The sequence below is a fragment of the Streptomyces blattellae genome, from assembly GCF_009709555.1.
Taxonomy (GTDB): Bacteria; Actinomycetota; Actinomycetes; order Streptomycetales; family Streptomycetaceae; genus Streptomyces; species Streptomyces blattellae.
Window position 1 is genome coordinate 1 of the sequence record NZ_WJBG01000119.1, and the last position, 56,143, is coordinate 56,143.

Sequence of the window (56,143 nt, forward strand, 5' to 3'; positions counted from 1 at the left end):
CACCGCCGAACAAAATTTAGGGAAACCCCCGTACCGGTTACCGGTACGGGGGTTTTCTGCGTTTGGGGTCGGTTTAGGCTCGTAGGTATGCGCTATGACCTCGTCATCTTCGACAATGACGGTGTGCTCGTTGACAGCGAGCCCATTTCCAACCGGCTGCTGGCTGCCTATCTCACCGAGCTGGGCCACCCGACCTCGTACGAGGACTCCCTTCGCGACTACATGGGCGCCGCCATGCACCGCGTACACGATCTGGTGGAGGAACGGACCGGGCGGCGGTTGCCCGAGGACTTTGATGATGTCCTTCATGGTCGGGTGTTCGCAGCGTTCGAGCGGGAGTTGAAGCCGGTGGACGGTGCCGTGGGGGTGCTCGAAGAGCTTGCGGGGGAGGGGGTTCCGTACTGCGTGGCGTCGTCGGGGAGTCATGAGCGGATTCGGGTGGGGCATCGGACGACCGGGCTGGACCGGTGGTTCGACGACGGGCGGATCTTCAGTTCGGAGGATGTGGGGCGGGGGAAGCCGGCGCCTGATCTGTTTCTGTACGCGGCCGAGCGGATGGGGGTCGCGCCGGAGCGGTGTGTGGTGGTGGAGGACAGCCCGTTGGGGGTGAAGGCGGCGGTTGCGGCTGGGATGGACGTGTACGGGTTCACGGCCATGACTCCTGTGGCGAGGCTGTCGGGGGCGACTCAGCTCTTCTCCGACATGGGGGAGTTGACCGGCCTGCTCGCTTCCGGGGCCGCTCCAGGCCAACTTGAGGGAAATTCATCTTTGGCTTGATATACCCAGCGGTACGCCGGGGCCCTACGCTCGCCGCCATGACTGATGTGCTGCGGCGCGGTAGGGCCTCGTTGGCGTTCGGCTTCTTCGCTCAAGGTGTTGCCTTTGCGCTGCTCGTGACGCGCATCCCTGCCATCCAGGACCGGTATGGCGTCTCCGATGCGCTGCTGCCTGCCTTTCTGGCGGCGGTGCCGGTGCTCGCCGGGGTGGGGAGTGTCACGACCGAGCGGTTGGTGAAGCGAATACCGCCCAGTGTGGTGCTGCGGTGGTCCCAGCCCGTCGTGCTCCTGGCGCTGCTCGGGGTCGGGGCCGGGGACCGGATGGTCGAACTGGGTATCGCGCTGGGCGCGTTCGGGCTCGCCGTGGGGGCGCTTGACGCGTCGATGAACATGCTCGGGGTGAGCCTGCAGCGGTCGTACGGGCGCAGCATCATGCTCAGCTTCCATGCCGCGTTCAGTCTGGGTGGGATTGTCGGGGCCTCGCTGGCGTGGGTGGGGGCACATTGGGATCTGGCGCTGTTCGTGTCGTATCTGCCGGCTGTGGTGGTGCTCCTGCCGGCTGCGTTGGTGGGGAGTCGGTGGTATGTCGACTGGGTGGCGCCGGGGAAGAGGGCGGGCGTCGAGGGGGTGGGTGGGGGTGGAGGCGTCGACTTCAAGGTGCTGCTGCCGCTGTGTCTGGTGATGACCTTCGCGTACATCGGGGACTCGACCGTCTCCAACTGGGGTGCGAAGTATCTGGAGGATGTGCTGGGGAGTTCGGAGCAGTTGGCCACCGTTCCGTACAACGTCTACATGGTGACGACGCTGGTGGGGCGGGCCATCGGGGACTTCGGGGTGCGGCGGTTCGGGGCCGTGGTGGTCGTGCGGGGTGGGGCGGTGGTGGCTGCTGCGGGGTTTGCCGTGGTGGCCGGTGCGCCGGGGGCCTGGGTGGGGATGCTGGGGTTCACCCTGCTGGGGCTGGGGTTGTGTGTGTTGGTGCCGCAGACCTTCGCGGCGGCCGGGCGGTTGTTTCCCGGGGCTTCGGATGCGGCCGTCGCTCGGCTGAATGTCTTCAACTATGTGGGGTTCTTGATCGGTTCGCCGTTGGTGGGGGCGCTGGGAGATGCCTGGAGCTATCGCGGGGCGATGCTTGTGCCGATGGTGTTGGTGCTGCTGACGTTGGTGTACGCCCGGTCGTTCGACGGTCAACCGGACCGATACGGTGGCGGGCATGAGCGGCCGCGCACAGCTGATGTGGGACGAGGCAGTAACGGGCTATGACTTCGGTCCGGAGCATCCGATGGATCCGGTTCGGCTTGCGCTGACCCGGGGGCTGGTGGGTGCGTTCGGGCTCGACCGGGATGTGGAGGTCGTGGCGGCGAAGCCTGCCGGGGAGTCGACGCTGCGGCTGGTCCATCGGGAGGACTACATCGCCGCGGTGAAGGCGGCGTCGGAGGATCCCCGGGCGGCGGACGGATCGTACGGGATCGGGACGGTCGATGATCCGGCGTTCGCCGGGATGCATGAGGTGTCCGCGTTGATCGCCGGGCAGTCGGTGGGGGCGGCGGAGGCCGTGTGGCACGGGGATGTGCTGCATGCGGTGAACTTCGCGGGTGGGTTGCATCATGCGATGCCGGGGCGTGCGTCGGGGTTTTGCATTTACAACGATGCGTCGCTGGCCATTGCACGGTTGCTGGAGTTGGGGGCCGGGCGGGTCGCGTATGTGGATGTCGACGTGCACCACGGGGATGGGGTGCAGGCCGCGTTCTGGGAGGATCCGCGGGTTCTGACGATTTCGCTGCACGAGCATCCTCGGACGTTGTTTCCGCAGACGGGGTGGGCTGAGGAGACGGGGGCGGAGGGGGCTGCTGAGGGGTCGGCGGTAAATGTGGCGTTGCCGGCGGGGACGGGGGACGCGGGGTGGCTGCGGGCGTTTCATGCGGTGGTGCCGGAGTTGGTTGCGGATTTTCGGCCGGATGTGCTGGTGACTCAGCATGGGGCCGATACGCATTTTGAGGATCCGCTGGCTCATCTTGCGGTTTCGCTGGATGCGCAGCGGGCGGTGCAGGTGGCGTGCCATGAGTTGGCGCATGAGTACGCCGGGGGGAAGTGGGTCGCGTTGGGTGGGGGCGGGTACGCGGTGGTGGACGTGGTGCCGCGGTCCTGGACGCATCTGGTGGGTGTGGCGGCGGGGCGGCCGGTGGCGCCTGAGGCGGTGATTCCTGAGGGGTGGCGGCAGGAGGTGTTTGCTCGGACGCGGCAGTCGGGGCCGGTGCGGATGACTGATGGGCGGTGGCCTGTGGGCTTTGCTGGGTGGGAGGCGGGGTACGACCCTGCGGATCGGTTGGATCAGGCGGTGTTGGCTACGCGGAGGGCTGTGTTTCCGTTGCGGGGGTTGCTGGCGTAGGGGTTCGCCCCCGCCGCCCTTACCCGTCCCATCCTCCAGGGGCGCTGCCCCTCCGACCCCGCCAGGGGCTTCGCCCCCTGGGCCCCCACCGGGGCTTCGCCCCCTGGGCCCCCACCAGGGCTTCGCCCCTGCACCCCATCGGCCTGCGGCCTCGTCCTCAAACGCCGGACGGGCTGGAAGTGGCTGAACGGCCTCGGCCTCAAGCGCTGGGCGGGCTGGAAGTGGCTGAACGGCCTCGGCCTCGGGTGGTGGATCGGTTGGAGGGGGCTGACCGTCTGGGCCTCAAGCGGTGGATCGGTTGGGTGTTCGCTACGCCAACTGTGGAGTCTTCCCCGGTTTGCCTGACGGGTACCGTCTTCGTCCGTCACCATCTCAGCCGTGTTGAGTGTTGGCGCGCTGCGTGCGCATCTGTTGGCTGGGCGGCTTGCCGGGGTTGTGGCTACGGCTCGGGAGGAGAGTCTGCGGAGTTATCGGATGTTCGCGGCTCGGGATCCTCGGGTGTTGATCGGGATTGATCCTGAAGGGGGGTGGGGTGAGCGGGATTTGCTGAGGCTGATGGCGGACAAGTGTGGGGTTTCGGCCGATCCGGCGTGTGTCTCCGGCCAAGATGTGATCGATCCGGAGCGGACTTTGGCCGCGCTTGACGCCTTCGCCGACCGGATCGGGGCGGTCGCGCAGCGTGGCGCGTCCGTGCTGTTCGGTACCGGGCATCCGCACCGTCTGCTCGGTTTCTACGCCGCCTTGGCGGACGTGATGTCGGCGGCGGGATGTACCGTACTCACACCAGTGCAGGGTCGCTGTGTCGACATAACGACCCGGTTTGGCCTACGCACGTACAACCTTGACTACGTACGGGGAGTCGCGCTGATGCGAGAACCGGATGCCTTCCGCTCCGGTTGTGAGACCGGCGTGCACACGCACTCGCCGCTCCCGGTTCGTACCGTGCTGGCGGCGGCGGCCGAGTCCGGCGGGCCATTGCCCGAGTTGGTGATCGGTGATCACGGGTGGGTCTGCGGGGCAGGTCAGCTGGGGTTTGAGGCCATTGGGCTGGCGGATACCGATGACCCTGCGCTCTTCGTGGGGGAGGCTGAGGGGTCCGTGTCCGTCGTCGTTCCACTTGATGACGCTGTGCGGTCCGATTACTACCTGCCGCTTACCCGCTACGTACTCAATCGGGCGTGTCTGTCACAGTAGGCCGCCGATGGGTGCACCTCTTCCCCATTCGCATCACCCGCCCCTACATTGGGGAGTGAGCACGCAGCGACGAAGAGTCACCGGAAGGGGAAGCCGGTGGCCGTCGAGTGCGGAAGGTTCAGGTGTGTCATGGCTGCAGCTGGCGAGAGGCCTCTGAACGAGGTTCAGTTCCTTACCGTGGCGGAAGTCGCCTCGGTGATGCGAGTGTCGAAGATGACCGTGTACCGGCTGGTGCACAGCGGTCATCTGCCCGCGATCCGGGTGGGGCGGTCCTTCCGCGTCCCCGAGCAAGCGGTTCACGAGTACCTTCGCGAGAGCTATGTGGGGGTGGAAACCGCCTGACGACCGTGGCCCGGGGAGGCCTTCAGGGCACTGTCGGATCCACCCCGGTCCCCTCGATTACGACCTCAGCGCTCGGGCGGGTAGGCTGGCCCCTCGTAGGTCGTATGGGCCCATGTCGCCCAGCACCGAGTGATGAGAAGTGAGCGAGGGTTGTCGTGGGCTCTGTTATCAAGAAGCGGCGCAAGCGGATGGCTAAGAAGAAGCACCGCAAGCTGCTCAAGCGCACGCGCGTCCAGCGCCGTAACAAGAAGTAGTCCGCCGTCCGCCAAGGACGAGGACTACTGACGGCGCAGAAGACGTCGTGAGAGCGTTTCAGTGGCCCCCCACCGCACTCGGTGGGGGGCCACACGCGTGTCTGCGGGGCCGGTGTTCCGGGCGTACGCCGGTGTTTCACATGGCTTGGTCCGTTCGGTACCTCGGTGGCAGTCGTCACTTCGTGCATTGGGCGGTCATCACAGCGCAACACCGAGCCGCTAAGTTGGCGGCACACGCGGAACACGGCAGGGTAACGAGCAGCGGTGTGTCGGGGCTGGACGATTTCTGGAAGGAAGGCGCTGATCTTGGGGAAGGTCGTGCTCGTGACCGGAGTGGCCCGTCAGCTGGGGGGCCGGTACGTACGACGGATCCAGCGTGACCCACAGGTGGACCGGGTGGTCGCCGTGGACGCGGTCCCGCCCGCGCATCATCTGGGCGGCGCCGACTTCATCCAGGCCGACATCCGGCAGCCGGCCATCGCGCGCGTGCTCGCCGAGACGGGCGCCGACACGGTCGTCCACATGGATGTGACGGCCACCGCGCTGGGCAGCGGCAGCCGGGCCACGGTCAAGGAGACCAACGTCATCGGGACGATGCAGCTGCTCGGTGCTTGTCAGAAGTCCCCCAGCGTCAAGCGGCTCGTCGTGAAGTCCAGTACGAATGTCTATGGGTCCGCGCCTCGCGATCCCGCCGTCTTCACCGAGACGACCCCGCCGAAGTCGCTGCCCAGCGGCGGCTTCGCGAAGGACACGGTCGAGGTCGAGGGGTATGTACGGGGCTTCGCGCGCCGTCGGCCGGATGTCGCCGTGTGTGTGCTGCGGTTCGCCAACATCCTCGGCCCCACCGCCGACACACCGCTCGCCTCGTACTTCTCGCTGCCGATCCTGCCGACCGTGTTCGGTTACGACCCGCGGCTGCAGTTCGTGCACGAGGACGACGTGATCGACGTACTGCGGATCGCCTCGCACGAACCGGAGCGCGGGACCCTCAACAGCGGGACCTTCAACATCGCCGGCGACGGCGTCCTGCTGCTCTCCCAGTGCTCCCGGCGGCTCGGCCGGCCCACGGTGCCGCTGCTTCTGCCTGCCGTCACCTGGGCGGGCTCGCTGGTGCGTACGCTGGGTATGACGGACTTTTCGCCCGAGCAGATCCGGCTGCTGACCCACGGCCGGGTGGTGGCGACGGACCAGATGCGTGAGACGCTCGGATTCAAGCCGAAGTACACGACCGCCGAGACCTTCGCGGAGTTCGCGCGCAGCCGCGGTCCCGGACTCCTGCCACCGGAGGTCCTCGCGGGGGCCGTCGACCGGATCGCCGCGCTGCCCTTCCCGGGCAGCGGCCACCCCCCGACGCAGAGCGCCAACTGAGGAGCGCATCAACGATGGCGGACGCCAAGGTCATTCCGTTCGACGACGACCGGTCCCGCGGGAGCGCCGTACAGCGGCCGCCGCGGCGCCGGACCAGTTCGGGGAGCCGGCGCAAGAGTGGTGAACCCGCGCTGGTCCGTGAGGTCCAGCCCCTGCCCGGGCGGGCGCTCACGCAGGATGATGTCCCTGTGACCCGTGAGGAACAGCCGCCGCAGCGGCCCAAGGACGACGGCGGCCTGGAGCGGCGCATCGCGGGCGGCCTCGCCTTCCTGCGCCGCCGGCTGACGGGGGACTACGAGGTCGACGACTTCGGCTACGACGAGGAACTCACCGACCATGTCCTGATGTCCCTGCTGCGTCCGGTGTACGAGAAATACTTCCGGGTCGAGGTGAAGGGCATCGAGAACATCCCCACGGACGGCGGTGCCCTGATCGTCGCCAACCACTCCGGCACGGTCCCGCTGGACGGCCTGATGATGCAGGTCGCCGTGCACGACCATCACCCGGTCGGCCGCCACCTCCGCCTCCTCGCGGCCGACCTGGTCTTCGTGCTGCCGGTGATCAACGAACTGGCCCGCAAGCTCGGTCACACCCTGGCCTGCGCCGAGGACGCCGAACGGCTGCTGGCCCAGGGCGAACTGGTCGGGGTGATGCCGGAGGGCTTCAAAGGCATCGGCAAGCCTTTCAGCGAGCGCTACAAGCTCCAGCGCTTCGGCCGTGGCGGCTTCGTCTCCACGGCACTGCGCCAGGGCACCCCGATCATCCCGTGCTCGATCGTCGGGGCCGAGGAGATCTACCCGATGATCGGCAACGCCAAGACCCTGGCCCGGGTCCTCGGTTTCCCGTACTTCCCGCTGACGCCGACCTTCCCGTGGCTCGGCCCGCTGGGCGCGGTCCCGCTGCCGACGAAGTGGACGATCCAGTTCGGCGAGCCGATCCCCACGGACGGCTATCCCCCGGAGGCGGCGGAGGACCCCATGCTGATGTTCAACCTGACGGACCAGGTCAGGGAACAGATCCAGCACACCCTCTACAAGCTGCTGGTGCAGCGCCGCTCGGTCTTCTTCTGAGACCTGACCTGAGACCTGACACCTGACTCGACATCGGCAGAAGAAACGCCTGTACGACGACGGGGGTGCCCTTCAGATGAAGGGCACCCCCGTCGTCGTACAGGCGCAACTGCTACTCCACGTCCTCGCCGTCGATGCCCAGACCGGGCAGCAGGCCCGGGAGCAGTGGCGGGAGCGTGACGTCCGGCTCGGTGCTCGGGGTGCTGCTGCCGGACGGGGTGGCGCTGCCCGAGTTCTTCGGCGGGTCGAGCAGACCGCCGGTGCTGCCGCCGAGCAGACCGTCGCTCTCGCCACCGGAGTCGGACGGCCTGCTGGGCTTCGTGTCGCTGGAGCCGCCACGGTCCGACGTGCCGCTCCCCGTGCTCGGTGGCGCGGACCGGTCGGCGCCGGAGGAACCGGTGGACGTCGATCCGGAGCCCTGCCGCTGACCGTCATCGCCGCCGCCGTGGGACGGCGGCTGCGGAAGCAGGGACTGCAGCGGGGCGACCTCTTCGTCTATGGCGTCGAAGACCGACGACACCTGCTCGCTCACGTCCCCCAGCTGCACGGGCAGCCGCTGGCGCAGGGCGCCCCAGGCATCGCGGTGCGAGCTTGAGAAGGCGGAGAGGGCCTGGATGGGGCCCAGGGACTCAGGGTCGCGTTCATAGGCCGCGCTCAGCAGCCGGTGGCCCTCGGAGGCGTCGTGCGTCATGCCGGACAGGGCACGGCGGATCGCGCCGACCGACTCGTGGTCGAGCTGTCCGCTGCGGTCGCGCTCCATGAGCCGCCGGGCCTCGCTGAGCCTGGTGGAGGCCTGGTCGAGGTAGGAACGGCCGCGCTCGTCGTCCCCGTCGGACAGGTAGTTGAGCTTGAAATCCTCTATGCCGCGCTTGAGCCCGTACAGCGAGTCGCCGGGCAGTGCGTCGGAACTCGCGGCGGCGACGCCACCGAAGGCCCCGGCGGCGACCCCGACGCTGAGCCCGCCGGCGGTGAGGCCCTTGGCCAGCCGAGTGCGTGGCCGCAACTTGCCCAGCGGGCTCGCACGATGGGTTCCGTGCCCCCGATGGGACCGCTGCTCCGGCATCGAGGGTGCGGTCGTCCCGCCACCCACGGCACCCTCTTGGAGCATGGCCTCCATGGCGGCCACCAGCTGTGCCCGCTGGACGACCTTGACCTCGGGGTCCATTTCCGGCTTGGGCAGCTCGCCGAGACCGGTCGCGAGGGCCACCATGCGCCCCTGCTCGGTCTGTTCCGCAGCAGCCGCTGCCGGTGGTGCCTCGGACTGCTCGGCCGCCGGGCCCCGGTCGGACTCCTCCAGGGCCTGGGCGAAGGCGTTCGCCCGCCGGTGCGCCGATACGTTCGCGATCACTGGCGGCACCTCCTCTCGTCATGACGGTCGACTCCCCAGGGGGTCCTGAGGGTTGCACTCCCTGACCGAATCCACACGATCGAGTGATCGAAGTCGGTCGGGGAGTGACCACAGGGAGCCTGCATCCCGCACAACGAGCGGCGCGGCACTTGGGTTACGGACGATGGATGATCCGACTGTGAAGTCAACGGAACGTCACTGTAGGTGAGTTGGGGATGGCTGAGCGTGTACGGGCGGTCAGCGGGCGTCGTCCGGGAGGAGCCGGGCGAGGGTGCGGACGGCACGGTACTGGAGGGTCTTGATGGCGCCCTCGTTCTTGCCCATCACGCGGGCGGTCTCGGCGACGGAGAGGCCCTGCAGGAAGCGGAGGGTGACGCACTCCTGCTGCTGGGGGTTGAGCCGGCGTACGGCGTCGAGGAGGGCGGCGTTGGAGAGGGACTCCAGGACGGAGTCCTCGGGGGAGCGCTCGACCTCGTTGGCGTCGAGCATCTCGCCGGTGGTCACCTCCAGCCGGAAGCGGCTGGACTTGAAGTGGTCGGCGACGAGGTTGCGGGCGATGGTGACCAGCCATGCCCCGAAGTCGCGCCCCTGCCAGGTGAAGGTGCCGATCCTTCTGAGCGCCCGCAGAAAGGTCTCGCTCGTAAGGTCCTCGGCGGTCGCCTTACCCCCCACCCGGTAGTAGATGTACCGATAGACGGTGTCGCTGTACTGGTCGTAGAGGCGCCCGAAGGCATCGGCCTCGCCGGCCTGTGCGCGCTCGACGAGGTCCATCATGCGCGCGCTGTCGCTGTCCGCGGCCGGACGGCGAGCGGTGGTGGTACCGGCCGAACGCCCTCGTCTGCTGACTTCCCGCCCGTCACCCGACCGCCGCCCCCCGACGAGGGCGCTGCGCGCCGACCCCTGTTCAAGGCCGTCGGCGAGCGCGTAGCACGGGCCGGCCTGCGCTGAGGCGGCGGCGAGGGTGGGGACGGCGTACGCGGTGGGGACGAAGCCGCGCAATAGGTCTAGGACCGTTGCGCGCAGCGTAGCCAGGCCCGAGGCGTCAACCCCGACGTGTGGGTACACGGGACTCCCAGAGGCAGAGCTTCCATCACGTGCAGTGCGGGACCGTTCACCCGTCGTAGCGACGGAAGGGGTACCGGTTTGCGTCTGAGGAGAATAACGCTTCGTGTAGGCATTGCTACGCCCAGTTGCTCAAATCATCGATTCCGTCGCTTCTGTAACCGATTGACGGTCGATCAAGTGCCGCACAGTGACCGGTTGTTGATCGTTAGTGGTCGGGTTCCGGTCAGGAGCGGCGCGTGTTGTGGCCGTGTGCAGCCAACGGGACTGGATGGGGCGGTGCGGGGGTACGACCACTGGATTGCCCGGGGTTTGCGGCGTGGCCCGGCGTGGCCCGGCGTGGTGGCCGGGCGGGGGCGCGGCTCGGCGGGGGCGATACGCAGCCCGGCGTTCGCGGGGCGCGGCTTGGGGGTCAGCGGCGGCGGCGGGTCAGGGCGATCGCCGCTGCTGTGCCTCCGGCTACCGCGCCGACGCCGGCGGCGGCGGGGATGCCCACCTTGGCGGCCTTGCGGCCGGTGCGGTAGTCGCGGAGGCGCCAGTCGAGGTCGCGGGCGTGCTTGCGGAGCTTGGTGTCGGGGTTGATGGCGTAGGGGTGGCCGACCAGGGAGAGCATCGGGATGTCGTTGTGGGAGTCGCTGTAGGCGGCGCAGCGGGTGAGGTCCAGGCTCTCTGCCGTGGCCAGCGCGCGTACTGCCTCCGCCTTCGCCGGGCCGTGCAGCGGTTCGCCCACCAGCTTGCCGGTGTACACGCCGTCCACCGACTCGGAGACCGTGCCCAGTGCGCCCGTGAAGCCCAGGCGCCGGGCGATCACCGTGGCGATCTCCACCGGCGCCGCGGTGACCAGCCACACCTTCTGGCCGGCGTCCAGGTGGGCCTGGGCCAGTGCGCGGGTGCCGGGCCAGATGCGGTCGGCCAGGTACTCGTCGTAGATCTCCTCGCCGATCGTCATCAGCTCGGCCACCCGGTGGCCCTTGACGATCGACAGGGCGGAGTCGCGCGCGTCCTGCATGTGCTCGGGGTCCTCGACCCCGGCCAGCCGGAACCACGCCTGCTGCCAGGCGAACTTCGCGAGATCGCGGGTCTCGAAGAACTTCCGCTTGTACAGTCCCCGCCCGAAGTGGAACAGCGCGGCGCCCTGCATCACGGTGTTGTCGAGGTCGAAGAACGCGGCGGCCTTGTCGTCGCCGAGTACGGGGAACTCCGGTTCCCCCTTGTCCTTCTCAGCGGACGGCGGCGGTTCCTGCTCCTGCGTGGATTTGCGCGCGGCCTCCGCCGACGCCTCGCCTGCCAACACGCTCCGGGCGGTGGCGGAGCGCCTACGGGGAGTGAGCCATCCAAGAGCGGCCATGGCGTGAGCATAGCCAGTTTGTTCGGTGGTTCCGGAGTCGGCGGGTTCGGTGGCTGTGAACTCTCTGCGACCGTGCGGTTAATCCGGGCCCGCCGCGGCGCGAGAATGGCCGTATGAGTCCTATCTTCCGGCGGCCCGCCGCCCGTGCCCGGCTCGTCACGCTCCTTCGCAAGCCCGGCTGCCATCTGTGTGACGACGCGCAGCTGGTGGTCGAGAAGGTCTGCGCGGACCTTGGTGTTCCATGGGAGGAGAAGGACATCACCCAGGACTCCCGACTCCATGACCAGTACTGGGAGCAGATCCCGGTCGTGCTGGTCGACGGGGAGCAGCACACGTTCTGGTTGGTGAACGAGGACCGTCTCCGCAAGGCTCTGGCCAAGCACTGACCGACCAGTCCAAGTTCGCGGGAAACTGGCTTAGGATCGACGGCGACCTGGTCTCGGGGGGTGGGGATTGTTGAGGAGAGTGTCCGGTTTTGAACCCCGTGTCGGCCCGGAGGGAACAGCGCGTGACCCCGGTCACGTTGCCCGGGCAAATCGGACACCATCTTTGTGCACGCGTTCACAAAGACATAGCCTGCATTCGACGGGGCGGTCCTGGGACGTGTGACCGCCGGCCCCGCTCTACCCGCAGGAGCACCGTGGCAACTGGCCGAACTCACCGACCGGCGACCCGTAGCCGAGGGATTCCCGAGGCCACCGTCGCCCGGCTTCCGCTGTACCTCCGCGCGCTGACCGGACTGTCGGAGCGCTCGGTACCCACGGTCTCCTCCGAGGAGCTGGCGGCCGCGGCGGGGGTCAACTCCGCCAAGCTGCGCAAGGACTTCTCGTATCTCGGCTCGTACGGCACCCGTGGTGTCGGCTACGACGTCGAGTATCTCGTCTACCAGATCTCCCGCGAACTCGGCCTGACCCAGGACTGGCCGGTCGTGATCGTCGGTATCGGTAACCTCGGCGCCGCCCTCGCGAACTACGGCGGGTTCGCCTCCCGTGGCTTCCGGGTCGCCGCGCTGATCGACGCCGATCCGGAGATGGCCGGAAAGCAGATCGCCGGGATCACCGTCCAGCACAGCGACGACATGGAGCGGATCATCTCCGACAACGGCGTCTCGATCGGGGTCATCACCACCCCGCCGGGCGTCGCCCAGCAGGTCTGCGACCGGCTCGTCGCCGCCGGCATCACCTCCATCCTGAACTTCGCGCCGACCGTGCTGACCGTCCCGGACGGCGTCGACGTGCGCAAGGTCGACCTCTCCATCGAGCTGCAGATCCTCGCCTTCCACGAGCAGCGCAAGGCAGGCGAGGAGGCCGCGGCGACCGACGGCGCCGGTCCGGTCGCCGCCGTGCGCGGCGAGTCCGCCGACAAGGGGCCCGACGGGGACGTACCCGCCGTGATGCCGGCATGAGTCTCCTCGTCGTCGGGCTGAGTCACCGCAGCGCTCCGGTCAGCGTCCTGGAGCGGGCCGCGCTGTCCGCGGACGCCCAGATCAAGCTGCTGCAGGACACGGTCGCCGCCGAGCCGGCCACCGAGGCCGCCGTCCTGGCCACCTGCAACCGCATCGAGCTGTACGCGGACGTGGACAAGTTCCACGCGGGTGTCGCCGAGCTGTCCACGCTGCTCGCCCAGCACAGTGGGGTCGGCCTGGAGGAACTCACTCCTTACCTGTACGTGCACTACGAGGACCGGGCCGTTCACCACTTCTTCTCGGTGGCCTGCGGGCTGGACTCGATGGTCGTGGGCGAGGGCCAGATCCTCGGCCAGATCAAGGACTCCCTCGCGACGGCCCAGGAGCTGCACACCGCGGGACGCCTGCTCAACGACCTGTTTCAGCAGGCGCTCAGAGTCGGCAAGCGCGCCCACTCCGAGACCGGGATCGACCGTGCGGGCCAGTCCCTGGTCAGCTTCGGCCTGGAGCAGCTGGCCGTCGGCAGGCCGGTCGACGGCTGGGCCCGCGGCAAGAAGGCCCTGGTGATCGGCGCGGGTTCGATGTCCTCGCTGGCCGCGGCGACGCTCGCGCGGGCCGGGGTCGCCGAGATCGTGATCGCCAACCGGACCTACGACCGCGCCGAGCGCCTCGCGCAGATCCTCACCGAGGGCGACGACACGGACGTGCTGGCCCGCGCGGTACCGATGGAATCGGTGCCGGCCGAGCTGACACGTGCCGACGTCGCGGTGTCGTGCACCGGGGCGACGGGGCTGGTGCTGGCGGCCGAGGAGGTGGCTGCGGCCGTTGACGGGCGGGTGCCGGACGTCGTGGCCGGGCGGGGGTGGGTCGGGCGGCCCGGCGCTGACGGGGTGCCGCCTCCCACCCGTACCGCCCCGGCGGCACGACCGCCCGCAGGCCATGTGGGTGACGAGAACTGCCCGCTCGATCTTGCCGCCGTTCAGCCCGGCTTCTCCGTCATGGGTGAAGCCGCCGTGGCCGGGATGGACGCCGCCACGCTGGAGCAGCACGCCACCTGGGTGGACAACGGCGCCGTCGACCACCGGGAAGCCGCCCGCCGGGCCGAGGCGGACGCCGAGCTGATCACCGCGCTCGCCGCGACCGCGGCCACCGCCGGGCGGATCCCCGAGCGGCGCAGGCCCGAGCCGGTGGCGGTCGTTCCGCGGCCGGAGCCGGTGCTGTTCCTGCTGGACCTGGCGATGCCGCGCGACATAGACGCGGCCGTGCACCGGCTCGCCGGCGTGCGGCTGGTGGACATCGAGTCGCTGGCGGAGGCGTCCGCGGACGCTCCGATGGCGGCCGACGTCGACCAGGTCCGCCGTATCGTCTCCGACGAGGTGGCGGCGTTCGGGGCGGCGCTGCGGGCCGCGCACATCACGCCGACCGTGGTCGCGCTGCGGACGATGGCCGCCGATGTCGTGGCCACCGAGATCGCCCGTCTGGAGGGCCGGCTGCCCGGTCTCGACGACAAGCACCGGGCGGAGATCACGCAGACCGTGCGGCGTGTCGTCGACAAGCTGCTGCACGCGCCGACCGTACGGGTCAAGCAGCTCGCGGCAGAACCCGGCGGCGCCGGGTACGCCGATGCACTGCGGACCCTGTTCGACCTCGACCAGGAGACGGTGGCCTCCATCTCCCGCGCCGAGGACAGCACCAGCAAGAAAGACCGAGGCTCGGCATGAGTGACGACAAGGCACTGAGGCTGGGGACCAGGCGGAGCAAGCTCGCCATGGCCCAGTCCGGGCAGGTGGCGGAGGCCGTGAGCCGGGTGACCGGACGGCCCGTCGAGCTCGTCGAGATCACCACGTACGGCGATGTCTCCCGGGAGCAGCTCGCGCAGATCGGCGGCACGGGTGTCTTCGTGACCGCGCTGCGGGAGGCGCTGCTCAAGGGGGAGGTCGACTTCGCGGTTCATTCGCTGAAGGACCTGCCGACCGGGCAGCCGGACGAACTGGCGCTGGCCGCGGTGCCCGAGCGTGAGGACCCGCGGGACGTGATCGTCGCCCGGGACGCGCTGAAGTTCACCGACCTGCCGCGCGGGGCGCGCATCGGTACGGGCTCGCCGCGGCGGATGGCCCAGCTGAACGCGTACGCGCGGAGCCATGGGCTGGATATCGAGACGGTTGCGATTCGCGGGAACGTGGATACGCGCGTCGGGTATGTGCGCGATGGTGAGCTGGATGCGGTGGTGCTGGCCGCGGCCGGGCTCCAGCGCATCGGCCGGATCGACGAAGTGACCGACTTCCTGTCGGTCGACACGGTTTTGCCCGCCCCCGGCCAGGGGGCACTCGCGATCGAGTGTGCCGCGGACAACGCGGACCTTGTCGCAGCGCTCTCGGAGCTCGACGACCCGTTCACGCGGGTCGCCGTGACCGCGGAGCGATCACTGCTCGCCGCCCTGGAGGCCGGTTGCAGTGCGCCTGTGGGCGCGCTGGCCGACCTTCCCCCACTCTCGGCTCCGCTTGAGCGGGGGGACCCCCAGGCCGACGGGCAGATTGTCAAGGAAATGCGCCTGCGCGGCGTCGTCGGCACGACCGACGGCACGCGGATGGTGCAGTTGTCCACCACCGGTCCCGTGCCCGAGACGTACGACCAGGCAATGGCGCTCGGCCGTGAACTCGCGGCCGAGATGCTTGCCCAGGGCGCGGCCGGTCTGATGGGGGAGCGAGCACATTGAGCCCCACCACCCTTCCCGCCGGTCCGGAACACGGGCACGTCACCTTCCTGGGTGCCGGACCCGGAGATCCGGGACTGCTGACTCTGCGCGCCGTCGAGGCGCTGGCGAACGCGGACGTTCTCGTCGCCGAGCACGAGGTGCTCGACGTCGTACGCGCTCACGCCAGATCGGGCGTCGCCGTCGTGAACACGGAACCGGGTCCTTCGTCGGACCCGCATCCGGGCACAGGCACGCCTCAACTAACGGTTGTTGACGGTCAGTCAACAACCGTGGGCGCCCCCGCCGTGCGGGATGCCGCACATCTTGTCATGGAGGCCGCGCGGGGCGGCAGGCGGGTGGTACGTGCGGTCTCGGGGGACCCGGGACTAGATACGTACGCCGCCGAGGAAATGCTCGCCTGCGCCGCCGCGGGTGTGCCGTTCGAGGTCGTGCCGGGTGTGGCGGCAGCCGTCGGGGTGCCCGCGTATGCCGGTGTTCCGCTGCGGGACGCGCAGGGCGCCGATGTGCGGTTCGTGGACGCGCAGACCGCGTCGGACCGGTGCTGGACCGAGGTCGGTGCGTCGGACGGCACGGTCGTCGTGTCGACGACCCTGGAGTCGGTGGCCGCGGCCGCGGGCGAGCTGGTGTCCGCCGGGCGCAAGCCCGATACGCCGATGACGGTCACCGTCGCCGGGACGACGACCCGGCAGCGGACGTGGACCGCCACGCTGGGGACGATCGCGCAGACGCTGAAGCAGGCGAAGGTACTGCCCTCGCCCGATGGCGGGCGGCCCGTGATAGCCGTGGTCGGGGAGCGTTCCGCCGCGGCTCAGCGTGAGCAGTTGTCGTGGTTCGAGTCCAAGCCGCTGTTCGGCTGGAAGGTGCTCGTTCCGCGTACGAAGGAGCAGGCGGCGTCGCTCTCCGACCAGTTGCGGTCGTACGGGGCCGTACCGCACGAGGTGCCGACGATCGCCGTCGAGCCGCCGCGGACGCCTCAGCAGATGGAGCGGGCGGTCAAGGGACTGGTGACCGGGCGGTACGAGTGGATCGCCTTCACCTCGGTGAATGCGGTCAAGGCCGTTCGGGAGAAGTTCGAGGAGTACGGGCTCGATGCGCGGGCCTTTGCCGGGATCAAGGTCGCCGCGGTGGGGGAGCAGACCGCCAAGGCGCTGGTCGCGTTTGGTGTGAAGCCGGATCTCGTGCCGAGTGGGGAGCAGTCGGCGGCGGGGCTGCTGGAGGACTGGCCGCCGTACGACCCCGTGTTCGATCCGATCGACCGGGTGTTCCTGCCGCGGGCCGACATCGCCACCGAGACGCTGGTGGCGGGTCTCATCGAGCTTGGGTGGGAGGTCGACGACGTCACGGCTTATCGGACCGTGCGGGCGTCGCCGCCGCCTGCGGAGACCCGGGAGGCGATCAAGGGGGGCGGGTTCGATGCGGTGCTGTTCACGTCGTCCTCTACGGTGCGGAATCTGGTGGGTATCGCCGGGAAGCCGCACAACGTGACCGTGATCGCCTGTATTGGGCCCGCTACGGCCAAGACCGCCGAGGAGCATGGGCTTCGGGTGGATGTCATGGCTCCGGAGCCGTCCGTGCACAAGTTGGCCGAGGCGTTGGCCGACTTCGGGATGCGGCGGCGGGCCGCGGCGGTGGAGGCCGGGGATCCGGTTACTCGGCCGAGTGAGCGGCGGCCGGGGGCGCGGAGGCGGCGTACGACGTAGCTGCGCTGGAAGTGCCGCGATATGTCGTCGGCTGTCATGTCGTCGGCCGTCTGCGGCGCCGTCGTGGCTGGTCGCGCCCGCGCGGCGGAGCCGCATATGTCACAGCCCCGCGCCCCTTCGGGGCGCTGCCGAACCGCAGTGGACTTTGCCCGGCCTGTCAGGCGCTCGCTGGTGTCACCGTGTGGCCGTAGCGCAGGAGGTTCTTCGGGTCGTACGTCGACTTGTCCTGGCGCAGGCGGGTGTAGACCTCCGGGGTCCACGCTCGGGCGCGGTCGGATTCGTTGCCGGGGCGGCCGTGGATGTTGACCATGGAGCGGCCGGTGCCGTAGGGGGCCATGGCGGTGTTGAGGGCTGCCGTCGCTGCTTCCACGGCCTCGGCCGCTTCCGGGGTGGGGACCACGGCGACTGTTTCCAGCAGGTGGCTTGCGTCGCGGGCGCAGATCGCGTCCTCCGTGGCGGCCGGGCGGGCCAACGCGCCGCCCATGTGGCGTAGTTCGACGATCAGGAGAGGGTAGTCGGGGGGCGCTGCCGGGCCGGACCGGGCCAGGAGGGTGTCTACCGCCTCGGGGGGCAGGTCTGCCAGCAGAGCGCACGACTCCCTTGCGGGCAAGGGGTCTTGGGGTTCCGCGTAGATCGAGTCCACGGCGGTGCAGTCGGTGTAGTCCATCTCGTCGACCGTGTCGAAAACGACGGGTGCGGCGGAGCGGACGGGGTCGAGGAGGCGTTGGCCGTCGGCTGGGGCGCCGGTCCAGGTGATGGCGACACGGGCCCAGAAGCGGCCGCGCAGGGGTTCGGGGATCGCCGGGAGCGGGGGGAGGCGGAGGAGGGTGAACGCCGAGCACATCTGGGTGGGGACGGTGGGGGTCCAGTCGGCCCAGGCGCGGAGGAGGGGCTCCGCGTGGTCGCCGGCGCAGTAGATGCCGCCGCCGAGGATGCGGGACAGGGGGATCAGCTCGGTCACGAGTGAGGTGACTACGCCTACGTTGCCCTTGCCGCCGCGCAGGGCCCAGAACAGCTCCGGTTCGTGGGTCGCGTCCGTTTCGCGGAGGGTGCCGTCGGGGGTGACGACCTGGAAGGAGCGGACCAGGTCGGAGGCGTATCCGTAGGTGCGGCCGAGGATCGGGAGGCCGCCGCCGAGGGTGTAGCCGATCACGCCCGCGTCTGTGGAGGAGCCGTTGAGGGCGGCGAGGCCGTAGGGGGCGGCGGCCTCCAGGACGTGGCGCCATTTCGCGCCTGCGGCGATCGTTGCGGTGCGGTCGGAGGCGTTGATGTGTACGTCCGTCATGCGGGACGTGTTGATCAGCAGGCCGTTGTCGATGGGGAAGTTGGCGCCGTGGCCGGTGCCCTGGACGGCTACGGGGGTGTTGGTGGTCGCTGCCCAGCGCATCGCGGCGACTATGTCGCCGGGGGTGGTGGCGCCTACGACCAGGTCCGGGATGTGGCGGGCGGCCAGGTTGAAGCCGGTTACTTCGTCGGCGTAGCCGTCGTCCGTGGGGCGCAGGACCGGGCCGAGGATGTCGGAGAGGGCGAACAGGTCGGGGGTGTCGTGGGGGTGGTGGGTGTGGCGGGCGGTCGTCATCGGGTCCTCCCCGTTGGGGTTCGGGGGGCTTGGTCTCGGGGCTTGCTCGTTCTTTCAGCTTGGACCCGTGGGTCGTGGGGCGCATGCGGGGTGCATTCGGGGTGCCTCCCGGCGGGGCCGCGGGGTCGTGGGGTCGTGGGGCCGCGGGGTCGTGGGGCCGCGGGGTCGTGGGGTCGTGGGGTCGTGGGGCCGTGGGGTCGTGGGGCCGCGGGTTCGTGGGGGCTTGCGTAGCGCTTGCGCAGCGCCTTCGGTTTCGTTGTGGGGCGGGGCCGCGGTGGGGGGCCCGTCTCGACGCCGCGTCGGCAAAGGGGGGTGTGCGTCGGGCGTAGCCTCGTTGCATGACGACGTACGGATCTTTTCCCGGTGCCCGGCCCCGTCGGCTGCGTACCAGCCCTGTCATGCGGCGGATGGTTGCCGAGACCCGGCTGCATCCGGCCGACTTCATCCTGCCCGCGTTCGTGCGGGAAGGCGTGAGTGAGCCGGTCCCGATCGCGGCCATGCCCGGGGTCGTGCAGCACAGCCGGGACAGCCTGAAGAAGGCGGCCGCCGATGCCGTGGCGGCCGGGGTGTCCGGGATCATGCTCTTCGGGGTGCCGGAGGAGTCGAAGAAGGACGCCTTGGGGACGCCGGGGACCGATCCGGACGGGATTCTGCAGGTCGCGATCCGGGATGTGCGGGCCGAGGTCGGCGATGAGTTGCTGGTGATGTCTGATCTGTGTCTGGATGAGACCACCGATCACGGGCACTGCGGGGTGCTTGATGATCAGGGGCGGGTGGACAACGACGCCACGCTTGAGCGGTACGCCGAGATGGCTCAGGTGCAGGCGGATGCCGGGGCGCACGTCCTGGGGGCCAGCGGGATGATGGACGGGCAGGTCGGCGTTGTCCGGGATGCTCTTGATCAGATCGGGCGGGAGGACGTGGCGGTGCTGGCGTACACCGCCAAGTACGCCTCCGCCTTCTACGGGCCCTTCCGGGAGGCGGTCGGCTCGTCATTGCGGGGGGACCGGAAGACGTATCAGCAGGATCCCGCCAATGCGCGGGAGTCGCTACGGGAGCTGGCCCTGGACCTGGAGGAAGGGGCCGACATGGTGATGGTCAAGCCTGCCGGGCCCTATCTCGACATCCTGGCGCGGGTTGCGGATGTGGCGGATGTGCCGGTGGCTGCGTATCAGATCTCCGGTGAGTACTCGATGATCGAGGCCGCCGCCGAGAAGGGGTGGATCGACCGGGACCGGGCGATCCTGGAGACGCTGACCGGGATCAAGCGGGCCGGTGCGCAGAACATCCTTACCTACTGGGCCACCGAAGTCGCCCAGAAGGTGCGGTAGTTGCCGGATTGCCGGATTGGGGGGCCTGGGTGCGGGGGCAGGTGGTTCCTTAGGGTGCGGGCAGGTGCCGTCATCGTTCCCGAGGAGCCGCTACGTGACCGTCGTCGAGCCCGCGCCGTCCACTCCCGCGCCTGTGCCGCCGCTTGCCGGGCGGGCCCGCTCGGTCGGCGGTTCGCCGGTACGGGACATCCTGGCCGTCACCGCGCGGCCCGAGGTGATCAACTTCGCGGGCGGGCTGCCGGCGCCGGAGCTGTTCGATGTGGAGGGGATTGCGGCGGCCTATCAGGCGGTACTGACGGAGGCGCCCGCGCAGGCGTTGCAGTACTCCACGACCGAGGGTGAGCCGGGTCTGCGGGATGCGCTCGCCGGGCGGATGACGGTGCGCGGGCTGGCCACCGACGCCGACGACGTGCTCGTCACGACCGGCTCGCAGCAGGCGGTGTCCCTGCTGGCGACGGCGCTGCTGGAACCCGGCGACACGGTCGTCGTCGAGAACCCCTGTTATCTGGCGGCGCTGCAGGCCTTCGGCTTCGCGGGCGCACGGGTGGTGGCCGTGCCCGGCGACGGGGACGGCGTGGATCCCGCGGCGCTGGAGGAAGCGGTGGTGCGGGAGCGGCCGAAGCTGCTCTACACCGTGCCCACGTTCCAGAACCCCACCGGCCGCACCATGCCCGCCGAACGCCGGGCCGCCGTCGCGTCCGTCGCCGCCCGGCACGGACTGTGGATCGTCGAGGACGACCCGTACGGCGAGCTGCGCTTCGAGGGTGAGCGGGTGCCGTGGATCGCCGCGTACCCGGGCGCCGAGGACCGTACCGTCCTGCTCGGATCCTTCTCCAAGGTCATGGCGCCCGGACTGCGGCTGGGCTGGCTGAGGGCACCGGCCGCGTTGCGTCGCGCCTGCGCCGTCGCCAAGCAGGCCGCCGACCTGCACACCCCGACCGTCAACCAGCTCGCCGCGGCACGGTACTTGGCCGACCGGGACCTGGACGCCCACGTGGCCCGCGTCGCCCGCGTCTACGGCGAACGGCGCGACGCCATGCTCGCGGGGCTGGCCGACGCCCTCCCGCCCGGCTCGACCTGGAACCGGCCCGAGGGCGGCATGTTCCTCTGGGCCCGGCTGCCCGAGTCGTACGACACGACGGCACTGCTGGGGAAGGTGGTGCAGCAGAACGTGGCCTACGTCCCGGGTGCGCCCTTCTACGCCGGTGAGCCGGAGCGGTCGACGCTGCGGCTGTGCTTTGTGACGCAGACGCCGGAGGAGATCCGGGAGGGGCTGAGGAGGATGGGGATGGGGGTGGGGGTGGGGGTGGGGGTGGGGGGCGCGGGCTGTGACGCTTCAGGGGCGGGGCTCTAGTCCCACCAGAAGTGCCAGGCCGGCTGGTTGAGGAGGCGGTGCTCGGCGTAGGCGCGCAGGGTGGTGTCGCTGCTCTGCCAGATGTTGTCCGGGCAGAACGCGAAGTGCTCGGCGGCGAGTGCCTCGGCGTCGGTCTGGGTCGAGGGCGGGGCCGCGACGGAGACGAGCAGGTGGTCGAAGCCGAGCGCCACGACCCGTATGCCGAAGCGGTCCTCCCAGGAGCGGAGTACGGCGCACAGACGGGCCACGTCGTTCTCATGGTTCGCCGGGCCCGACCAGCCGATCGCCGCCGGTATGTCCGCACTGCGGCGCGCGGGGACCAGGGCGAGGTGCGGGTCCTTGAACGGCCCGCCGCCCGCCAGGAGCAGCGAGTCCGCGATCTCGGCGGCGGTGGAGTCGGGGTCGGGGGTGGGAGCGGACGGGTCGGGGGAGTCGGCTGAGGGGTACGGGGCTTCGGCCAGGCCGGGCCATTCCTCGCCGTCCTCGCCCTCGCAGTCCTCCCAGAGTTCCTCCAGTACCTCGTCCGCGTCGTGGTCGCCCGGATACGACGCCTCTCCCGGCATCAGCTCCCAGTCCTCCGGGCCGCTTTGACTCCCGCCGGTCTCTATCAGCACCGGCAGCAGCCCGGTCCGCGCGGCCGGTGCGCCGAGTTTCGTCCAGACGCCCACCGACGCGGGCGTCTCGGCATGCCACAACAACGGTTCGTGCCAAGGGCCTTCGTCGGTCGCGTCGATCAGTCGCCCCGGCGGAAGCGTGAGCCCGAGCGCACGACCGCTCGGATCGGCCGTGAGCGTGGGCAGCGGGTTGGGAAGTGTCGCCATGCCACCGAACTGTAGGGCCGACCACTGACAATGCCGGTCAACCGGTGATCACGCTCAGCGGACAGCGAACGCCGTGAACGCGGCTTGGGCCTCGGGGGATGCGGTGAAGGTGGGGCCGCTTTCCTCGGGGTTCTTGGAGTCGCGCCGCACGGCGTTTCGTGGCCGGGGCTCTCGCCGGGTGGGGGCTTGCCGGAAGCCCGCGCGTCGGCGACGTACTGCTGTGCGTGCGCGAGCTGGTGACGAACGCGTTGATGCACGGCGTGCCGCCCGGGCGGCAGTTGCGGCTGCTTCTGCGGTACGACCGGCGGGCGCTGGGGATCGAGGTGCACGACAGCGGGGGCGGTGTGCCCCGTGTGGTGGAGCAGCGGGACGAGGGCGGGCGGGGGTTGTTGCACGTCGCCGTGTCGAGTGACGGGTGGGGGGTGCGGGAAAGGGAGTTGGGGAAAGTGGTGTGGTGTGAGGTCGTCTGCGCCGCGACGGGGTGCGATGCCGATACCGTGTCGGCCGACGGGGCGACACACAGGGGGACGGGATGGCTGACGGGCCCGTACTCGCGCGGCTGCACTTCGGGCGTGAGGATGCCGAGCGGGATGTGACCGAGGGGCTGTTGCTGCGCGGGGGGTTTCTGCCCAATGCCGCGTACCGTGCCGCGTTGAGCGGGCGGAAGATGCTGATCATCGGGCGCAAGGGGTCCGGTAAGAGCGCCATCTGCATGCAGTTGTCGGCGGACGGCGGGCAGCATGCCGGGACCGTGCTGGTCACGCCCGACGAGACCGCCGGTGAGGAGATCCGGCGGTTCGAGTTGCAGGGGCTGCCGGGGGACTCGGCGAAGGCGTTGATCTGGCGGTATGTGTTCGCCGTACATGCCGCTCGCCACCTGGTGACGCACGCCAAGGACGCGCACCGGCGCAAGCCCGACTCGGTGAAGGCGCTGGCGCGGTTTCTGAAGCAGAACGGCGAGTCGGCGGGCGGACGGCTCGGGGACCGGCTCGCGCAGGGGGCACGGGGACTGCAGACCTCGCTGTCCCTGGAGGCGTTCGGGGTCAGGGCGGGGCTGGACCTCGCGCAGGCGCAGGCCCCGTCGGAGGGGGCGCAGGCCGCCCGGCAGCTGGAGGTCGTCGAGCAGGGCGTGGCCGGGGCCTTCGCCGATCTCGGCTGTGCCGGTGGGCACGGGCCGCTGCTGGTCATGGTCGATCAGCTGGAGCAGGTGTGGTCGGCCGAGGCGGACAGCAACTCGATGGTGATCGGGCTGCTGCTGGCCGCGAAGCACGCTGTGAGTCTCTACGGCGGTGCCGTGCGGTTCCTGCTGTTCCTGCGCGCGGACATCTATGACTCGCTGTCGTTCGGGGAGGGCGACAAGTTCCGCGGGGACGAGCTGCGGATCACGTGGACCGAGCAGGCCTTGCGGGATCTCGCGCTGGCCCGGGCGCGGGCTTCCGCCGGGGCGGAGATGACGGCCGAGCGGTTGTGGGCGGAGCTGTTTCCGGCGGCGGTGGAGGGGGAGGAGACCGCGAGCTATCTGTTCCGGCGGTGTCTGCCCCGGCCGCGGGACGCCATCCAGTTCCTCAACCTCTGCCAGGAGACGGCCTGGTTGATCCATGGGCGGGAGCGGATCACGGAGGCGGATGTTCTGCAGGCGGGGCGGCAGTTCTCCGACTGGAAGCTGAAGGATCTGGCGCTGGAGTATCTGGTCGCGCATCCCTTCCTGAAGCATCTGTTTCCGCTCTTCCAGAACACGGGGTATGTGGTGACCCGTGCTGTCCTCGGCAGTCGTTTCGACGCGGCGGCCGAGTCACTGCACCGGCTGTTCCCGGCCTACACCGACGTGCTGACCCTCCCCGGCGTCATCGACGTCCTCTACGCCGTCGGCTTCCTCGGGGTCCGCCGCGGCAACGACGTGGTGTTCGCCGGGGGTGACGACCTGCCCGTGCAGGCCCACGAGACGGAGTTCCACGTCCATCCCTGCTTCCGGGCGGCGCTCGGGGCGACCAGCGCGATCGATCTGCGGCACTTCGAGCCTCTCGGCGCGACCACACGGGTCGTCCAGGGCGGCTTCCACCAGTACAACGACACGGGGTTCGCGTCCTATCCCACGCGCGACCACCAGCTGGTGCAGGACCTGAGGCGCTCCTGTCACTCCATCCTCGCCCAGACCAGCAGGGCGGTGAGCCTCGCCCAGGACGCCCGGGACGAGATCACCCGGCAGATCAACCGAGTCCTCGACGAGACCAGCATCCTGCTGTCGGGCACCGCGTCGAGCTTCGACCTGGAGGACCGGCTCCTGGTCACCACCCACTACTTCGACACCCTTGCCGCGCAACTGCTCGCCAGCGGGCTGGACGGCACCACCGGCGCGGGCGATGTCGTACGCCGTATCGAGGAGGAGGCGCGGCGGATGCGCCGGCGGCTGGGTGGATCGTACGGAAGCTCGGGCAGCTCCGCGGGGAGCTGAGCCACCATCGAAAACGGTGAGCGGCGGGAACGCGGCGTGGGAGGTCACAGGTGCGGGGCGTACTGCTCGCCGGGCGGTTTCGGATCGGCGAGCTGCTGGGCGCGGGCGGCATGGGGCAGGTCTGGAGGGCTCTGGACGAGCGGATGCGGCGGGATGTCGCGGTCAAGGTCGTGCATCCGCAGTACGGGATGGATGAGGCGGAGACGCAGGCCCGGTTCCAGCGCGAGGTGCAGCTGGCGGGGCGGCTGTCCCACCAGAACATCGTCACCGTGCACGACTGGGGTGAGGTGGCGGTCGACGGCCGGCGAACGCTGTTCCTGGTGATGGAGCTGGTGCACGGGGTGCCCCTGCACCGGCGGTTCAAGGATTCCACGCCGGCCTGGCCGCGTGCCGTCGGGTGGAGCGCACAGATCGCCGAGGCCCTGCACGCCGCGCACAGCCAGGGCGTCGTCCATCGGGACATCAAGCCCGCGAACGTGCTCCTCACTCCCTCGGGGACGGTCAAGGTCCTCGACTTCGGGGTCGCGAAGTTCATGGGCGAGACGATCGGGGCGCGTGCGCTCACGGTCACCGGGGTGCCGTTGGGGTCGCCGCCCTACATGTCTCCGGAGCAGGCGGATGGTGACCGGGACATCGATCACCGCAGTGACCTGTATTCGCTGGGGTGCCTGCTGTATCACGCGGTGACGGGGAGGCCGCCGTTCACGGGGTCCAGCCAGTGGGCGGTACTGCGCAAGCAGATGGAGGCGACTCCGGCGCCGCCGGGGTCGTATGCGGAGGGGCTTCCGCCTCCTTTGAACGACCTCGTCCTCAGCCTCCTCGCCAAACGACCGGAGGACCGGCCGGACGATGCGGGGGCCGTTCACGAGGCCCTGGTCACGATGCTGGTCGACCACGCGCTGACCTCGTCCGGCGATGACGTCCTGGACCTCGCCCAGCTGGGGCACGGCGGCTCTCTCTTCGAGCGCCATCTGCGGGAGGCGCGGGCGAGGGCGAACATGTTCCTGGAGGAGACGGTCGCGGAGGCCGCTGCCCGGCGGCAGCGTCTGAAGGAAGAACTGGCGGAGCGGCGGAAGGCCGTCGAGGCGGAAATCGGCGAGAACGTGGCCTGGGCCGAGCAACTCCGCGCTCGCACCGAACAGCAGGCCAGACGTCTCCTGGAGGAGAGGCGGGCCGAGGCGGAGCAGGCTCTGGCGGCTGCCCGTGCGGAGGCCGAAGAGATCCTGAGTCGGGCCCGCACCGACGCGGAGCTGATGCTGAAGGTGGCGTCCATGCGGGCCGAAGAGGCCACCGACCATGCCGGGAAACCGGGGACGCCTACCCGGCCTCGGACCGAATACAGCCCTGAGCTGGAGGCACTCAGGGCGCGGGCTGCTTCGATCGGGGCGCGGGCTGACTCGATTCTGCCGCCGGGTTCCCGCTTCCAGCTGGTGCGGCGGGGTTACGACCCCGGGCAGGTGGACGACCACATCCGCGATCTCAGGGGGAGCCGGATCAGGCGTCGGACTGAACTCACCGCGCTGGAGGACGAGTTCATCGAGCGAAAGCTCATTTCGCAGCCCCTGGCAAGCTTGTCCGAAGAGGAACGGGAGGCCGTGCGGCGGACCGCCTACCGCCGGTTGGCCGACATCTTCGCTCCGGGCCTGCAACTCCTCGCAGGCTCGCAGAGCGAAGTCCGGCCCAAGAGTGATGTGCCGCCGTTCGACCTGGTGCGGAAGGGCTATGACCGCAAGCAGGTCGACAGGCACATCGGCGAACTCCGCGACGAGCAGCACCGCTTGATGTACCGGATCATGGAGCTGAGGCGGCTCCTGGGACCGGGGCAGCCCCGGGAGCCGGATCAGCACTGATCACATTCTTGGTCAGACCTGGTCAGAGCCGCGCGGGCGTCCTGATCCCCAGCAGGGCCATGCCCTGGTGCAGCGTCCGGGCCGTCAGGTCGCACAGGAACAGGCGGTTCTCGGTCTGGTCCGTGGTGTCGGCCTTCAGGACCGGGCACTGGTCGTAGAACGACGTGTACAGGGACGCCAGCTGGTACAGGTACGCGGCCAGCTTGTGCGGGGCGTACTCCGCCGCCGCCTCGAAGACCGTGTCGCCGAACGCGTCCAGGTGGAGGCCCAGTGCCCGCTCCGCCGGGGCGAGTTCGAGTTCCGGATGGGCGGAGGGCCGTACGGCTCCCGCCTTGCGGAGGATCGACTGGATACGGGCGTACGCGTACTGGAGGTAGACGGACGTGTCGCCGTTCAGCGACACCATCTGGTCCAGGTCGAACTTGTAGTCCCGGTTCGGAGACGTCGACAGGTCCGCGTACTTCACGGCGCCGATGCCGACCTGCGCGGCCCGCTCCTGGATCTCGTCCTCGGTGAGGTCCTGCGCCTTCTCCCGTACGACCTCGGCGGCCCGCTGCACCGCCTCGTCCAGGAGGTCCTCCAGCTTCACCGTCTCGCCCTCACGGGTCTTGAACGGCTTGCCGTCCGCGCCGAGCACCGTGCCGTAGCCCATGTTGTGCGCGGTGACCTCGTCGCCCAGCCAGCCCGCCCGGCGGGCCGTCTCGAAGACCATCTTGAAGTGCAGGGACTGGCGTACGTCCACGACGTAGAGCAGCGTCGTCGCGTGCAGGTCGACGACCCTGTTGCGGATCGCGGTCAGGTCGGAGGCCGCGTAGCCGAAGCCGCCGTCCGCCTTTTGCACGATCAGCGGCACCGGCTGGTCGTCCTTGCCGCGGATGTCGTCGAAGAACACGACGAGCGCGCCCTCGGAGCGCACGGCGACGCCGGACTCCTCCAGCAGCCGCGCCGTCTGAGGCATCAGGTCGTTGTACGCGGACTCGCCGACGATCTCGTCGTCCCGGACCTCCATGTCCAGCTTCTCGAAGACCGAGTAGAAGTAGACCTTCGACTCGTCCACGAACTGCTGCCACAGGTCGAGGGTCTCCTTGTCGCCGGACTGCAGGGCGACGACCCGCTTCCGGGCCCGCTCCTTGAAGCCGTCGTCCGAGTCGAAGACCGCGCGCGAGGCCTTGTAGACCCGGTTCAGGTTGCTCATCGCCTGCTCGCCGTCCACCTCGGACGCCGGGGCCAGCTCGCCCGGGTTCTCGATCAGGTACTGGATGAGCATGCCGAACTGGGTGCCCCAGTCGCCGATGTGGTGCCGGCCGATCGTCTTCTCGCCGGTGAAGTCGAGCATGCCGCGCAGGGCGTCGCCGATGACCGCGGAGCGGAGGTGGCCTACGTGCATCTCCTTGGCCACGTTCGGCTGGGCGTAGTCGATGACGGTGACGCCCGCGCCGTCCTTCCGGGGTACGCCGAGCCGGTCGGGGTCCGCGTAGCGCTGTGCGAGGTTGCCGGTGATCGCCTTGTCCGTGATCGTCACGTTCAGGAAGCCGGGGCCGGAGACCTCGATGTCCTTGATCACGTCGCCGGTGGTGATCCGGGAGACGACCTGCGCCGCCAGCTCCCTCGGGTTCGCCTTCGCCTTCTTCGCGAGCGCCAGGATTCCGTTGGCCTGGAAGTCGGCCCGGTCGCTGCGTCGCAGCAAGGCGTCTCCGACGGTTCCCGGCAGGGCGGCCGTGAGAGCGTCGGAGAGCTGTGCGTTGACGTTGGCAGTGATGGACGTGACCGGGGCCATGGGTATGGGCTGCCGTTCTGGTCGGGGCTGGGTTGAAAGTCCTAGCCAGTATCCCACGGGGCCGCAAAGGGGTTTTCCGGCTTCGTGCCCGGGTGCCGGGCCGGTGGGGGCCGGTGGGGGCTTGTCGCTCCCCCAAGTTCTCGGCTTCGCTCGAACCCGGGGGACCCCCATCGCGGCGGAGCCGCAGATCGATACAGCCCCGCGCCCCAAGAAGGCGGCTGCGCCGCCTGTCGGGGCGCTGGTGAAAAGGCGTTTTCGCCGTTGCCGCCCCAGCTGGGACAATGAGGGCGTCAGCCGTTGACGGTACGGCTGCCCTGGAGAAAGAAGGACGTGCCGATCGTGGCTCAGAGCACCGAGACCACCGACTGGGTCTCCCGTTTCGCGGATGAGGTCATCGAGGAGTCGGAGCGTCGGGCCCCGGGCGAAGCGACATCACTCGCTACCGCTCCGGTCCTCGTCGTCGCGTCCGGGCTGTCACCGTCCGGGCCCATCCACCTCGGGAACCTGCGCGAGGTCATGACCCCGCATCTCGTCGCCGACGAGATCCGGCGGCGGGGCCGTCAGGTCCGGCACCTGATCTCCTGGGACGACTACGACCGGTACCGGAAGGTGCCGGCGGGCGTCGCCGGGGTCGACGAGTCGTGGGCCGAGCACATCGGCAAGCCGCTGACCTCCGTCCCCGCCCCCAAGGGCTCCGCCCACCCCAACTGGGCCGAGCACTTCAAGGCCGCGATGATCGAGTCGCTGGCCGAACTGGGCGTGGAGTTCGACGGGATCAGCCAGACCGCGCAGTACACCTCCGGGGTGTACCGGGAGCAGATCCTGCACGCGATGCGGCACCGCGGCGACATCGACGCGATCCTCGACCAGTACCGGACCAAGAAGGCCCCCGCCAAGAAGCAGCAGTCGCAGAAGCCGGTCGACGAGGCCGAGCTGGAGGCCGCCGAAGGGTCGGGCGCCGCCGCCGAGGACGACGGCTCCTCCGGCTCGGCCGGGTACTTCCCGTACAAGCCCTACTGCGGCAACTGCGAGAAGGACCTCACCACCGTCACTTCCTACGACGACGACACCACCGAGCTGTCGTACACCTGCGACGCCTGCGGTTTCGCCGAGACCGTGCGGCTGAGCGAGTACAACCGCGGCAAGCTGGTCTGGAAGGTCGACTGGCCCATGCGGTGGGCGTATGAGGGGGTCGTCTTCGAGCCCTCCGGTGTCGATCACTCGTCGCCGGGATCGAGCTTCCAGGTCGGCGGCCAGATCGTCGGGATCTTCGGCGGCAAGCAGCCCATCGGGCCGATGTACGCGTTCGTGGGCATCAGCGGCATGGCGAAGATGTCCTCGTCGCGGGGTGGGGTGCCGACTCCCGCCGATGCCCTGAAGATCATGGAGCCGCAGCTTCTGCGCTGGCTCTACGCCCGGCGCCGCCCAAACCAGTCCTTCAAGATCGCCTTCGACCAGGAGATCCAGCGGCTCTACGACGAGTGGGACAAGCTGGACGCGAAGGTGGCCGACGCCTCCGCGCTGCCCGGCGACGTCGCCGCGCACTCGCGTGCCGTGCGGACCGCCGGCGGTGAGCTGCCGCGTACGCCGCGGCCGATGCCGTACCGGACCCTCGCGTCCGTCGCCGACGTCACCGCCGGGCACGAGGACCAGGCGCTGCGGATCCTCTCCGAACTGGATCCGGAGCAGCCGCTCGGGTCGCTGGAGGAGGTGCGGCCCCGGTTCGACAAGGCCGAGGCCTGGATCAACACGCACGTCCCCGCCGACCAGCGCACCATCGTGCGCGAGGAGCCCGACGCCGAACTGCTGAAGTCGCTCGACGAGGCGTCCCAGCAGTCGCTGCGGCTGCTGCTGGACGGGCTGGAGTCGCACTGGTCGCTCGACGGGCTGACCCACCTCGTCTACGGCGTGCCCAAGGTGCAGGCCGGGTTCCCCGCCGATGCCACGCCCAAGGAACTGCCGGCCGAGATCAAGATTGCGCAGCGGACGTTCTTCGCCCTGCTTTACCACCTGCTGGTGGGGCGGGACACGGGGCCGCGGCTGCCCACGCTGCTGCTGGCGGTGGGGCAGGATCGGGTGCGGGCCCTGCTCGGGGAGTAGTTCTGTTCTCTGCTGTCTACGCGATGTGGTCCTCCTCCAGTTCCGCGTTGAAGCGGTTGGAGAAGCGGTTGACCATGCGGTTCGCCTCCTGGTGCTGGAGAGAGGTGCCGTACGTCGCCTCCACGCTGTCGATGAACTCGCGGGGCGTGGGCAGGCTGCCGTTTATCGACTGGCGGAAGACGAGGTAGTAGTCCTCCTCGGTCGGGTCCGGGGCGGAGGTGCCGCCGCCCTCGCCCAGTTCACGGGTGCGGCCCGGGCTCACCGGGATGGGGAAGCTGCCGGTTTCCTCCATCGACGGTTCGGGGAGGGGCGGTTCGCCGTACCGCGGTTCGTCGTATCCCGGTTCGTCGTATCCCGGTTCGTCGTGTCGCGGTTGCTCGTGTCGCGGTTGCTCGTGTCGCGGTTGCTCGTGTCGCTGTTCCTTCTGGAACTGCTCCGCCTGCTGCTGCTCCGCGTACCACTGGGCGTAGGCCGCGTCCGGGTCGTAGGTCGGGTCGTAGCCGCCGTGGTACTCGATGGACTGGGGGTCCCGGGCGTGTAGCCAGGGGTTCTGGTCCAGGGCCGGAGCGTTGTTCGGTTGCTCCGCGTTCCGGTTGCCGGCCAGCTCCAGGCGCTGCTCGCTGGGAGGTGCCGCTTTCTGTGGGACGGGCGCCGCCCCAGCGGCACGACTGCCCGCAGCAGCAGCAGCAGCGGCGGCGGCGGGTGTCGCGTCGGTCAGCGCCGGCTCTATCCCCGCCGCCGCCAAGCCCGCCGGAGCCGTATCTGCCAGAGGCACCCCGTACTTCGCCAGGCGCAGTGGCATCAGGGATTCCACCGGGGCCTTGCGACGCCAGCCGCGGCCGAAGCGGGAGCGGAGGCGGGCCTGGTAGACGAGGCGTTCCTGTTCGAGCTTGATGACCTGGTCGTAGGAGCGGAGCTCCCAGAGCTTCATACGGCGCCAGAGGAGGAACGTGGGCACGGGGGAGAGGAGCCAGCGCGTCATGCGGACCCCCTCCATGTGCTTGTCCGCCGTGATGTCCGCTATGCGGCCGATCGCATGGCGGGCGGCCTCGACCGACACCACGAACAGGACCGGGATCACCGCGTGCATGCCCACGCCCAGCGGGTCCGGCCAGGCCGCGGCGCCGTTGAAGGCGATCGTGGCGATCGTCAGCAGCCACGCCGTCTGGCGGAGGAGCGGGAAGGGTATTCGAATCCAGGTGAGGAGCAGATCCAGGGCGAGGAGGACGCAGATACCCGCGTCGATGCCGATCGGGAAGACGTAACTGAAGTCCCCGAAGCCCTTGTCGAGGGCCAGTTCGCGGACCGCGGCATACGAACCCGCGAAGCCGATACCGGCGATGATGACGGCACCGAAGACGACTACGCCGATCAGAACCCGGTGCATCCGTGTCAGCTGCAGTGGCGCGGCCACCCGTACTCCCCTCCCCATTCCTGTTGTTGCGCGCAACAGGGTGGCACATGTGAGCGGCTCGCGGGTTGCCGGGACGTCGGAGCCCGGTACCAGAGGGGCACCGGGCTCCGTCAAGTGGCTGCGTTCTGCCCCGAGTTGGGCCCGATGTGAGGGTCAGTTCCCCGTCTCGGACTTGGACGGAGAGGCAGTCTTCGACGCCGACTCCGATGGCGATGCGCTGCTCGCCGCGGAGCCGTTGGCGGACGACACCGCCGCCACGGCCTCCTTCGCCGCCTTCTGGGCGTCCTTCATCAGCTCCGTCGCGTTCGGGGTCTTCTCGCCCGCCAGGCCCGCGCCGTTGTAGTCGAGGGTGACGACGACGTTCTCGACCCGGGCCACGACCGTCTGCTGCTTGAAGGCGCCCTCCTCCTTCTTCAGGTCGTAGCGCACGGCCGTCGCCGCGTCGCCCGAACCCGCGACCGGCTCGGACTTGACGCTCTTCGCGCCCTCCACCGACTGGGCGGCCCGGACCTGCTCGTCGTAGTACTCCTGGGCCAGCTCATCGCCGGCACCGCGCGTGGTGTCCGAGTCGAAGCGGAGCAGGGAGACATTGAGCCAGCGGTACTGCGAGCCCTTCACGCCGTTGTCGTCCAGGCTGTTCCAGGAGCAGCTGCCGCGCGACGCGGCGTCGTCCGAATTGCCCTCCTTGCCGGACACCTTGGCCTTCGGCACCAGATCGCCCAGCGTCTTCTTCGACAGCACGGCACAGGGCTGGGGAAGCGTGGCGTACGCCGCCGCCTGGACGGTCGGGGACGGGCTCGCGGACGCCGACGCGGAGGTCTCGCCGCCCGCGTTGCTGCCCTCGCCTGCGCTGTCGGAGCCGGATCCGGAGTCGGAGTCGGAGGAGCAGCCGGCGGCGATCAGCATCACGGGGACCGCGGCCGCGCACCCGAGGACGCGGCCGAGGCGCTTCCGCCGCTGCTCACGCTGCTCACGCTGGTCACCGTGGTCTCGCTGTGCTCGTCGCTGCATGGTTCCTTCACTCATGACGCTCGTGCTCCTGCCGTCGGATCGGGTCCGGGGACGCTGAGGTTCCTGCGGTCGGATCGGGTCCGAGGGGCCACGGTACGCGGTGAAGGACTTGTGCGTTCCTGGTTCGGCTTCTTTGCAAAGCGGCCGTACGGCGCGCTAATCGGCCAGCGAGTCCGCCAGCTGAGAAGCCAATTCCTGCGCCCTGTCCTGCATTTCCTTGCTGTCCGGCACGAGGCCGATCGTCGTCGGCTGCTCCTCGTACTGGATCGTCACGATGACGTTCGACGTGCGGAACGCCACAGTCACCGTGCGCTGCTGGGCCGTCGAACCGGCGCTGCTCAGCCTGTCGTCGAGGAACGCTTCGTCGCCGAGACCGTCGAGGACGCGGGGCTGGAGGTCGGACGGGGTGGCGGAGGGGGACGCGGAGTCGGACGGTGACACTGGTTCCGATTCCGATTCCGACTGTGATTCCGACTCCGATGGGGTCTCCGTGGCCGTGGCCGTGGCCGTGGGCGTCGGCTCCGGGAGGTCGGCTGCCTCCTCCTTCGTCGAGAACAGCGACTCCGCCTCGCTGTCGTCGCTGACGGTGTTGTCGTACGACACCACCCGCTCGAAGTCGACGAGCAGGTGGTCCGTGGCCTCCGTCGACTCGACCTTCCAGCGGCAGCCGACCTTGCGGTCCGTGTCGAAGGTCTGGGTAGGGGCGCCCGCGTAGGCGTTCTCGCGCTGTTCCTCGTCCGTCAGCTGCCTGATGCCGGGGAGCAGTGAGTCGAGGGTCTCCTGACTCACGGCGCCGCACGGCTCCGGGAGCGTGCGGTAGCGGCCCGGCTGAGCCTCCGGGACAGCGGTGCCCGCGTCGCCGGGGTTGGAGCTGTCCGCGGTGTCACCGCTGTCCGAGCCGCCGGTGCAGCCGGTCAACAGCGCTGCGAGGAGCGCCGCGACGCCGGATACGTACGCCTTCCGCTGCACGGTGAGGATCCTCTCGACGGTGTCTCTGGCCGATATCTTGCCGGTGCCTCTTGCCGGGCCCACCCGGCCGCTCTGCCAGTGTCCCCGCTGGTTAATCGCTTGCCGCGCGGGGGTGCCCGCTGGAGACAATGTGTATCGCACGCAACGCCGTGGACGCCGGTCCGTTGTCCCTTTTCATAGGCCCTGGCGCCGGTTTTGCGATGAGAGACTTCTGTTGTGCTTACGGGGATTGAGGCAGATATGTCGTACGTGGAAATGCCGGGCGCGAAGGTACCGATCCGCATGTGGGCCGATCCGGCGACGGTCGAGGAGGTCGCGCTTCAGCAGCTGCGCAACGTGGCGACCCTGCCGTGGATCGAGGGGCTTGCGGTCATGCCGGACGTCCACTACGGGAAGGGTGCGACGGTCGGGTCCGTCATCGCGATGCGGGGGGCTGTGTGTCCCGCGGCGGTGGGGGTGGACATCGGGTGCGGGATGTCGGCGGTGAAGACGTCGCTGACGGTCAATGACCTGCCGGGGGATCTGTCGAGGCTGCGGTCGAAGATCGAGGCTGCGATTCCGGTGGGGCGGGGGATGCATGGCAGTCCTGTCGAGCCGGGGCGGTTCCATGGGTTCGCCACTGGGGGGTGGGATGACTTCTGGGGGCGGTTCGAGGGGGTTGCGGAAGCGGTCAAGTTCCGGCGGGAGCGGGCGGCTCTGCAGATGGGGACACTCGGAGCCGGCAACCACTTCTGCGAGGTTTGTGTAGATGCGTCCGGTTCGGTGTGGCTCATGCTGCACTCCGGTTCCCGCAACATAGGCAAGGAACTGGCGGAGCATCACATCGGCGTCGCTCAGAAGCTTCCGCACAACCAGGGCTTGGTTGACCGTGACCTCGCAGTCTTCGTGGCGGACACCCCGCAGATGGCGGCGTACCGGAACGACCTGTTCTGGGGGCAGGAGTACGCGAAGTACAACCGCTCGATCATGATGGCGCTCCTGAAGGACGTGATCCGCAAGGAGTTCAAGAAGGCGAACCCGGCCTTCGAGCCGGAGATCAGCTGCCATCACAATTATGTGAATGTCGAGCGCTACGAGGGCATGGACCTGCTCGTCACACGCAAGGGTGCGATCAGCGCCAGGACCGGCGAGTACGGCATCATCCCGGGCTCGATGGGCACGGGCTCGTACATCGTGACGGGACTGGGCAACGAGAAGTCGTTCAACTCGGCTTCGCACGGGGCCGGTCGGCGCATGAGCTGGAACGCGGCGAAGCGGCGGTTCTCGACAAAGGACCTGGAGGAGCAGACGCGGGGCGTGGAGTGCCGTAAGGACTCCGGTGTCGTGGACGAGATCCCTGGTGCCTACAAGCCGATCGAGCAGGTCATCGATCAGCAGCGCGACCTCGTCCAGGTCGTGGCGAAGCTGAAGCAGGTTGTGTGCGTGAAGGGTTGACGGGGCCGGGCAGCCCTTCTTACTTCGCGTGCGTCACCGCATAGATCATCACGAACGCCACGATGTGGATGCCGAAGAGGAAGTACGCGAGGTAGTACCAGACGATGCGCTCGCGTTTCTTTTCCAGGGCCAGCTGGCGCTGTTCGCGGTCGTTCTTTTCCTGTTCCTGTTCCTGTTCCTGTTCTGGCATCACAACTCCCTGTGCACCTTGGTGTTGGAGGCTTGGGCGCGGGGGCGGACGACGAGGAGGTCGATGTTGACGTGGCTGGGGCGGGTGACCGTCCAGGTGATCGTGTCGGCCACGTCGTCGGCCGTCAGGGGTTCGGCCACGCCTTCGTAGACCTTCTCCGCCTTCTCCTGGTCGCCGTCGAAGCGGGTCAGTGCGAATTCGTCTGTCTTGACCATGCCGGGGGCGATCTCGATGACGCGGACCGGTTGGCCCACGATTTCGAGGCGGAGGGTTTCGGCGAGGACGTGGACGCCGTGTTTGGCGGCGACGTAGCCGGCGCCGCCTTCGTAGGTGGCGTGGCCCGCGGTGGACGAGACGACGACCACTGTGCCGTCGCCGCTGGCGCTGAGGGCGGGGAGCAGGGCCTGGGTGAGGTTCAGGGTGCCGATGACGTTCGTCTCGTACATCTGGCGCCAGTCGGCCGGGTCGCCGGTCGCGACCGGGTCGGCGCCCAGTGCGCCGCCCGCGTTGTTGATCAGGACGCCGATCATGCGGAAGGCGCTCGCGAACTCGTCGACCGCCGCGCGGTCGGTGACGTCGAGGGCGTATGCCGTGGCCGAGTGACCCGCCTGGTTGATCTCCTCGGCCAGCGCCTCGATGCGGTCCTTGCGACGGGCGGTGAGCACGACGCGGTAGCCCGCGGCCGCCAGCCGCCGTGCCGTCGCGGCGCCGATTCCGCTGCTGGCACCGGTGACGACGGCGATACGGGACGCGGCGGCGGGGGTCATACGGCAGCTCCAGGGGCGGGGCATCGGGGGTTCGTACTCGTTGTGTGCCTCCGGTCAGGATAGGCGGGGCGCAGACAGCGGCCGGGTGCCGGTTCGAGGGGTGGGACATCCGGCGAGCGGGACGGCCGGTCCCGGGCGGACAATGAAGTGGGTGGTCCTCTCCCGAGTCAGGAGGTGGATCAGATCATGGGCGAAGCTCGTGATGTCATGGACCGGCTCACGGATGCGGTCACCTCGACGCCGGATCTCAAGGCCCTCGCCGAGCTCTACGCCGAGGACGCGGTCGCGATCACGCCGGACGGCGGGGAGATCCACGGGCGCGACCACATCGTCGAGTACTGGCGTCAGATGACGGACGCGGTTCCTGAGGGGACGTACGAGCCGGTGTATTCGTACGAGATCGGGGACACCGCCATCGACGAGGGGTTCTTCAGCGGCAAGAACACCGGACCGATCCAGCTGCCCTCCGGGGAGTCCCTGCCGGCCACGCAGAAGGAGATCAGGCTCCGCGGGGTCGATTTCGCGACGGTCCGGGACGGCCGGATCGTCAGTTATCGCCTCTACTTCGATCAGATGGAGTTCCTGGAGCAGCTGGGGCTGCTGCCCGACGAACTGCCGACCTGAGTCCGCTACGGCACTTAGATCACCTACGTCACCTATGTCACCTGCGTCACCTCGTCACCTGCGTCACTGCCCGCGCGGCGCGTACATGATCACGGCCATGCCCGCGAGGCAGATCAGTGCGCCCGCGACGTCCCAGCGGTCCGGCCGGTAGCCGTCGGCGACCATGCCCCAGGCGATCGAACCGGCGACGAAGACGCCGCCGTACGCGGCGAGGATGCGGCCGAAGTGGGCGTCGGGCTGGAAGGTGGCGACGAAGCCGTAGGCGCCGAGGGCGAGGACGCCGCAGCCGACCCACAGCCAGCCGCGGTGCTCGCGCAGGCCCTGCCAGACCAGCCAGGCGCCGCCGATCTCGAACAGCGCGGCGAGGACGAAGAGGGCGGCGGAGCGGAGGACGAACATGCCGGCAGCTTCGCACGGCCTCTTCCTGGTGCCCGCGTCACCTGTTGGACGGCGCCTGCGGCCCGCTCCGCGTGGGATACATGGCATACATCCGTACCGCCACGGTGGAGTGAGGAGTCGGCTGGATGAGAACGACGCGGGCGCTGGCGGCGTGCGGTGCCGCCCTGATGATGATCGGCGGCGCGGCCCCGTACGCTTTCGCCGACTCCGGCCCCGAGGACGGCCTCGCCTATCACGGAGCCGTGTTCATGGCCGCGGGCCGGGTCGACGTACGGTTCACTCCGCGCAACCAAGGGCCGGTCGCCGTGCCCGACGCGTCGGTGCGGTTGCTCTGGTCGGAGCCGCTCGCCGACCGGCAGACGCTGCCGGACGGATGTGCGCGCTCCGGGGAGCGGGCGGTGCTGTGCGGGGTGGGGGCGCTGGCCGCGAAGGGGGCGGGCGAGCCGATGAGTCTGCGGGTGCGGCTGCGGGAGGCGCCGTCGGAGGTGCTGCTGGAGATCGACACCGCGTGGTACGGCGCGACGGCGGACCGCCACCTGGACAACGACCCGCAGCGGGTGCTGGTGCTGGACACCGGGGACGAGTACTACTTCTAGATCCGGTACCACTTCTGGATCCAGTACTGCTTCTAGATCCAGCGGTGCGGCGACTGCTGCGTCGCACGATCTCTGCGCGGCGCAGATGAAAGGAGCGGGCGGGATGACGGGCGATGCACGGGCGCGGCTGCTCCAGGAGCTGTCCGCGGTGTCCCGCCGTTACATGGCCTCGTACGCCCTGTTCAACCAGGCCGTCGCCGACCGTCTCGGCCTGCACCCCACCGATCTGCAGTGCCTGAGCCTGCTCACGCTGGAGGGCGGCCCGGTGACGACGGGCCGGATCGCGGAGCTGACGGGGCTGACGACCGGTTCGGCGACGCGGCTGGTGGACCGGCTGGAGAAGGCGGGGTACGTGGTCCGGGAGCGGGACGCGAGTGACCGGCGGCGGGTGCTGGTGGCGACCGTGCCGGAGAAGAGCGCCGAGTTCGGGCGGATGTGGGAGCGGCTGAGCGGCGGCTGGTCGGCCCTCTTCGACGATCTGGACGATGCCGAACTCGCCCTGATCATCGGGCACATGAGGCGGACGGTGGAGTTCAGCGGGGAGCAGATCGCACGGCTGCGGGCCGAGACGCCGTGAGCTCCGCTGGGTGCCTGTCGCTGCGGTAGTCGCTGATTCAACGCAGGCGCAGGTTCTCCGCGTCGTACCGCTTCCGTGCCTCGTGGACCTGATCGATGTGGGTCTCCGCCCAGTCCTTCACCGCGGTGAGCATGTGGGACAGGCTGGCGCCCAGCGGGGTGACTTCGTAGTCCACGCGGACGGGGACGGACGGGGTGACCTTGCGGGTGAGGAGGCCGTCGCGTTCCAGTGAGCGCAGGGTCTGGGTGAGCATCTTGGGGCTCACCCCGGGGATCTTGCGGCCGAGGTCGCTGTAGCGCATGGGGCCGGAGGAGAGGGCGGAGAGGACCAGGCCGACCCACTTGTCGCTGATGCGGCCGAGGAGCTGGTGGGTGGGGCAGCCGCGGATGAACGCGTCGTATTCGACGCGGGCTTCTTCGCGCCGCTGGGCCGCGGTCTTGGTCGCCATGGCTCACCTCGGGGATACGTACGCACCTTCGGGTAACTACTTACTTATGGATAGTAGCTCTCCCTAGGGTTGCTGTGGCAGGGGAGATACCCGTGCTGACAGTGACGATGGGGAGCTATCGGTCATGCGAGCTGTTGTGGTGACGACGTTCGGCGGGCCCGAGGCCGTGGAGGTCGTGGAGACCGAGGTGCCGGAGCCCGGCGCGGGGCAGGTGCGGATCAAGGTGGCGGCGGCCGCGCTCAACCCCGTGGACGCGGCGGTGCGCGTGGGCGTCTTCGGCCGCGCGCGTGAGCGGTTCGGGTTCGGCTGGGATGTGGCCGGGACCGTCGACGCGATCGGTGAGGGGAGCGGGTGGCGGGTCGGCGACGAGGTGGTGGCCCTGCACAACGGCCCGGTGAAGCCGCTGGGCACGCACGCCGAGTACGTCGTCCTCGACTCGGACGCGGTGGCGAAGGCACCGGCGAGCGTCGACGCCGTCCACGCCGCCACGCTTCCGCTGAACGCCCTGACCGCCGTACAGGCCCTGGACCAGCTGGAGTTGACGCCGGATCAGTCGCTCCTGGTGACGGGCGCCGCGGGCGCGGTCGGCGGGTACGCCGTCCAACTCGCCGCGCACCGGGGGATATCCGTGACCGCGCTGGCCCGGGAGAAGGACGAGGCACTCGTACGGTCCCTGGGGGCGGCCCACTTCACGACCGGTGACGGGGGCGGCTTCGATGCCGTACTCGACGCGGCGAACCTCGCGGCGGCGGCGCTGGAGCGGGTGCGGGACGGAGGCGCGTACGTCGGCGTCATCCCCCAGGGCGCACCGGCGTCCGTGCGCGGGGTGCGGGTCGGCGCGGTCCAGGTCGGAACCGACGGGGCGCGGCTGGCGGAGCTGGTGCGGCTGGTGGACGACGGGGTGCTGACTTTCCGCGTCGCCGAGACGTACCGCCTGGACGAGGCGGCGAAGGCGCACGGCCGGCTGGCGGAGGGTGGGGTGCGGGGGCGGATTGTGCTGGTGCCTTGAGGGTCTGGTGCCTTGAGGGTTCGGTTCCCTGGGGCTGGTTGTTCGCCTGGGTGAGCTGACTGGTGCTAGTTCTTCGCGTCCGGTTTCCAGTCCTGGGCGAGGAGTCCGAACACGACCTCGTCCAGGAACTCGCCCATCACCCAGGCTGAGGAGCGCAGCACGCCCTCGCGGACGAAGCCGTTGCGCTCGGCGGAGCGCTGCATCGCGATGTTGTCCGACAGCGTCTCGATCTGCAGCCGCTGCAGGCCGCGCACGACGAAACCGTAGTGGCACAGCACCGCGACGACGTCGGTGCCGTAGCCCTTGCCCCGGGAGGACGGCAGCAGCCCGAGGCCGATGTGCGCGGACCGGTTGTGGGTGTCGATGCCCCACAGCTGCGTGGCGCCGACCAGTGTGCCGCCGTCCAGTTCCACCACGGAGAACGGGACGTGTCCCTGTTCCTTGTCGTCCACTGCGAACTGCGCGTCCTTCGAGCCGGGCGTGATCGGCCGCCACGGCCGGCCTCCGGCCCGCGAGGCGTTGACCACGTCGTCATGCAGCTCGGCCTGCAGGACCGGTATGTCGTCCTCATGCCGGGCCCTGAGCCCCACCTTGCTCCCTCTCAGCATGCAAGCTTCCTATCCAACCGGTCCGGTCGGCGGCAAACGAATATGAGGCCGCCTCAGCTGAAGTGGCGGCGGGAGTCATCGGTCGCGCGGACCGGGCGGGACCCGCACCGGGCGCCGGCTCTTCTGGCCTACCCGACCGGCTGAGCGATGTGTCGATGTGCGGCTACCGCCGCGCGGGCGCGACCAGCGACGGCGGACCCGCGGCCGGCCGACGCACCGGACTTCCAGCGGAGCGCTGGGCACCGGACGCGTTGCGTCCGGCAGGGTGAGACGTTCGTAAGAAGGATCCTCGAAGGGCCGCTCATCAGGTCGTACGATCCCCGCCTTTTGCCACTATGGACGCGTGCCCCAGACTGTTCTGCTCGCCGAAGACGACCGCGCCATCCGTCACGCCCTGGAACGGGCCCTGACTCTGGAGGGCTACCAGGTCACCGCGGTCGCCGACGGAGTGGAGGCGCTGGCGCAGGCGCATCGCACGCCGCCGGACGTGCTGGTGCTGGATGTGATGATGCCGGGGATCGACGGTCTCCAGGTGTGCCGGGTGCTGCGGGCGGAGGGCGACCGGACGCCGATCCTGATGCTGACGGCGCTGGTGGAGACGCAGGACCGGATCGCGGGGCTGGACGCCGGCGCCGACGACTATGTCGTCAAGCCGTTCGATGTCGAGGAGGTCTTCGCGCGGCTGCGGGCGCTGCTGCGCAGGACCGGCCCTGCCCCCGCCGAAGTGGTCCCGGTCCCAGTCCAAGTCCCGGTCCCGGCGGAGACGGAAGCGCAGCCTCCGGGGCGGTTGATCGAGGCCGCCGGGCTGCGGATCGACGTACAGGCGCGGCGGGCGTGGCGTGGGCAGCGGGAGCTGGAGCTGACGCGCACCGAGTTCGAGCTGCTGGAGCTGCTGGTGCGCAACGCGGGCATCGTGCTCGACCACTCCACGATCTACGACCGTATCTGGGGCTACGACTTCGGGCCGGGCTCGAAAAACCTCGCCGTGTACGTCGGCTATCTGCGCCGCAAGCTCGACGAACCGGGTGCGCCGCAGCTGATCCACACGGTGCGGGGCGTGGGTTACGTGCTGCGGGAGCACTGAGTGGTACGGCCCCGGCGGCTGAGGCTGCTGTCGCTGCGGACGACGTTCGCGGTGTCGTTCGCGGCCGTGACCGCCGCGGTCACCCTCCTGGTCGGCTTCCTGTCGTACAACGCCGCGGCCCGGCTCGTCCGGGTGGACCAGCAGTCCGTGTTCGACGAGGTCGTGCAGGATCTGCGGGGCACGCTGGAGCAGCAGCGGATGACGCCGGAGGACTTCTCGTCCTCGGCGCCGGGACATGATCTCGTACGGCCCGCCCGGACCGATGTGCAGGTGCTGGGGCCGGACGGTGCCGTGGTCGACCCCGGCAGTCCGGGGCTGCCCGTCACCGGCGCCGACCGGCGCATCGCCGCCCGCGCCACCGCCGGGGCGCTGACCGAGCACGCGGACGTCGACGTCGGGAACGACGTGTACCGGATCGCGACCGTCGCGCTCGGCGGCGGGCGGGGAGCGGTGCAGGTGGCGCAGGAGTTCAGCGACACCGAGGACCTGCTGCGGGCGCTGCAGCAGCGGACGCTGATCCTGATGGCCGCGGTCGTCGTCGGCGCGGGGCTGTTCGGCTGGTGGCTGGCGCGGCGCATCACGCGCCGCCTGGTGCTGCTCACCTCCGCCGCCGAGGACGTCGCCCGCACCCGCCGGCTCGGCATCCAGGTGCCCGTCACCGGCTACGACGAAGTGGGCCGCCTCGGCCGCGCCTTCGACCGCATGCTCGGCCGGCTGGCCCAGTCCGAGGAGGACCAGCGGCGGCTGGTGCAGGACGCGGGGCATGAGCTGCGGACACCGCTGACCTCGCTGCGTACGAACATCTCTCTGCTCAGACGGATCGATGAGCTGCCGGCCGGGGCGCGGGACGAACTGGTCGCCGATCTCGGCCAGGAGGCACGTGAACTGACCGATCTGGTCAATGAGCTGGTGGATCTGGCGGCCGGGCAGTCGGACACGGAGCCGCCGCAGCGGGTCGATCTCGCCGATATCGCGGAGGACGTCGCGGGGCTGGCGCGGCGGCGGTCCGGTCGGGAGATCGTGGTGCGGGCGAGCGGGGACACGTCGACCGACGGGCGGCCGGGGATGTTGCAGCGGGCGCTGTCCAATCTCGTCGAGAACGCGACGAAGTTCGACCGGGAGAAGGCGGCGCCGATCGAGATCGTCGTCTCCGGGCCCGCTCTGCCCGGCACGATCCGGGTCGAGGTCCTTGATCGTGGGTCCGGTATCGCGGACGAGGACCTGATGCGGATCTTCGACCGGTTCTACCGGGCCGCGGACGCGCGGTCCCTGCCGGGGTCGGGGCTGGGGTTGTCGATCGTGCGGGAGGTGGCGTTGGCGCATGGGGGTGCGCCGTTCGCCGTACGGCGGGAGGGGGGCGGGGCGGTGATCGGGTTCACGGTGGGTGGGGGCGCGTAAGTGGAGGTCGGCCTTGGCGTCGGATGCGGTCATGGAGCCAGTCTGGCGATCACGCGATCCATGTCCACTGCTTTGTACGGCCGCCGGACGGTACCGGCGGCCGTACGCGACCTCAGGCCCTCATGCCCTCACCTGTCCGCGGCGTCCACCACCGCGCCCAGGTCGACGAACTTGAAGCCCGTGGCCGTGCGGTCCTGCTCGGCCGGGGTCTCGTCGCCGTCCTGGACGACGAGGAGGCCGCGCGGATAGCGGCTGTCCAGCGGGGAGTTGAGGACGGCGGCGCCGTCGGACTCCTCCACGCTGTCGAGGGTCGAGGACGCGGCGCCGACCCTGAACCCGCCCTCGTATTCGTTGTATCCGTTGTCGTCGCCGACCTCGCGGTCGTACAGGGCGAAGGTGTTGTCGCCCTGGCTGGAAGCGAGGAGGTAGCCGTCGCCGTCCCGTTCCGTCAGCAGCGTCAGGCCCTCGACGTCGGCCGAGAGGTGCTCGCCGCCGAAGCCGGGGTCGGCGCCGGGCGTGCACTCCTCGGTCTCCTCGTCGTAGGTGCCCGGGACGCCGTACTCCCTGACCTTGTCGATCAGGACGGGCGTGCCGGTGAGGTCGGCGCGCAGCCGCCAGATGCCGATGTCCTCCTGGCCGGCGTACAGCGTGCCGGTGGCCGGGTCGACGACCATGCCCTCGACCTGCGGGAGTTCGCCGGGCTCCAGGCAGGGGGTCCAGGCCGTGCCGTCCGGGAGGCGGAAGGAGGAGGGGAGGTCGAGGGTGCGGACCTTGCGGTAGCCGACCTTGCCGTTCGCGGCCGGTACGAGTTCGAGCAGGGCGAGGCGGGTGCGCTCCCGCTGGCTGACGAGGGCGTACGTACGGCCGCTGGCCTTGTCCTTCCAGGTGGCCAGGCCGTACGCCGTGTGCTGGTCGTTGATCTCGCCCTGGTCGGCGGAGAACACCGGGGCGGCGGCCGGGTCGGTGATGTCGGTCAGCGGGGCGTCCGGGCGGGAGGCGTCGATGCGGTAGATCCGCAGGCGGTCGTTGCCGCGGTCGCTGACCACCGCGACATCGGCCCGGCCGGCGGAGGTGCGCAGGCCGGTGACGAGGTCCACGTTGTTGTACCGGCCCGGCGCGTCGTCCTCGGACGGCGGCTTCGGCGCGGCGACCGACTGCACCAGGCGCGCATCCAGGCCGTAGACCCGCAGACCGCCCTCCTTGGCGGTCGCCACGACGAGGCTGCGCCCGGGGTCGGCGGGGTTCCGCCAGATCGCCGGGTCGTCGGCGTCGGAGTTGCCGCCGGCCTCGTCGTCGAAGAGCGGCGCGGACTCGCTGCGCGCGGTCACCACCGGCAACTCGGCGTCCGCCCCCGCCGGGGACGCCGCGAGGAGGGTGGCCAGTGCGGTACCGGCGGCGAGGGCGGCGGCTCTGCGTGCGGCGCGGGGCGTCGTAGTCACGGGTCTTCCTTATGTCAGGGGTGTCACGGACATGCCGATAGTGGGTGGGGAAGTTGGCGCCCAGGGGTACGTCGGCTGTCCGGAAGACGTCACATGTGACTCCACGGTCCGCCTCAGCAACAACCGCGGCAGCAGGCGGAATTCATCGGTCCGGCGACAGACCCGCTGCCAGCAGCCGCTCCCCCTCGGAGCGCTTCGGCACCCACAGCCCGAACCGGCTCTCCAACCGCTCCAGAACCTGCGGCGGGGCCATGGGCTCGCCCGACGGCCAGCCGAGCGCCAACGGCTCGGCCCCGTCGTCGTACGCCGGAAACAGGGGGTCGGCCTCCTGACCGACACTGCCAATCGCCAATCGCCAATCGCCAATTGCCTATCGCCTATCGCCTATCGCCAGTCGCCTATCGCCTATCGCCTGCGGTCTGCGGTCTGCGGTCGGCCCGAGGGCGCGGCCTCACTTCAGGTGCCGGTCGTAGAACCGGCAGCCGTCCTCCAGTTCGAACCACGGGGTGCCGGTGTGTCCGCCCATATTGGCGTGCAGGGTTTTCTCCTTGGTGCCGAAGGCGTCGAAGAGGTCCAAGGCCCGTTGCCGGGGATTGCCTTCGTCGTCCCACTGCAGCAGGAGCAGCAGCGGAATGGTGACCTGCCGGGCCTCCTCGCGCTGGGCGCGGGGCACGTAACCCCCGGCGAAGAAGCCGGCGGCCGTGATGCGCGGTTCGGCCACCGCAAGGCGGATGCCGAGGGCGGTCCACCCCGAGTACCCGACCGGGCCGGCGATCTCGGGCAGTGCAAGGAGGGTGTCCAGGGTGGTCTGCCATTCCGGGACCGCTTTTTCGACCAGTGGGCCGACGACGGACTCGAAGATCTCGTCGACCGGCTCGCCGGCCTGTATCGCCCGGCGGAGGTCGGCGCGTCTCTGCTCGTCGGCGGCGGAGCGGGGCCGGTCACCGCACCCGGCAGCGTCGATGGAGGCCACCGCGTAGCCGTACGCCGTGGTGTGCCGGGCCCGGGCCACCAGCCGGGGTTCCGCTTTGGGCAGGCCGTTGTTGTGGGCCATCAGGATCAGCGGGGCGGGTGCGGTGGATCCAGGCGTCCACAGCGTGCCGGGGATCTCGCCGAGAGTGAATTCGCGTTCGAGGACGCCGTCGTCGAGGCGCTGTCCGGACGTGAAGTGCATGGTCGTGCCTTTCGGGAGGGCTCTGGAACGGCGCTCCCGGACGACCTATCGCCCGACCGTGACCCCGGAGGGGAGCACCCATGTCGGTACTGCGTTCACAGATACCACCTCCTCGTCTCTGGCACGGCCTCCGGAAAAGTAGCAGTGGCCGCCGTGCTCCGCCACGGGTTTTCGCGGAGGCTCCGTGACCGGATGCAGCGGAGCCGCGTCGTGTCAACGCCGGTCCGGCTACCAGCCGGACCATGATCGTTCTCGGCGCCAGCGGCTGTGCCCCTGGCCACCTGACGACCCCTCCGGGGAACATGATGCGGAATCTCTCAGTCGACCTTGACATTGATCGTGTGCCAGCCGGTTGCTCCGTCGGGAAGCGGCTCGTGCTCCCGCCCGGTCTGCACCTCGCCGGTGTTGTCGGTGGCGCGTACCTGCAGCCGATGCTCGCCGGACGTGGCCTGCCACAGCCAGCTCCACTGCCGCCATGTGTCCGCCGACGGCACCGCCGCGAGCCGTGCCTGCTGCCACGGTCCGTCATCCACGCGGACCTCTACCGCGGACACGCCGCGATGCTGTGCCCATGCCACCCCGGCCACCATCACCGGACCCCGCTCCAACTGCTTGCCCGAGGACGGTGTGTCGATCCGGGACTGTGTCTTCACCGGGGCCTTCGCCGCGTAGTCCCGCCGTACCCAGTAGGCGCTGAAGTCCGAGAAACTGCTCAGCTCCAGCTCCGTCAGCCACTTCGTCGCCGATACGTATCCGTACAGCCCGGGCACCACCATCCGGACCGGAAACCCGTGCTCGACCGGCAGCGGCTCACCGTTCATCCCGACCGCCAGCAACGCGTCCCGCCCGTCACGCAACGCCGCCGTGGGCGTGCCGGCCGTGTAGCCGTCCACGGAACGGCTCACCACCTGATCCGCTCCCTCGTCCGGCTCGACCTCGTCCAGCAGGTCCTTGACCGGTACCCCCAACCATCGCGCGTTGCCGATCAACGAGCCGCCGACCTCATTGGACACACACGCCAGCGTGATGTACCGCTCCACCATCGGCCGTGCCAGCAACTGGTCGTACGTCAACGTCAGCTGCCGTTTCACCCGACCATGAATCCTCAGCTGCCAGTCATCCGGTTCCACAAGCGGCACCGTCAATGCGGTGTCGATCCGGTAGAAGTCCGCGTTCCTGGTCACGAAGGAATCCACCCCGGACACGCCGGCGGAGACGTTGGCGGGCAAGGGCCGTGCCGGACTCGACGGGGACGGAAGGACCACCGCGTCCCGGGCCGCGGCCACACGCTGTGCCCAGAGCCGGCGTCCGCCCGCGACGGCCACCGCGGCCGCACCGATCGCCCCGTACGCCAGCACGAGAAACCGTCTCCGGTCCGGTAGCGGCCGCGCGCCCTCCACCACCGGGACGCCGGCATCCGACGACGGCGAAGGGGTGCCCTGCACGGGGGTCGGGGCATCCGGGGCCTCCTGCGCCGCCACATCCGTGTCCGGGCCGGTGCCTTCCCCCAGGGCCTCCGGGGCCTCCGAGGCATCCGGGGCCTCCGGGGCCCGCAGCTCCTGCGCCGACACCGCCGCACGGCCCGGCAGGTTCCGGCGCAGCAGCATCAGAAGGCCGGCGGCGGCCAGTGCACCGGCCACCGACGGCAGCGGATACGCCCATGTGGCGCTGGCCCGGGTGGCTGACGAGAGGACGCCGATCACGCCGAACAGAGCGACACCGGCCAGCCCGTACCAGAGCCGGCGCATGGTCAGTACACCGACGAACGCGGCGAAGACTGCCAGCACCAGCACGATTCCCGCCTGCAGCGCCAGCTTGTCGTACGTGTAGAACACCGTGACGGCGAACTCCTTGACGGGAGTCGGCGTATGGTCCACGGCGACGCCGCCTACCGCTACGAGGGGCGATGAGGGCCCGCCCGTCGCGGCTGCCACCAACTCACCGACGCCCAGGGCGAGCGCGGTGGCCGCGACGCCCGCGAGCTCGCCGTACCACTGCTTGGGCGGCCTGTCCGGGGCAGCCCGGCCTGTCTTCTCAGCCCTCACTTCTCAGCCTTCACTTCTCAGCCGTCATACCGACGTCAGGCATGGGCAGGCGCTCATCGGCTGATCCGGCGCCGCCGGGCGAAGCCGACCCCCAGCATGACCAGACCGGCGATCACCACGATGGGCCCGACGACCGCCCACAGCGTCACGCCGCTCATCGACGAGCCCCCCATGACGTCGGTTCCCTGCAAGGTCCAGAGCACGCCGAAAAGGATGAACAGTGCGCCGAGGACGAAGACGAGCCAGTTCCGCTTCACGGGATACCTCCAGATGTGGAGCCGAGGGTCTCGACAACGAGCGTGCCGGTTGTGTGGCCGCAGCGGCTACAACGCTTCGTTGGACCCCTTGTCAACCGATCGACGTACCCACGGCTCCACCGGTGCGTGGACCTTCCCCGGCGCCGAGCCGGGCACCCTGGACAGGGGCGCTCGTAGACTGGCGGTCAGATCCCGGCGCGCGAAGGTGGGCAGGACGTGGCAGTGCGCAGCACCGTCGTCGACTTCGGATCCCGTTACCGCGTCGGGTGGCATGTCCTCGTCGGCGCCGTCGCGTTACCTCTCGCCGTCGCCACAGCGGCCGATGTCGCCGTGTCGCTCGGACAACGCCTGCTCGCTCTCGGCACGCTCGCCGTCATCGTCGCCTGGTACGCCCTGGTCGCTCCGCGGGCCATGGAGAACAGCGACGAGCGTTGGGGCGTGGCCTACTTCGTCCTCCTGGCGGTTGCCTTCCCGCTCCTGCTCGCCATCGCCCCGATCGGCGGCGCCCTGCTGTTCGCGCTCTGCCCACAGCTGTTCGTGATGGTCACGAGGTGGCGGGTGCGCATACCGCTGTTGCTGATCCTCTACGCCGAACTCGCCTGGGCCATGCTGGCCCGGATGGGAGTCAGCCGCTACACGGTGGCGACGGTCGGCGTGACCGTTCTGGTACCCATGATCGTGACGATCCTCGTGGGCGCCTATCTGACGGGCATCCGCGAGCAGAACCGCCGGCGTGCCGAGCTGATCGAGGAACTGACCCGGACCCGGGCCGCGCTGGCACGCGCGGGCCACGAGGCAGGCGTCCATGCCGAACGCGAACGCCTGGCCGTAGAGATCCACGACACCCTGGCACAGGGCTTCACCAGCATCCTCATGCTCGCCCAGGCCGCACGGACGACCCTGCGCCGTAATCCGACGGCCGCCGATGGCCAGCTCGACATCCTGGAGAAGACCGCCCGCGAGAACCTCGCGGAGGCACGCTCGCTGATCGCCGCGCTGGCCCCGGTCGACCTGACCGGCCGCAGCCTCGCGGACGCGCTGGACCGGCTCGCCGCCCGGCATACGCGCGACACGGGCACGCGCGTCGAGGTGTCGATCGTCGGCGAACGGTCCGGCGCACCTGTCGGCACCGACATCGCCCTGCTGCGCACCGCGCAGGAGGCCCTGGCCAACGTCGGCAAGTACGCCGGGGCCACGACGGTACGGATCGACCTGCGCTGCGAAAACGGCCTCACCACGCTGGCCGTGACCGATGACGGCCGGGGCTTCGACCCCGCCGCCGTCCGCGGTGGGTACGGCCTGCCCGGAATTCGCACGCGCGCCACCAGCCTCGGCGGAACGTGCACGGTGCGATCGACTCCTGGCCAGGGCACCACGGTACGGGTCGAGCTGCCGCCGGCCCCGGCCGGGAGGGCGGCGCGCGGCCTGCAGCCAGTGCCTGATCTCAGCACTGCACCCGACGCTCCCGACGCTCCCGCCGCTCCACGTCCGATCACCGAGCGGGCGGAACCGGACCGATGACCGTCAACATCCTGATCGTCGACGACCATCCCGTCGTACGCTTCGGCCTCCGCGGCATGCTGGAGTCCTACGACGACCTGCGGGTCGTCGGCGAGGCCGACTCCGGCGACGAAGCGGTCGTCCTCGCCGCCGCGGCACGCCCGGACGTCGTCCTGATGGACCTGCGGATGCCGGGTACCGACGGTGCCACCGCGACGGCGCGCATCCGCCAGGAGCACCCCGGCATTCGCGTGATCGTGCTGACCACCTTCGAAGGTGACGCCGACATCCTGCCGGCGATCGAGGCCGGCGCCACCGGGTACCTGCTCAAGGACACCCCGATCGGCACCCTGACCGAGGCGATCCGGGCGGCCGCCCGCGGCGAAACCGTCCTCGCCCCGCCGGTGGCCGCCCGGCTGGTGACTCACATGCAGGCGCCGGCCGGGGAGCATCTCACCCCCCGTGAGGTGCAGGTGCTCGGCCTCGTCGCGCGCGGTCTGTCCAACAGCGAGATCGGCCGGCAGCTGTACATCGGTGAAGCGACGGTGAAGACCCACCTGCTGCGAACGTTCGTCAAGCTGGGTGTCAACGACCGCACCGCAGCCGTCACCGTCGCCCTCTCCCGCGGCATCCTCACCTCACCGCACCAGTGAGCCCTCCTCCAACCCTCGCGACGGTGAGCGTCTGCTGTGTGGGTGGTGATGCTGGGCGGAAGGAGCGGGGCGGTGGCCCTCCAAGGGGCTGCCAGTACGGGCTGAGCCACCAACTGCGCAGGATCGAGGGCATCGGAAAGGGCCAGCAGGGATGAGTCAGGGAGTGCCAGTGCCGGAGCACCAGCAGCGTCAGATCACCGACGAGCAGTTCCATGACGCGACGCTGATCTGGAACTACCACCAGATGGGCCACGAGCAGCGGCCCTGCTCGGCGGCGATCGGCCTGGGCAGCCACGACCTCGGAGTGGTCACCACGGCCGCCGACCTCTACCGCGCTGGCCTCTTCCCGGTCGTGGTGTTCAGCGGGGGCAACAGCCCCACCACCCGGGCCCGCTTCCCGCGCGGTGAGGCCGTCCACTACCGCGAGCACGCCCTGAGTCTGGGCGTGCCGGACGAGGCGATCCTGGTCGAGCCCAAGGCGGCCAACACAGGCCAGAACGTCACTTTCTCCCGCGAGCTGCTGGCCGAGGTCGGCATCGCGGTCGAGTCGCTGCTGCTGATCTCCAAGCCGTACATGGAACGCCGCTCGTACGCGACGTGCCGCAGGCTGTGGCCCGAGGCTGAGGTCGTGTGTGCCTCCGAGTCGCTGGAGTTGGACGACTACATCAAGTCCATCGGCGACGAGAAGCTCGTCGTCGACATGCTCGTCGGTGACCTGCAACGCGTGATCGAGTACCCGAAGCTCGGCTTCGCCGTCGAGCAGGATGTACCGGGGGATGTGTATGACGCTTACGAGCGACTTGTGCGGGCCGGGTTCGACAGCCGTCTCGTCACTGGCTGACGGCGACTCAGTCCTAAAGGTCTTTGACCATGACTGCGTACACCGGTGAGTCGGCGAACGGTTGCTGCTCGCCGACTCTGGCGTATCCCCATGTCTCGTAGAGCGCTTGGACCTTGGGGTGTGTGACGTCGACCAGCAGCACGGCGAGGTCTTCCGTGCGTTCCTTGAGTAGCGCCTCGTGCAAGCGGTCGGCGATTCCCTGCTTTCGCCAGCCCGGGCGCACCATCACCTCGGACACGGCGTAGGTGGAGGAGTAGCCGTTGTTCGGCTCGTACGGGGTGGAGCGCCACCATTCGCGGCCGGGGGCGAGCGGGGCGCCGTAGGCGAAGCCGACCGGTTCGTCTTCGTCGTACGCCACCACGCAGGAGAAGCCGTCCATGCCGGTCCAGTGGTCGACGAACCAGGCGAAGCGCTGGTGGAAGGGGTCGTCCATCTGGTCGGCGTAGGCGTCGGCGTGTACGTCGATGAGCATCTGCCGGAAGACCTCGGGGAGGTTTCCGTGCTGGAAGTGTCGCAGGTCGGTCACGCTCGGCTCCATTCGGTTCGCATGCGGTCTGCCCAGTCTCGTGCGTAGGAGGCGGAGGGAGCCATGACGAACAGGCCCCGGTGGAAGTCGCCCATGAGCGTGCGCATACGGCCGGGCAATGGGTCGCCATCCATGATGGTGAAGACGTCGGTGGCTGAGGCCGTGGCCTGTTCGGCCTCTCCCTGGTGGAGCTGTGCGAGGGCGAGCTGGGCGGTCGCGAGGGCCTTGTTGCGCCGGAAGGCGGTCGGGATCCTGGCCAGCGCGCGGTGAGCCATGGCTTCGGCATGAGGGTGGCGTCCGCTGTTGAACTGGACGATTGCGGCGAGGTGGTCAAGTTCGGCCTGCCCGTAGAAGGCGGTCCAGCGCGGACGCTCTCGGTCGGCCACCCTGGTGAAAGTGTCCTGGGCTGATCCCAGTGAACGCAGGCCCGCACGGCCGTCACCGAGAGCCGCGTACGCGAGGGCGACGCGGACTCGGCCCAGCGAGTCGAAGAACGGGTCTCGGCGAGCCGCTGAGGAGGCTTGCGCGGCCTGGGCCGCTGCGAGGGCTTCGGGCCAGTTCTGCCGCTGGTAGGCGAGCATCGAGAGGTTGACCCAGACCCGCATTTCGGTGGGTCCGTCCTGGGAGAGGCCGGCGTACGTCGCTGATTCGTTCAGGTAGCTCTGGGCCTGGTCGAGATTGCGGGCGTCGATGCAGGACCAGGCGGCGATGGTGGTGTACTCGGCGGCCAGTGCGTACAGGGCTCGGCGGACGCGTTCGCCGGCGTTGCGCTGCTGTAGTTCCAGCACCCTGGTGCGGCCCTGGGCGGCGGCCTTCTCCAGTGCCGTGTGTCCGCCCTGGCGGTCGTCGGCATCGACAAGGGCGTTCATCCCGGCAGCGACCCGGGCCACGTCCGACATGCCGACGGTCCGGCGTTGCGCAACCAAGGGAACGGCGGCAGCTGCGCTTCCGGTCGCTGAGGTGAGGAATGTGCGACGCCGCACGGGGTCCTCCTGCGGGTGTTGCATGGTGCGTGGTGCGCTGAACCCTAAGTCCTCGACGGGACAACCGAACACCCGCTCCAGGGCTGCACACGTGCGTCCGATGGGGCGGCGGGAGGTTCCGTTGAGGAGGTTGCGGATTGTGCGGTCGGAGACGTCACCGGGCCTGCCGGTGATCTCTGCCAGCGCAGAGTTCATCCGACCAGCCAATTCTTCCTGGGTGAGCCCGAGTTCCTCCATCCGACTCTTGAGGATGGCGTTCGCTCCCATGGACCGACCGTAGCCCTGTGGTCACTGGCCGAACCAGACCCGAGGTCACCGGAGCGTAAAGTCTTCCGGTTCGCGGAGGCACGGCGGGGCGCGACATTTCCTGTTCGCCGTCGGCCAAGGGCCGTTGACTCGGTACCAGCCGTTGAGCGGGCGAGATTCCCCGTCCTGCCTCTCGATGGCGTGGAGGAAGGCCCGCCCCTGCGCACCCGTCGCGGGGCGGGCGTCCCAGCCTCGGAGGGATGACCCCGTGACCATGACCGCCGCCAAACCAACCGCGACCGGTGTTCCGGGCTACACCGAGACGGTGCCGTGCGAGCCGGAATCCGCGCGCCGCGCACGCCTGCTTGTCTCCGCGGCTCTGGACACCTGGGGTATAGGCGAGTTGGCCGAGGTAGGCACTCTGATCGTTTCGGAGCTGATCAGCAACGCCGTCAGCCACACGCCCTGTCGCGTGGTCCGTGTGATGATTCGGCGCGAGACGGCCGAAGTGATTCGGATCGGCGTTGCCGACAAGTGCCGAGACACCCCGGAACCGGGCTGTCCTGAAGGTGACTCGGAGGGCGGCCGTGGTCTGCTCCTGGTCGAGTCGCTGAGCTGGCGGTGGGGCTACGACCTGCATCGTTGGGGCAAGCTCGTCTGGGCAGAGCTGCGGGTGCCGGCCGCATGCTGATCTCGCGTATCTCCTTACGACTCCTGCCCTCGGAGGAACTGGTCGGCTACCCGTTCCCGGACGCGTGCGTGCAGCGGGCCTTCGGCCCGACGCGTCCGTCTGACGAGGCCAGCGCGGTTGCTGTCCCAGAGTCGGTCCGGATAACTCCCGCCGACCTTGTGCGGCTGCGCGTCGAGTCGGGACTGGCTCTCGGCGAGATCCGCGCGGAGATGCAACGTGCCGAGATCGCGTGGCGGCAGTAGCTCAGCCGCTGGTACGGCGACGGCCGACTGGCAGTCGAGGCCCGCGCACCGGACATCAGCCTCCTTCAACGAGTCCTGGACGGATTGCGGAATCCCGGTCCGGTTTCGACGTAGGCCCCGGCGCCTCTTCTTCCCGGCGCCCCTGAGACTCCCGCACAAGCAGGATCGTGTTCCTCGATGCCGTGCGGGTGAGCAAGTCAGGCGAAGGACAGAACTTCTGACAGGAAGGAAGACCGTGTTCAACCACATGGATCGATTCCCCACGGGCAGCCCGCTGCCGCAGGGGCATCTGACGGCGGCCCCGTGGGGTCTCCGTCGCATCGCCCCGTACCCGCCCGTCGAGGGCCCCGTCTACGCGACGGTGACGCTGGATCCGAAGACGCAGACCGCCCGGTACTTCGACACTTCCGGGGCGCCCGCCATGTCCCCGGGCCACGGCACATCCTCCGGTACGAATCCCGCGACCGGCACCACGGGCCAGGGCGACCGCAACAGCGACTCCCCGGACAGCGACGCGGGGAACGACACCGACCAGTGACTCTGGTGACGAACGACGATCGTCTGGTCCTGGTCGTCACCAACCTCGACGACCCGACCGCGGACTTCGTGATCGCCGAGCTGCACGACCGGGGCGTCCCGGTCGTGCGGTTCGACTCCGGTGACTTCCCCGCCACCCTGTCGTGCTCGGCCGCCATCGGCGGCACCCACAGCTGGCGGGGAAGCGTGCAGACCCCGAGCCGACGTGCCGACCTGGGCGCGGTGCGTTCCGTGTACTACCGGCGGCCCTCCGGGTTTGCCTTCCCCCACCTCGACAAGCAGGACGAACGGTTCGCCGTCGCCCAGGCGCGCTACGGGCTCGGAGGCATCCTGACCTCGCTGCCCGGCTGCCTTTACGTCAACCATCCCAATCGCACCTGGAGAAGCCGAGTACAAGCCAGCCGGGCTCGCGGCAGCCGGGGCGGCCGGCTTCACGCTTCCGCCGACGTTGATCACCAACGTTCCCGACGACGCGCGGGCCTTCATCAAGGCGCAAGGTGCCGTCATCTTCAAGCCGATCTCGGTTCCGCTCTACCTGGTCGACGGCAAGGCCCAGACCGTCCCCGTGACCGAGGTGACCGTCGACGAGGTCGACGATTCCGTGTCCGGCACCATGCACCTCTTCCAGAAGCGGGTGCGCAAGGTTGCCGATATCCGGGTGACTGTGATCGGCGAGCAGATCTTCGCCGTGCGGATCGACTCCGGTCTCCTCGACTGGCGTACGGACTACGGCACTCACACATACACGCCGCTTGCCGCGCCACCCGCGGTGGAGCGGTCGATGCGTGCCTATCTGAAGCACTTCGGGCTCGTCTTCGGGGCCTTCGACTTCGCTCTGACCGACCGCGGTGAGTGGATCTTCATCGAGTGCAATCCTTCCGGGCAGTGGGCATGGATGGAGCCGCCGACCGGTCTGCCGATGACTGCCGCACTCGCCGATCTCCTGGAAGGAGGACTCCGTGGCCAGTGAAACCGACATCGAGACGGCGGCAGCCGATCTCCGGCGCCGGCTCGCCCGACAACTGGAGAAGGACGGCTGGCTGCGCTCGCCGCAGTGGCGGGCCGCCGTGGAGGCCGTGCCCCGCCACAGATTCATCCCGCGTTTCTACCGGGAGAGCCACGCCCCGGGCGTCACCACCTGGGAGCCGGTCACACCGGAGACGGTCGGTAAGGAGGAGTGGCTACGGCTCGTCTACACCGACGAGACATGGATGACCCAGTTCGACGGCCGGGACATCGACTGGGCCGACCCGAAGCCGATCAGCAATGCGATCCCGACCTCGTCGTCGACGTTGCCGAGCCTCGTGGTCCGGATGCTCGAAGACCTGGATGTGCAGGACGGCATGAAGGTGCTGGAGATCGGAACCGGAACCGGTTACTCGACAGCACTGATGTGCCACCGGCTCGGCAGCGAGAGCGTGACCTCGATCGAGACGGACGAGGGCGTGGCTCGACGAGCTGGCCACGCTCTCACGGGGGCCGGTCATACCCCCGCCCTGCTGGTGGGGGACGGCTGCGTCGGCCACCCCGACGGAGCCCCGTACGACCGGCTGATCGCCACGTGCGGCTTCCGCAGCATCCCGCCCGCCTGGCTGGAGCAGGTCCGCCCGGGCGGCCTCATCCTCACCACTCTTCGCGGCTGGATGCGCTCCCTCGGCCTGGTCAAACTCATCGTCACCGGTGACAGCGCGAGCGGCTGGTTCAGCGAGGACGACCCGAGCTTCATGATCGCCCGCCAGCAGGACGCACCGGAGAGCCTCGGCATCGTGCCGGGCCCCGACGACGGGACGGTACGGAAAGCCGTACGCGGGCCAGAGCTTCTCACCAACTCCGGGGCGGGGTTCATGGCGCAGCTCGCGGCGCCGGACGCCCGTTTCTTCTCGATGGCGGTCGATGGCGGCCCGGTCAGCACGTTTCTGCTGGACAGTGTTACCGATTCCTTCGCCGTCCTCGCTCCCACGGACGGCGGCTGGCAGGTCAGGCAGGGCGGCCCCCGCGAGACCACCAATGCCTCGATCTCCACTATGCCCCCAGACAGCAGCTGTTATCTTCCTGGTCCTTTTCACCCTCATGTTGAGGCCGACCGCAGAACGAGATGTGGCCCCTGGCAAGGGAGCCGCGGTGAATGCAGCGCGGAACACGAACTGGCCGTCGGCGCCACCGATCAGGCCGGGCCCCGACGCCGTCGAGTGTGTGAACCGGGTCGCACAGGTGAGTGCGGCTTGGGCAGTGCGGTACCCGGGGAGTC

General features: G+C 69.6%; 53 protein-coding genes and 2 pseudogenes (1 of these 55 cut by a window edge). 34 read left to right on the forward strand and 21 right to left on the reverse strand.

What is annotated here, in order from left to right:
- Positions 1-87 precede the first annotated feature (87 nt).
- The 8 genes from GFH49_RS09310 to GFH49_RS09345 all read left to right on the forward strand — a co-directional run bounded on the left by GFH49_RS09310 (position 88) and on the right by GFH49_RS09345 (position 7,390).
- Positions 88-777, forward strand: a complete 690-nt coding sequence (locus GFH49_RS09310) for an HAD family hydrolase (protein WP_155055343.1) — start codon at positions 88-90, stop codon at positions 775-777.
- 38 nt (positions 778-815) lie between these two features.
- The gene (locus tag GFH49_RS09315; RefSeq protein ID WP_155055344.1) at positions 816-2,036 is read left to right on the forward strand and encodes an MFS transporter; all 1,221 of its coding nucleotides are present in this window, start codon (positions 816-818) and stop codon (positions 2,034-2,036) included.
- The gene (locus tag GFH49_RS09320; protein WP_155055345.1) at positions 1,987-3,162 is read left to right on the forward strand and encodes an acetoin utilization protein AcuC; all 1,176 of its coding nucleotides are present in this window, start codon (positions 1,987-1,989) and stop codon (positions 3,160-3,162) included. The genes GFH49_RS09315 and GFH49_RS09320 overlap by 50 nt, the downstream gene beginning before the upstream one ends.
- A gap of 378 nt (positions 3,163-3,540) precedes the next feature.
- Positions 3,541-4,356 carry a phosphatase gene (locus GFH49_RS09325; RefSeq protein ID WP_155055346.1) on the forward strand — a complete coding sequence of 272 codons (816 nt, stop codon included), beginning with the start codon at positions 3,541-3,543 and terminating at the stop codon, positions 4,354-4,356.
- A 129-nt stretch (positions 4,357-4,485) separates the two neighbouring features.
- Positions 4,486-4,698 (forward strand): helix-turn-helix domain-containing protein, encoded by a 213-nt coding sequence (locus GFH49_RS09330; protein WP_004984898.1) that lies wholly within the window; start codon positions 4,486-4,488, stop codon positions 4,696-4,698.
- Positions 4,699-4,853: 155 nt separating this feature from the next.
- Positions 4,854-4,952: a 30S ribosomal protein bS22 gene (locus GFH49_RS09335; protein ID WP_003948845.1), complete on the forward strand. Its 99-nt coding sequence runs from the start codon at positions 4,854-4,856 to the stop codon at positions 4,950-4,952.
- Positions 4,953-5,258: 306 nt separating this feature from the next.
- Positions 5,259-6,320, forward strand: coding sequence for an NAD-dependent epimerase/dehydratase family protein (locus GFH49_RS09340; protein ID WP_155055347.1), 1,062 nt, complete (start codon positions 5,259-5,261; stop codon positions 6,318-6,320).
- A 14-nt stretch (positions 6,321-6,334) separates the two neighbouring features.
- Positions 6,335-7,390 carry a lysophospholipid acyltransferase family protein gene (locus GFH49_RS09345; protein WP_155055348.1) on the forward strand — a complete coding sequence of 352 codons (1,056 nt, stop codon included), beginning with the start codon at positions 6,335-6,337 and terminating at the stop codon, positions 7,388-7,390.
- Between the two features lie 112 nt (positions 7,391-7,502).
- Here the strand turns inward: GFH49_RS09345 and GFH49_RS09350 are convergent, their stop codons facing one another.
- The 3 genes from GFH49_RS09350 to GFH49_RS09360 form a co-directional block, all read right to left on the reverse strand.
- Positions 7,503-8,738 (reverse strand): DUF5667 domain-containing protein, encoded by a 1,236-nt coding sequence (locus GFH49_RS09350; RefSeq protein ID WP_196217907.1) that lies wholly within the window; start codon positions 8,736-8,738, stop codon positions 7,503-7,505.
- Positions 8,739-8,975: 237 nt separating this feature from the next.
- On the reverse strand, positions 8,976-9,803 hold the full coding sequence (locus tag GFH49_RS09355) for an ECF subfamily RNA polymerase sigma factor, BldN family (RefSeq protein WP_155055350.1): 828 nt from the start codon (positions 9,801-9,803) through the stop codon (positions 8,976-8,978).
- A gap of 409 nt (positions 9,804-10,212) precedes the next feature.
- Positions 10,213-11,148, reverse strand: coding sequence for an HAD family hydrolase (locus tag GFH49_RS09360; RefSeq protein WP_155055351.1), 936 nt, complete (start codon positions 11,146-11,148; stop codon positions 10,213-10,215).
- 113 nt (positions 11,149-11,261) lie between these two features.
- Between GFH49_RS09360 and GFH49_RS09365 the strand changes: the two genes are divergently transcribed.
- The 5 genes from GFH49_RS09365 (at position 11,262) to GFH49_RS09385 (ending at position 16,969) form a co-directional block, all read left to right on the forward strand.
- Positions 11,262-11,534, forward strand: a complete 273-nt coding sequence (locus tag GFH49_RS09365; RefSeq protein WP_155055352.1) for a glutaredoxin family protein — start codon at positions 11,262-11,264, stop codon at positions 11,532-11,534.
- A gap of 254 nt (positions 11,535-11,788) precedes the next feature.
- Positions 11,789-12,553, forward strand: coding sequence for a redox-sensing transcriptional repressor Rex (locus GFH49_RS09370; protein WP_155055353.1), 765 nt, complete (start codon positions 11,789-11,791; stop codon positions 12,551-12,553).
- Positions 12,550-14,274 carry a glutamyl-tRNA reductase gene (locus tag GFH49_RS09375; RefSeq protein WP_155055354.1) on the forward strand — a complete coding sequence of 575 codons (1,725 nt, stop codon included), beginning with the start codon at positions 12,550-12,552 and terminating at the stop codon, positions 14,272-14,274. The genes GFH49_RS09370 and GFH49_RS09375 overlap by 4 nt, the downstream gene beginning before the upstream one ends.
- On the forward strand, positions 14,271-15,269 hold the full coding sequence (gene hemC, locus GFH49_RS09380; protein WP_155055355.1) for a hydroxymethylbilane synthase: 999 nt from the start codon (positions 14,271-14,273) through the stop codon (positions 15,267-15,269). Before GFH49_RS09375 ends, hemC begins: the two co-directional genes overlap by 4 nt.
- Positions 15,266-16,969: a bifunctional uroporphyrinogen-III C-methyltransferase/uroporphyrinogen-III synthase gene (locus tag GFH49_RS09385; protein WP_155055356.1), complete on the forward strand. Its 1,704-nt coding sequence runs from the start codon at positions 15,266-15,268 to the stop codon at positions 16,967-16,969. Before hemC ends, GFH49_RS09385 begins: the two co-directional genes overlap by 4 nt.
- Positions 16,970-17,126: 157 nt before the next feature.
- Here GFH49_RS09385 and GFH49_RS09390 read toward each other — a convergent pair whose 3' ends face one another.
- Positions 17,127-18,548 carry an FAD-binding oxidoreductase gene (locus GFH49_RS09390; RefSeq protein ID WP_155055357.1) on the reverse strand — a complete coding sequence of 474 codons (1,422 nt, stop codon included), beginning with the start codon at positions 18,546-18,548 and terminating at the stop codon, positions 17,127-17,129.
- A gap of 338 nt (positions 18,549-18,886) precedes the next feature.
- Here GFH49_RS09390 and hemB point away from each other — a divergent pair, with 338 nt between their 5' ends.
- Positions 18,887-19,879: a porphobilinogen synthase gene (gene hemB, locus GFH49_RS09395; RefSeq protein ID WP_155055358.1), complete on the forward strand. Its 993-nt coding sequence runs from the start codon at positions 18,887-18,889 to the stop codon at positions 19,877-19,879.
- Between the two features lie 94 nt (positions 19,880-19,973).
- Entirely contained in the window at positions 19,974-21,233 is a 1,260-nt protein-coding gene (locus GFH49_RS09400) for an aminotransferase-like domain-containing protein (RefSeq protein WP_155055359.1), read from the forward strand.
- On the opposite strand, the gene GFH49_RS09405 is transcribed toward GFH49_RS09400, so the two are convergent.
- A complete protein-coding gene (locus GFH49_RS09405) occupies positions 21,230-22,054 on the reverse strand; it encodes a DUF4253 domain-containing protein (RefSeq protein ID WP_155055360.1) in 825 nt (274 codons plus the stop codon). The genes GFH49_RS09400 and GFH49_RS09405 overlap by 4 nt on opposite strands.
- 152 nt (positions 22,055-22,206) lie before the next feature.
- Here GFH49_RS09405 and GFH49_RS09410 point away from each other — a divergent pair.
- The 3 genes and pseudogenes from GFH49_RS09410 to GFH49_RS41190 form a co-directional block, all read left to right on the forward strand.
- Positions 22,207-22,650: pseudogene (locus GFH49_RS09410) on the forward strand (ATP-binding protein); the annotation flags it as partial.
- On the forward strand, positions 22,587-24,506 hold the full coding sequence (locus tag GFH49_RS09415; RefSeq protein WP_155055362.1) for a P-loop ATPase, Sll1717 family: 1,920 nt from the start codon (positions 22,587-22,589) through the stop codon (positions 24,504-24,506). The pseudogene GFH49_RS09410 and the gene GFH49_RS09415, both read left to right, overlap by 64 nt.
- A gap of 50 nt (positions 24,507-24,556) precedes the next feature.
- Entirely contained in the window at positions 24,557-26,356 is a 1,800-nt protein-coding gene (locus GFH49_RS41190; protein ID WP_155055363.1) for a serine/threonine-protein kinase, read from the forward strand.
- A gap of 22 nt (positions 26,357-26,378) precedes the next feature.
- On the opposite strand, the gene argS is transcribed toward GFH49_RS41190, so the two are convergent.
- Positions 26,379-28,133: an arginine--tRNA ligase gene (gene argS, locus GFH49_RS09425; RefSeq protein WP_155055364.1), complete on the reverse strand. Its 1,755-nt coding sequence runs from the start codon at positions 28,131-28,133 to the stop codon at positions 26,379-26,381.
- A gap of 330 nt (positions 28,134-28,463) precedes the next feature.
- Here argS and lysS point away from each other — a divergent pair, with 330 nt between their 5' ends.
- Positions 28,464-30,233, forward strand: a complete 1,770-nt coding sequence (gene lysS, locus GFH49_RS09430; protein ID WP_155055365.1) for a lysine--tRNA ligase — start codon at positions 28,464-28,466, stop codon at positions 30,231-30,233.
- A 16-nt stretch (positions 30,234-30,249) separates the two neighbouring features.
- On the opposite strand, the gene GFH49_RS09435 is transcribed toward lysS, so the two are convergent.
- The 3 genes from GFH49_RS09435 to GFH49_RS09445 all read right to left on the reverse strand — a co-directional run bounded on the left by GFH49_RS09435 (position 30,250) and on the right by GFH49_RS09445 (position 33,627).
- Complete coding sequence (locus tag GFH49_RS09435; RefSeq protein WP_230396214.1) at positions 30,250-31,647, reverse strand: DUF2637 domain-containing protein; 1,398 nt, start codon at positions 31,645-31,647, stop codon at positions 30,250-30,252.
- A gap of 153 nt (positions 31,648-31,800) precedes the next feature.
- A complete protein-coding gene (locus GFH49_RS09440) occupies positions 31,801-32,673 on the reverse strand; it encodes a DUF3558 family protein (protein WP_155055366.1) in 873 nt (290 codons plus the stop codon).
- A 141-nt stretch (positions 32,674-32,814) separates the two neighbouring features.
- Positions 32,815-33,627, reverse strand: coding sequence for a DUF3558 domain-containing protein (locus tag GFH49_RS09445; RefSeq protein WP_155055367.1), 813 nt, complete (start codon positions 33,625-33,627; stop codon positions 32,815-32,817).
- A gap of 240 nt (positions 33,628-33,867) precedes the next feature.
- On the opposite strand from GFH49_RS09445, the gene GFH49_RS09450 reads away from it, so the two are divergent.
- Positions 33,868-35,061, forward strand: a complete 1,194-nt coding sequence (locus GFH49_RS09450; RefSeq protein WP_155055368.1) for an RtcB family protein — start codon at positions 33,868-33,870, stop codon at positions 35,059-35,061.
- Between the two features lie 19 nt (positions 35,062-35,080).
- Here GFH49_RS09450 and GFH49_RS39315 read toward each other — a convergent pair whose 3' ends face one another.
- Positions 35,081-35,251 (reverse strand): hypothetical protein, encoded by a 171-nt coding sequence (locus GFH49_RS39315; protein WP_196217908.1) that lies wholly within the window; start codon positions 35,249-35,251, stop codon positions 35,081-35,083.
- Positions 35,251-36,018 (reverse strand): SDR family NAD(P)-dependent oxidoreductase, encoded by a 768-nt coding sequence (locus tag GFH49_RS09455; protein ID WP_155055369.1) that lies wholly within the window; start codon positions 36,016-36,018, stop codon positions 35,251-35,253. Before GFH49_RS09455 ends, GFH49_RS39315 begins: the two co-directional genes overlap by 1 nt.
- A gap of 186 nt (positions 36,019-36,204) precedes the next feature.
- On the opposite strand from GFH49_RS09455, the gene GFH49_RS09460 reads away from it, so the two are divergent.
- Complete coding sequence (locus GFH49_RS09460) at positions 36,205-36,642, forward strand: ester cyclase (RefSeq protein ID WP_155055370.1); 438 nt, start codon at positions 36,205-36,207, stop codon at positions 36,640-36,642.
- A 63-nt stretch (positions 36,643-36,705) separates the two neighbouring features.
- Here GFH49_RS09460 and GFH49_RS09465 read toward each other — a convergent pair whose 3' ends face one another.
- Complete coding sequence (locus GFH49_RS09465; RefSeq protein ID WP_155055371.1) at positions 36,706-37,041, reverse strand: YnfA family protein; 336 nt, start codon at positions 37,039-37,041, stop codon at positions 36,706-36,708.
- A gap of 125 nt (positions 37,042-37,166) precedes the next feature.
- On the opposite strand from GFH49_RS09465, the gene GFH49_RS09470 reads away from it, so the two are divergent.
- A complete protein-coding gene (locus GFH49_RS09470; RefSeq protein ID WP_155055372.1) occupies positions 37,167-37,637 on the forward strand; it encodes a hypothetical protein in 471 nt (156 codons plus the stop codon).
- Positions 37,638-37,740: 103 nt separating this feature from the next.
- Positions 37,741-38,214, forward strand: a complete 474-nt coding sequence (locus tag GFH49_RS09475; RefSeq protein WP_155055373.1) for a MarR family winged helix-turn-helix transcriptional regulator — start codon at positions 37,741-37,743, stop codon at positions 38,212-38,214.
- Positions 38,215-38,251: 37 nt separating this feature from the next.
- Here GFH49_RS09475 and GFH49_RS09480 read toward each other — a convergent pair whose 3' ends face one another.
- Entirely contained in the window at positions 38,252-38,662 is a 411-nt protein-coding gene (locus GFH49_RS09480) for a winged helix-turn-helix transcriptional regulator (RefSeq protein WP_155055374.1), read from the reverse strand.
- Between the two features lie 124 nt (positions 38,663-38,786).
- Here GFH49_RS09480 and GFH49_RS09485 point away from each other — a divergent pair, with 124 nt between their 5' ends.
- On the forward strand, positions 38,787-39,671 hold the full coding sequence (locus tag GFH49_RS09485) for an NADP-dependent oxidoreductase (RefSeq protein WP_155055375.1): 885 nt from the start codon (positions 38,787-38,789) through the stop codon (positions 39,669-39,671).
- Between the two features lie 65 nt (positions 39,672-39,736).
- Here GFH49_RS09485 and GFH49_RS09490 read toward each other — a convergent pair whose 3' ends face one another.
- The gene (locus GFH49_RS09490; protein ID WP_155055376.1) at positions 39,737-40,279 is read right to left on the reverse strand and encodes a GNAT family N-acetyltransferase; all 543 of its coding nucleotides are present in this window, start codon (positions 40,277-40,279) and stop codon (positions 39,737-39,739) included.
- A gap of 343 nt (positions 40,280-40,622) precedes the next feature.
- Here GFH49_RS09490 and GFH49_RS09495 point away from each other — a divergent pair, with 343 nt between their 5' ends.
- Positions 40,623-41,363: a response regulator transcription factor gene (locus GFH49_RS09495; RefSeq protein ID WP_155055377.1), complete on the forward strand. Its 741-nt coding sequence runs from the start codon at positions 40,623-40,625 to the stop codon at positions 41,361-41,363.
- On the forward strand, positions 41,364-42,761 hold the full coding sequence (locus GFH49_RS09500) for a HAMP domain-containing sensor histidine kinase (protein ID WP_155055378.1): 1,398 nt from the start codon (positions 41,364-41,366) through the stop codon (positions 42,759-42,761). It begins immediately after the preceding gene.
- A gap of 128 nt (positions 42,762-42,889) precedes the next feature.
- Here GFH49_RS09500 and GFH49_RS09505 read toward each other — a convergent pair whose 3' ends face one another.
- The 5 genes from GFH49_RS09505 to GFH49_RS09525 form a co-directional block, all read right to left on the reverse strand.
- Positions 42,890-44,200, reverse strand: a complete 1,311-nt coding sequence (locus GFH49_RS09505; protein WP_155055379.1) for a phytase — start codon at positions 44,198-44,200, stop codon at positions 42,890-42,892.
- Between the two features lie 142 nt (positions 44,201-44,342).
- Positions 44,343-44,552: a hypothetical protein gene (locus GFH49_RS09510; RefSeq protein WP_155055380.1), complete on the reverse strand. Its 210-nt coding sequence runs from the start codon at positions 44,550-44,552 to the stop codon at positions 44,343-44,345.
- 99 nt (positions 44,553-44,651) lie between these two features.
- Positions 44,652-45,374 carry a dienelactone hydrolase family protein gene (locus tag GFH49_RS09515; RefSeq protein WP_155055381.1) on the reverse strand — a complete coding sequence of 241 codons (723 nt, stop codon included), beginning with the start codon at positions 45,372-45,374 and terminating at the stop codon, positions 44,652-44,654.
- A gap of 317 nt (positions 45,375-45,691) precedes the next feature.
- Entirely contained in the window at positions 45,692-47,419 is a 1,728-nt protein-coding gene (locus tag GFH49_RS09520; protein WP_155055382.1) for a molybdopterin-dependent oxidoreductase, read from the reverse strand.
- A 53-nt stretch (positions 47,420-47,472) separates the two neighbouring features.
- Positions 47,473-47,676 (reverse strand): hypothetical protein, encoded by a 204-nt coding sequence (locus tag GFH49_RS09525; protein WP_155055383.1) that lies wholly within the window; start codon positions 47,674-47,676, stop codon positions 47,473-47,475.
- 216 nt (positions 47,677-47,892) lie between these two features.
- Between GFH49_RS09525 and GFH49_RS09530 the strand changes: the two genes are divergently transcribed.
- The 3 genes from GFH49_RS09530 (at position 47,893) to GFH49_RS09540 (ending at position 50,670) form a co-directional block, all read left to right on the forward strand.
- The gene (locus tag GFH49_RS09530) at positions 47,893-49,197 is read left to right on the forward strand and encodes a sensor histidine kinase (protein WP_155055384.1); all 1,305 of its coding nucleotides are present in this window, start codon (positions 47,893-47,895) and stop codon (positions 49,195-49,197) included.
- Entirely contained in the window at positions 49,194-49,829 is a 636-nt protein-coding gene (locus GFH49_RS09535; protein ID WP_155055385.1) for a response regulator transcription factor, read from the forward strand. The genes GFH49_RS09530 and GFH49_RS09535 overlap by 4 nt, the downstream gene beginning before the upstream one ends.
- A gap of 151 nt (positions 49,830-49,980) precedes the next feature.
- The gene (locus tag GFH49_RS09540) at positions 49,981-50,670 is read left to right on the forward strand and encodes a YdcF family protein (protein WP_155055386.1); all 690 of its coding nucleotides are present in this window, start codon (positions 49,981-49,983) and stop codon (positions 50,668-50,670) included.
- A 13-nt stretch (positions 50,671-50,683) separates the two neighbouring features.
- Here GFH49_RS09540 and GFH49_RS09545 read toward each other — a convergent pair whose 3' ends face one another.
- Together GFH49_RS09545 and GFH49_RS09550 are read right to left on the reverse strand one after the other, a co-directional pair.
- A complete protein-coding gene (locus GFH49_RS09545; RefSeq protein WP_155055387.1) occupies positions 50,684-51,208 on the reverse strand; it encodes a GNAT family N-acetyltransferase in 525 nt (174 codons plus the stop codon).
- Positions 51,193-52,446, reverse strand: a complete 1,254-nt coding sequence (locus tag GFH49_RS09550) for a helix-turn-helix domain-containing protein (protein ID WP_155055388.1) — start codon at positions 52,444-52,446, stop codon at positions 51,193-51,195. The genes GFH49_RS09545 and GFH49_RS09550 overlap by 16 nt, the downstream gene beginning before the upstream one ends.
- Positions 52,447-52,699: 253 nt before the next feature.
- Here GFH49_RS09550 and GFH49_RS09555 point away from each other — a divergent pair, with 253 nt between their 5' ends.
- The 5 genes and pseudogenes from GFH49_RS09555 to tgmC all read left to right on the forward strand — a co-directional run.
- Complete coding sequence (locus GFH49_RS09555; protein WP_155055410.1) at positions 52,700-53,116, forward strand: ATP-binding protein; 417 nt, start codon at positions 52,700-52,702, stop codon at positions 53,114-53,116.
- Positions 53,110-53,358, forward strand: a complete 249-nt coding sequence (locus tag GFH49_RS09560; RefSeq protein WP_230396215.1) for a hypothetical protein — start codon at positions 53,110-53,112, stop codon at positions 53,356-53,358. Before GFH49_RS09555 ends, GFH49_RS09560 begins: the two co-directional genes overlap by 7 nt.
- Positions 53,359-53,593: 235 nt before the next feature.
- Positions 53,594-53,896: a putative ATP-grasp-modified RiPP gene (gene tgmA / locus GFH49_RS09565; protein WP_155055389.1), complete on the forward strand. Its 303-nt coding sequence runs from the start codon at positions 53,594-53,596 to the stop codon at positions 53,894-53,896.
- Positions 53,893-54,865: pseudogene (gene tgmB / locus GFH49_RS09570) on the forward strand (ATP-grasp ribosomal peptide maturase). Before tgmA ends, tgmB begins: the two are co-directional and overlap by 4 nt.
- Positions 54,855-56,143, forward strand: partial view of an ATP-grasp peptide maturase system methyltransferase gene (gene tgmC / locus GFH49_RS09575; protein ID WP_230396216.1) — the 5' portion only. It continues 91 nt past the right edge of the window; only the first 1,289 of its 1,380 coding nucleotides appear in the window; the start codon lies at positions 54,855-54,857; its stop codon lies beyond the right edge, outside the window. The pseudogene tgmB and the gene tgmC overlap by 11 nt, the downstream one beginning before the upstream one ends.

Excerpts from the sequence above, each read along its gene's own strand:
- GFH49_RS09310 (WP_155055343.1), top strand. The coding sequence starts at position 88 with ATGCGCTATGACCTCGTCATCTTCGACAATGACGGTGTGCTCGTTGAC.
- GFH49_RS09315 (WP_155055344.1), top strand. The coding sequence starts at position 816 with ATGACTGATGTGCTGCGGCGCGGTAGGGCCTCGTTGGCGTTCGGCTTC.
- GFH49_RS09320 (WP_155055345.1), top strand. The coding sequence starts at position 1,987 with ATGAGCGGCCGCGCACAGCTGATGTGGGACGAGGCAGTAACGGGCTAT.
- GFH49_RS09330 (WP_004984898.1), top strand. The coding sequence starts at position 4,486 with ATGGCTGCAGCTGGCGAGAGGCCTCTGAACGAGGTTCAGTTCCTTACC.
- GFH49_RS09345 (WP_155055348.1), top strand. The coding sequence starts at position 6,335 with ATGGCGGACGCCAAGGTCATTCCGTTCGACGACGACCGGTCCCGCGGG.
- GFH49_RS09360 (WP_155055351.1), bottom strand. The coding sequence starts at position 11,148 with ATGGCCGCTCTTGGATGGCTCACTCCCCGTAGGCGCTCCGCCACCGCC.
- GFH49_RS09365 (WP_155055352.1), top strand. The coding sequence starts at position 11,262 with ATGAGTCCTATCTTCCGGCGGCCCGCCGCCCGTGCCCGGCTCGTCACG.
- GFH49_RS09375 (WP_155055354.1), top strand. The coding sequence starts at position 12,550 with ATGAGTCTCCTCGTCGTCGGGCTGAGTCACCGCAGCGCTCCGGTCAGC.
- hemC (WP_155055355.1), top strand. The coding sequence starts at position 14,271 with ATGAGTGACGACAAGGCACTGAGGCTGGGGACCAGGCGGAGCAAGCTC.
- GFH49_RS09390 (WP_155055357.1), bottom strand. The coding sequence starts at position 18,548 with ATGACGACCGCCCGCCACACCCACCACCCCCACGACACCCCCGACCTG.
- hemB (WP_155055358.1), top strand. The coding sequence starts at position 18,887 with ATGACGACGTACGGATCTTTTCCCGGTGCCCGGCCCCGTCGGCTGCGT.
- GFH49_RS09405 (WP_155055360.1), bottom strand. The coding sequence starts at position 22,054 with ATGGCGACACTTCCCAACCCGCTGCCCACGCTCACGGCCGATCCGAGC.
- GFH49_RS09415 (WP_155055362.1), top strand. The coding sequence starts at position 22,587 with ATGGCTGACGGGCCCGTACTCGCGCGGCTGCACTTCGGGCGTGAGGAT.
- argS (WP_155055364.1), bottom strand. The coding sequence starts at position 28,133 with ATGGCCCCGGTCACGTCCATCACTGCCAACGTCAACGCACAGCTCTCC.
- GFH49_RS09440 (WP_155055366.1), bottom strand. The coding sequence starts at position 32,673 with ATGAGTGAAGGAACCATGCAGCGACGAGCACAGCGAGACCACGGTGAC.
- GFH49_RS09450 (WP_155055368.1), top strand. The coding sequence starts at position 33,868 with ATGTCGTACGTGGAAATGCCGGGCGCGAAGGTACCGATCCGCATGTGG.
- GFH49_RS39315 (WP_196217908.1), bottom strand. The coding sequence starts at position 35,251 with ATGCCAGAACAGGAACAGGAACAGGAACAGGAAAAGAACGACCGCGAA.
- GFH49_RS09455 (WP_155055369.1), bottom strand. The coding sequence starts at position 36,018 with ATGACCCCCGCCGCCGCGTCCCGTATCGCCGTCGTCACCGGTGCCAGC.
- GFH49_RS09460 (WP_155055370.1), top strand. The coding sequence starts at position 36,205 with ATGGGCGAAGCTCGTGATGTCATGGACCGGCTCACGGATGCGGTCACC.
- GFH49_RS09465 (WP_155055371.1), bottom strand. The coding sequence starts at position 37,041 with ATGTTCGTCCTCCGCTCCGCCGCCCTCTTCGTCCTCGCCGCGCTGTTC.
- GFH49_RS09470 (WP_155055372.1), top strand. The coding sequence starts at position 37,167 with ATGAGAACGACGCGGGCGCTGGCGGCGTGCGGTGCCGCCCTGATGATG.
- GFH49_RS09475 (WP_155055373.1), top strand. The coding sequence starts at position 37,741 with ATGACGGGCGATGCACGGGCGCGGCTGCTCCAGGAGCTGTCCGCGGTG.
- GFH49_RS09480 (WP_155055374.1), bottom strand. The coding sequence starts at position 38,662 with ATGGCGACCAAGACCGCGGCCCAGCGGCGCGAAGAAGCCCGCGTCGAA.
- GFH49_RS09485 (WP_155055375.1), top strand. The coding sequence starts at position 38,787 with ATGCGAGCTGTTGTGGTGACGACGTTCGGCGGGCCCGAGGCCGTGGAG.
- GFH49_RS09490 (WP_155055376.1), bottom strand. The coding sequence starts at position 40,279 with ATGCTGAGAGGGAGCAAGGTGGGGCTCAGGGCCCGGCATGAGGACGAC.
- GFH49_RS09515 (WP_155055381.1), bottom strand. The coding sequence starts at position 45,374 with ATGCACTTCACGTCCGGACAGCGCCTCGACGACGGCGTCCTCGAACGC.
- GFH49_RS09535 (WP_155055385.1), top strand. The coding sequence starts at position 49,194 with ATGACCGTCAACATCCTGATCGTCGACGACCATCCCGTCGTACGCTTC.
- GFH49_RS09540 (WP_155055386.1), top strand. The coding sequence starts at position 49,981 with ATGAGTCAGGGAGTGCCAGTGCCGGAGCACCAGCAGCGTCAGATCACC.
- GFH49_RS09545 (WP_155055387.1), bottom strand. The coding sequence starts at position 51,208 with ATGGAGCCGAGCGTGACCGACCTGCGACACTTCCAGCACGGAAACCTC.
- GFH49_RS09550 (WP_155055388.1), bottom strand. The coding sequence starts at position 52,446 with ATGGGAGCGAACGCCATCCTCAAGAGTCGGATGGAGGAACTCGGGCTC.
- GFH49_RS09555 (WP_155055410.1), top strand. The coding sequence starts at position 52,700 with ATGACCGCCGCCAAACCAACCGCGACCGGTGTTCCGGGCTACACCGAG.
- GFH49_RS09560 (WP_230396215.1), top strand. The coding sequence starts at position 53,110 with ATGCTGATCTCGCGTATCTCCTTACGACTCCTGCCCTCGGAGGAACTG.